Source organism: Pandoraea capi, assembly GCF_902459735.1.
In the GTDB taxonomy this organism is placed as follows: Bacteria; Pseudomonadota; Gammaproteobacteria; order Burkholderiales; family Burkholderiaceae; genus Pandoraea; species Pandoraea capi.
Map to the genome: position 1 here is coordinate 226,159 of NZ_CABPRV010000007.1, position 56,074 is coordinate 282,232.

At 63.6% G+C, this 56,074-nt stretch carries 58 protein-coding genes (2 of these 58 running past the window's edge); 32 read left to right on the plus strand and 26 right to left on the minus strand.

All coding sequences use genetic code 11. The features are described from left to right. The 4 genes from PCA20602_RS15965 to PCA20602_RS15980 form a co-directional block, all read right to left on the minus strand. A protein-coding gene (locus PCA20602_RS15965; RefSeq protein ID WP_150722063.1) for a 5'-methylthioadenosine/adenosylhomocysteine nucleosidase crosses the window boundary here: on the minus strand, positions 1-733 show its 5' portion. 29 nt of this gene lie to the left of the window's left edge; the window shows 733 of its 762 coding nt (coding positions 1-733); it begins with the start codon at positions 731-733; its stop codon lies off the left edge, out of view. Between the two features lie 174 nt (positions 734-907). Next, the gene (locus PCA20602_RS15970) at positions 908-2,350 is read right to left on the minus strand and encodes an NAD(P)(+) transhydrogenase (Re/Si-specific) subunit beta (RefSeq protein ID WP_150722064.1); all 1,443 of its coding nucleotides are present in this window, start codon (positions 2,348-2,350) and stop codon (positions 908-910) included. Beyond that, complete coding sequence (locus PCA20602_RS15975; RefSeq protein ID WP_150722065.1) at positions 2,347-2,670, minus strand: NAD(P) transhydrogenase subunit alpha part 2; 324 nt, start codon at positions 2,668-2,670, stop codon at positions 2,347-2,349. The genes PCA20602_RS15970 and PCA20602_RS15975 overlap by 4 nt, the downstream gene beginning before the upstream one ends. Positions 2,671-2,680: 10 nt before the next feature. Beyond that, positions 2,681-3,811 (minus strand): Re/Si-specific NAD(P)(+) transhydrogenase subunit alpha, encoded by a 1,131-nt coding sequence (locus PCA20602_RS15980; protein WP_150722066.1) that lies wholly within the window; start codon positions 3,809-3,811, stop codon positions 2,681-2,683. Positions 3,812-4,238: 427 nt separating this feature from the next. On the opposite strand from PCA20602_RS15980, the gene PCA20602_RS15985 reads away from it, so the two are divergent. The 11 genes from PCA20602_RS15985 to PCA20602_RS16035 all read left to right on the plus strand — a co-directional run bounded on the left by PCA20602_RS15985 (position 4,239) and on the right by PCA20602_RS16035 (position 13,305). Beyond that, a complete protein-coding gene (locus PCA20602_RS15985) occupies positions 4,239-4,715 on the plus strand; it encodes an NUDIX hydrolase (protein ID WP_069341441.1) in 477 nt (158 codons plus the stop codon). After that, the gene (mnmA, locus tag PCA20602_RS15990; protein ID WP_150722067.1) at positions 4,712-5,893 is read left to right on the plus strand and encodes a tRNA 2-thiouridine(34) synthase MnmA; all 1,182 of its coding nucleotides are present in this window, start codon (positions 4,712-4,714) and stop codon (positions 5,891-5,893) included. The genes PCA20602_RS15985 and mnmA overlap by 4 nt, the downstream gene beginning before the upstream one ends. A gap of 76 nt (positions 5,894-5,969) precedes the next feature. Further along, a complete protein-coding gene (locus PCA20602_RS15995; RefSeq protein ID WP_069341439.1) occupies positions 5,970-7,571 on the plus strand; it encodes an FMN-binding glutamate synthase family protein in 1,602 nt (533 codons plus the stop codon). A gap of 228 nt (positions 7,572-7,799) precedes the next feature. Continuing rightward, positions 7,800-8,600: a helix-turn-helix transcriptional regulator gene (locus PCA20602_RS16000; RefSeq protein WP_242558098.1), complete on the plus strand. Its 801-nt coding sequence runs from the start codon at positions 7,800-7,802 to the stop codon at positions 8,598-8,600. Then, positions 8,597-8,815, plus strand: a complete 219-nt coding sequence (sctF, locus tag PCA20602_RS16005) for a type III secretion system needle filament subunit SctF (RefSeq protein ID WP_069341437.1) — start codon at positions 8,597-8,599, stop codon at positions 8,813-8,815. Before PCA20602_RS16000 ends, sctF begins: the two co-directional genes overlap by 4 nt. A 5-nt stretch (positions 8,816-8,820) precedes the next feature. After that, positions 8,821-9,348 carry a DUF1039 domain-containing protein gene (locus tag PCA20602_RS26395; RefSeq protein ID WP_174981184.1) on the plus strand — a complete coding sequence of 176 codons (528 nt, stop codon included), beginning with the start codon at positions 8,821-8,823 and terminating at the stop codon, positions 9,346-9,348. Continuing rightward, positions 9,345-9,701: a type III secretion system inner rod subunit SctI gene (gene sctI, locus PCA20602_RS16015; protein WP_150722069.1), complete on the plus strand. Its 357-nt coding sequence runs from the start codon at positions 9,345-9,347 to the stop codon at positions 9,699-9,701. The genes PCA20602_RS26395 and sctI overlap by 4 nt, the downstream gene beginning before the upstream one ends. A gap of 29 nt (positions 9,702-9,730) precedes the next feature. Beyond that, positions 9,731-10,579, plus strand: a complete 849-nt coding sequence (gene sctJ, locus PCA20602_RS16020; protein WP_217432439.1) for a type III secretion system inner membrane ring lipoprotein SctJ — start codon at positions 9,731-9,733, stop codon at positions 10,577-10,579. Positions 10,580-10,602: 23 nt separating this feature from the next. Beyond that, complete coding sequence (locus tag PCA20602_RS16025) at positions 10,603-11,505, plus strand: type III secretion system domain-containing protein (RefSeq protein WP_174981187.1); 903 nt, start codon at positions 10,603-10,605, stop codon at positions 11,503-11,505. Next, positions 11,481-12,170: a hypothetical protein gene (locus PCA20602_RS16030; protein WP_150722071.1), complete on the plus strand. Its 690-nt coding sequence runs from the start codon at positions 11,481-11,483 to the stop codon at positions 12,168-12,170. Before PCA20602_RS16025 ends, PCA20602_RS16030 begins: the two co-directional genes overlap by 25 nt. Continuing rightward, complete coding sequence (locus PCA20602_RS16035) at positions 12,163-13,305, plus strand: TyeA family type III secretion system gatekeeper subunit (RefSeq protein WP_174981190.1); 1,143 nt, start codon at positions 12,163-12,165, stop codon at positions 13,303-13,305. Before PCA20602_RS16030 ends, PCA20602_RS16035 begins: the two co-directional genes overlap by 8 nt. Before the next feature lie 127 nt (positions 13,306-13,432). Here PCA20602_RS16035 and PCA20602_RS16040 read toward each other — a convergent pair whose 3' ends face one another. From PCA20602_RS16040 to PCA20602_RS16060, 5 genes are all read right to left on the minus strand, one after another. Continuing rightward, the gene (locus PCA20602_RS16040) at positions 13,433-13,846 is read right to left on the minus strand and encodes an InvB/SpaK family type III secretion system chaperone (RefSeq protein ID WP_150671033.1); all 414 of its coding nucleotides are present in this window, start codon (positions 13,844-13,846) and stop codon (positions 13,433-13,435) included. A 238-nt stretch (positions 13,847-14,084) separates the two neighbouring features. Beyond that, positions 14,085-14,324, minus strand: a complete 240-nt coding sequence (locus PCA20602_RS16045) for an EscE/YscE/SsaE family type III secretion system needle protein co-chaperone (RefSeq protein ID WP_174981193.1) — start codon at positions 14,322-14,324, stop codon at positions 14,085-14,087. Continuing rightward, entirely contained in the window at positions 14,299-15,684 is a 1,386-nt protein-coding gene (gene sctD / locus PCA20602_RS16050; RefSeq protein ID WP_150722074.1) for a type III secretion system inner membrane ring subunit SctD, read from the minus strand. The genes PCA20602_RS16045 and sctD overlap by 26 nt, the downstream gene beginning before the upstream one ends. A gap of 1 nt (position 15,685) precedes the next feature. Further along, a complete protein-coding gene (locus tag PCA20602_RS16055) occupies positions 15,686-17,308 on the minus strand; it encodes an EscC/YscC/HrcC family type III secretion system outer membrane ring protein (protein WP_174981197.1) in 1,623 nt (540 codons plus the stop codon). A 59-nt stretch (positions 17,309-17,367) separates the two neighbouring features. Beyond that, positions 17,368-17,892: a hypothetical protein gene (locus PCA20602_RS16060; protein ID WP_150722075.1), complete on the minus strand. Its 525-nt coding sequence runs from the start codon at positions 17,890-17,892 to the stop codon at positions 17,368-17,370. A 259-nt stretch (positions 17,893-18,151) separates the two neighbouring features. Between PCA20602_RS16060 and PCA20602_RS16065 the strand changes: the two genes are divergently transcribed. The 12 genes from PCA20602_RS16065 (at position 18,152) to PCA20602_RS16120 (ending at position 29,286) form a co-directional block, all read left to right on the plus strand. Beyond that, entirely contained in the window at positions 18,152-18,811 is a 660-nt protein-coding gene (locus tag PCA20602_RS16065; RefSeq protein ID WP_150722076.1) for a two component system response regulator, read from the plus strand. Positions 18,812-19,040: 229 nt separating this feature from the next. Then, positions 19,041-19,430: a hypothetical protein gene (locus tag PCA20602_RS16070; RefSeq protein ID WP_150722077.1), complete on the plus strand. Its 390-nt coding sequence runs from the start codon at positions 19,041-19,043 to the stop codon at positions 19,428-19,430. Continuing rightward, on the plus strand, positions 19,427-21,496 hold the full coding sequence (gene sctV / locus PCA20602_RS16075; RefSeq protein WP_150722078.1) for a type III secretion system export apparatus subunit SctV: 2,070 nt from the start codon (positions 19,427-19,429) through the stop codon (positions 21,494-21,496). Before PCA20602_RS16070 ends, sctV begins: the two co-directional genes overlap by 4 nt. Position 21,497: 1 nt before the next feature. Continuing rightward, on the plus strand, positions 21,498-22,889 hold the full coding sequence (locus tag PCA20602_RS16080; RefSeq protein WP_150722079.1) for a FliI/YscN family ATPase: 1,392 nt from the start codon (positions 21,498-21,500) through the stop codon (positions 22,887-22,889). Next, positions 22,865-23,275: a hypothetical protein gene (locus tag PCA20602_RS16085; protein WP_150722080.1), complete on the plus strand. Its 411-nt coding sequence runs from the start codon at positions 22,865-22,867 to the stop codon at positions 23,273-23,275. The genes PCA20602_RS16080 and PCA20602_RS16085 overlap by 25 nt, the downstream gene beginning before the upstream one ends. A gap of 51 nt (positions 23,276-23,326) precedes the next feature. Then, entirely contained in the window at positions 23,327-23,782 is a 456-nt protein-coding gene (locus tag PCA20602_RS16090) for a hypothetical protein (RefSeq protein ID WP_150722081.1), read from the plus strand. A 10-nt stretch (positions 23,783-23,792) separates the two neighbouring features. Continuing rightward, positions 23,793-24,932: a hypothetical protein gene (locus tag PCA20602_RS16095; protein WP_150722082.1), complete on the plus strand. Its 1,140-nt coding sequence runs from the start codon at positions 23,793-23,795 to the stop codon at positions 24,930-24,932. Positions 24,933-25,020: 88 nt separating this feature from the next. Beyond that, on the plus strand, positions 25,021-25,671 hold the full coding sequence (gene sctR / locus PCA20602_RS16100; RefSeq protein WP_150722083.1) for a type III secretion system export apparatus subunit SctR: 651 nt from the start codon (positions 25,021-25,023) through the stop codon (positions 25,669-25,671). Between the two features lie 19 nt (positions 25,672-25,690). Continuing rightward, positions 25,691-25,957, plus strand: a complete 267-nt coding sequence (gene sctS / locus PCA20602_RS16105; protein WP_069341429.1) for a type III secretion system export apparatus subunit SctS — start codon at positions 25,691-25,693, stop codon at positions 25,955-25,957. Positions 25,958-25,962: 5 nt separating this feature from the next. Then, positions 25,963-26,781 (plus strand): type III secretion system export apparatus subunit SctT, encoded by an 819-nt coding sequence (gene sctT / locus PCA20602_RS16110; protein ID WP_150722084.1) that lies wholly within the window; start codon positions 25,963-25,965, stop codon positions 26,779-26,781. 7 nt (positions 26,782-26,788) lie between these two features. Further along, complete coding sequence (locus PCA20602_RS16115; protein ID WP_150722085.1) at positions 26,789-27,889, plus strand: EscU/YscU/HrcU family type III secretion system export apparatus switch protein; 1,101 nt, start codon at positions 26,789-26,791, stop codon at positions 27,887-27,889. Next, entirely contained in the window at positions 27,886-29,286 is a 1,401-nt protein-coding gene (locus tag PCA20602_RS16120; RefSeq protein ID WP_246182183.1) for a transglycosylase SLT domain-containing protein, read from the plus strand. Before PCA20602_RS16115 ends, PCA20602_RS16120 begins: the two co-directional genes overlap by 4 nt. On the opposite strand, the gene PCA20602_RS16125 is transcribed toward PCA20602_RS16120, so the two are convergent. After that, positions 29,287-29,931: a glutathione S-transferase family protein gene (locus PCA20602_RS16125; protein WP_069341426.1), complete on the minus strand. Its 645-nt coding sequence runs from the start codon at positions 29,929-29,931 to the stop codon at positions 29,287-29,289. Positions 29,932-30,071: 140 nt separating this feature from the next. On the opposite strand from PCA20602_RS16125, the gene purB reads away from it, so the two are divergent. Beyond that, positions 30,072-31,445, plus strand: a complete 1,374-nt coding sequence (gene purB, locus PCA20602_RS16130; RefSeq protein WP_150722086.1) for an adenylosuccinate lyase — start codon at positions 30,072-30,074, stop codon at positions 31,443-31,445. Positions 31,446-31,719: 274 nt separating this feature from the next. After that, a complete protein-coding gene (locus PCA20602_RS16135) occupies positions 31,720-32,178 on the plus strand; it encodes a c-type cytochrome (RefSeq protein ID WP_150722087.1) in 459 nt (152 codons plus the stop codon). Between the two features lie 84 nt (positions 32,179-32,262). Here PCA20602_RS16135 and PCA20602_RS16140 read toward each other — a convergent pair whose 3' ends face one another. Next, a complete protein-coding gene (locus PCA20602_RS16140; RefSeq protein ID WP_150722088.1) occupies positions 32,263-32,958 on the minus strand; it encodes a cytochrome b/b6 domain-containing protein in 696 nt (231 codons plus the stop codon). 184 nt (positions 32,959-33,142) lie between these two features. Here PCA20602_RS16140 and PCA20602_RS16145 point away from each other — a divergent pair, with 184 nt between their 5' ends. Continuing rightward, complete coding sequence (locus PCA20602_RS16145) at positions 33,143-35,332, plus strand: LTA synthase family protein (protein WP_150722089.1); 2,190 nt, start codon at positions 33,143-33,145, stop codon at positions 35,330-35,332. Positions 35,333-35,490: 158 nt separating this feature from the next. On the opposite strand, the gene secF is transcribed toward PCA20602_RS16145, so the two are convergent. From secF to queA, 5 genes are all read right to left on the minus strand, one after another. Beyond that, positions 35,491-36,468 (minus strand): protein translocase subunit SecF, encoded by a 978-nt coding sequence (gene secF / locus PCA20602_RS16150; RefSeq protein ID WP_150722090.1) that lies wholly within the window; start codon positions 36,466-36,468, stop codon positions 35,491-35,493. A gap of 24 nt (positions 36,469-36,492) precedes the next feature. Further along, positions 36,493-38,385, minus strand: coding sequence for a protein translocase subunit SecD (gene secD / locus PCA20602_RS16155; RefSeq protein WP_150722091.1), 1,893 nt, complete (start codon positions 38,383-38,385; stop codon positions 36,493-36,495). Positions 38,386-38,519: 134 nt separating this feature from the next. Next, positions 38,520-38,786, minus strand: coding sequence for a preprotein translocase subunit YajC (gene yajC / locus PCA20602_RS16160; RefSeq protein WP_240493473.1), 267 nt, complete (start codon positions 38,784-38,786; stop codon positions 38,520-38,522). 232 nt (positions 38,787-39,018) lie between these two features. Further along, positions 39,019-40,149: a tRNA guanosine(34) transglycosylase Tgt gene (gene tgt / locus PCA20602_RS16165; protein WP_069341418.1), complete on the minus strand. Its 1,131-nt coding sequence runs from the start codon at positions 40,147-40,149 to the stop codon at positions 39,019-39,021. A gap of 136 nt (positions 40,150-40,285) precedes the next feature. Next, positions 40,286-41,368: a tRNA preQ1(34) S-adenosylmethionine ribosyltransferase-isomerase QueA gene (gene queA, locus PCA20602_RS16170; RefSeq protein ID WP_150722092.1), complete on the minus strand. Its 1,083-nt coding sequence runs from the start codon at positions 41,366-41,368 to the stop codon at positions 40,286-40,288. Positions 41,369-41,461: 93 nt separating this feature from the next. Between queA and recG the strand changes: the two genes are divergently transcribed. From recG to PCA20602_RS16190, 3 genes are all read left to right on the plus strand, one after another. Further along, positions 41,462-43,810, plus strand: a complete 2,349-nt coding sequence (gene recG, locus PCA20602_RS16175; protein ID WP_425495674.1) for an ATP-dependent DNA helicase RecG — start codon at positions 41,462-41,464, stop codon at positions 43,808-43,810. Between the two features lie 233 nt (positions 43,811-44,043). Next, positions 44,044-44,988, plus strand: a complete 945-nt coding sequence (locus PCA20602_RS16185; protein ID WP_150722095.1) for a LysR substrate-binding domain-containing protein — start codon at positions 44,044-44,046, stop codon at positions 44,986-44,988. 408 nt (positions 44,989-45,396) lie between these two features. Then, on the plus strand, positions 45,397-46,845 hold the full coding sequence (locus PCA20602_RS16190) for a catalase (RefSeq protein WP_150722096.1): 1,449 nt from the start codon (positions 45,397-45,399) through the stop codon (positions 46,843-46,845). Between the two features lie 151 nt (positions 46,846-46,996). Here the strand turns inward: PCA20602_RS16190 and PCA20602_RS16195 are convergent, their stop codons facing one another. Next, the gene (locus PCA20602_RS16195; protein ID WP_246182192.1) at positions 46,997-47,602 is read right to left on the minus strand and encodes a thiamine phosphate synthase; all 606 of its coding nucleotides are present in this window, start codon (positions 47,600-47,602) and stop codon (positions 46,997-46,999) included. Between the two features lie 449 nt (positions 47,603-48,051). Between PCA20602_RS16195 and PCA20602_RS16200 the strand changes: the two genes are divergently transcribed. The 3 genes from PCA20602_RS16200 (at position 48,052) to PCA20602_RS16210 (ending at position 50,079) form a co-directional block, all read left to right on the plus strand. After that, a complete protein-coding gene (locus PCA20602_RS16200; RefSeq protein ID WP_069341413.1) occupies positions 48,052-48,549 on the plus strand; it encodes a Dps family protein in 498 nt (165 codons plus the stop codon). Between the two features lie 191 nt (positions 48,550-48,740). Further along, on the plus strand, positions 48,741-49,529 hold the full coding sequence (locus PCA20602_RS16205; RefSeq protein ID WP_150722098.1) for a YdcF family protein: 789 nt from the start codon (positions 48,741-48,743) through the stop codon (positions 49,527-49,529). Positions 49,530-49,671: 142 nt separating this feature from the next. Beyond that, a complete protein-coding gene (locus tag PCA20602_RS16210; protein WP_150722099.1) occupies positions 49,672-50,079 on the plus strand; it encodes a GlcG/HbpS family heme-binding protein in 408 nt (135 codons plus the stop codon). A gap of 328 nt (positions 50,080-50,407) precedes the next feature. Here the strand turns inward: PCA20602_RS16210 and hemP are convergent, their stop codons facing one another. From hemP to murI, 9 genes are all read right to left on the minus strand, one after another. Then, on the minus strand, positions 50,408-50,650 hold the full coding sequence (hemP, locus tag PCA20602_RS16215) for a hemin uptake protein HemP (protein WP_425495675.1): 243 nt from the start codon (positions 50,648-50,650) through the stop codon (positions 50,408-50,410). Positions 50,651-50,814: 164 nt separating this feature from the next. Then, positions 50,815-51,285 carry an SRPBCC family protein gene (locus PCA20602_RS16220; protein WP_069341409.1) on the minus strand — a complete coding sequence of 157 codons (471 nt, stop codon included), beginning with the start codon at positions 51,283-51,285 and terminating at the stop codon, positions 50,815-50,817. 140 nt (positions 51,286-51,425) lie between these two features. Further along, the gene (locus PCA20602_RS16225; protein ID WP_150722101.1) at positions 51,426-51,836 is read right to left on the minus strand and encodes an OsmC family protein; all 411 of its coding nucleotides are present in this window, start codon (positions 51,834-51,836) and stop codon (positions 51,426-51,428) included. A 184-nt stretch (positions 51,837-52,020) separates the two neighbouring features. Further along, on the minus strand, positions 52,021-52,917 hold the full coding sequence (locus tag PCA20602_RS16230; RefSeq protein ID WP_150722102.1) for a pirin family protein: 897 nt from the start codon (positions 52,915-52,917) through the stop codon (positions 52,021-52,023). A gap of 303 nt (positions 52,918-53,220) precedes the next feature. Beyond that, on the minus strand, positions 53,221-53,643 hold the full coding sequence (locus PCA20602_RS16235) for an ExbD/TolR family protein (RefSeq protein WP_069341406.1): 423 nt from the start codon (positions 53,641-53,643) through the stop codon (positions 53,221-53,223). Positions 53,644-53,670: 27 nt separating this feature from the next. Further along, positions 53,671-54,411: a MotA/TolQ/ExbB proton channel family protein gene (locus tag PCA20602_RS16240; protein ID WP_150722103.1), complete on the minus strand. Its 741-nt coding sequence runs from the start codon at positions 54,409-54,411 to the stop codon at positions 53,671-53,673. Between the two features lie 39 nt (positions 54,412-54,450). Then, positions 54,451-55,170 (minus strand): energy transducer TonB, encoded by a 720-nt coding sequence (locus PCA20602_RS16245; RefSeq protein ID WP_150722104.1) that lies wholly within the window; start codon positions 55,168-55,170, stop codon positions 54,451-54,453. A gap of 418 nt (positions 55,171-55,588) precedes the next feature. Then, on the minus strand, positions 55,589-55,849 hold the full coding sequence (locus tag PCA20602_RS16250) for a (2Fe-2S)-binding protein (protein ID WP_069341404.1): 261 nt from the start codon (positions 55,847-55,849) through the stop codon (positions 55,589-55,591). A 199-nt stretch (positions 55,850-56,048) separates the two neighbouring features. Then, positions 56,049-56,074: the 3' portion of a glutamate racemase gene (gene murI, locus PCA20602_RS16255; protein ID WP_150722105.1), read on the minus strand. Its footprint extends 859 nt past the window's final position; only the last 26 of its 885 coding nucleotides appear in the window; its start codon lies off the right edge, out of view; its stop codon occupies positions 56,049-56,051.

The following is a 56,074-nucleotide window of genomic DNA, read 5'->3' on the forward strand; positions in this document are numbered from 1 at the left end:
GCAGGATGCCGTGCGAATAATGACTGGCGACGTCGCGAAGAAAGCGCGGGAAGTCGACGTGTGCCGTGTCGTCGGCGGCATCCGAGAGTGTGCGCATTACGGCAAACGGAATGCCGTACTCGTGACACACCTGCGCAACGGCAGCCCCTTCCATCTCGACGGCGAGCGCCTGCGGCAGGTGGCTGCGCAGCAGCGTGACTTCGCCGGCGCTGGAGACGAACCGGTCGCCGCTGGCGATCTGTCCGACGTGCACGCGCGGCGCGGTCATCCGAAGTTCCTCGCGCAGCACAGCGCTCACCTGGCCGGTCATCTCCCCGGCGAGCCAGTCGCGCGCGGCCTGGGCGAGAGCGTCACGCAGGGCCGATTCGGCGGAGAACGAGGCGCGTCCGAGCAGCGGGATCTCGAAGCGCGGGAAGAGGGGGCTGGCATCCATGTCGTGCTGCGTGAGCGTGTCGGCAATGACCACGTCGCCGACCGACAGTCCGTGCGCGAGACCGCCCGCAACGCCGGTGAAGACGATCTCCTTCACGTCGAAGCGATGAATCAGCGCAGCCGTGGTGGCGGCGGCCGCCACTTTGCCGATGCGGGCGAGCACGATGACGCAGTCGTGCCCGTGCAGCTTGCCCACGTGATAGTCGCGCATGCCGATGTGCTCGACGTGCGCGCCGGGGGCCATCTCCGCGAGCAGGTCGGCGATTTCTTCGTGGAGGGCGGCAACGATGCCTAACGTCATGATGCGTGACTCGATAGCGATGATGAGCGCGCATTGTAGCGCGGGGCTGCACCCTGTGATGGCGTGCAGCCCCGCGCTGGCGTTGACGATAATTCGTCGAATTCGTCGCCTTGATGATGCATTGTCGGCGGCGTCCGCGCGCCGTGTTTCGACGCCACGGACGTCAGCCTCGCATCACTCGACTGCCTTGACCATTTCTTCGACGACCTTCTTCGCGTCGCCGAACACCATCATGGTCTTGTCGAGGTAGAACAGCTCGTTGTCGAGACCGGCGTAACCGGCGGCCATCGAGCGCTTGTTGACGATGATCGTCTTGGCCTTGTACGCCTCGAGAATCGGCATGCCCGCGATCGGCGATTGCGGATCGTTCTTCGCCGCCGGATTCACCACGTCGTTCGCGCCGAGCACCAGCACCACGTCGGTCTGGCCGAATTCGCCGTTGATCTCGTCCATTTCCAGCACTTGATCGTAGGGGACTTCGGCTTCGGCGAGCAGCACGTTCATGTGACCCGGCATGCGACCCGCCACCGGGTGAATTGCGTAGCGCACGTTCACCCCCTTCTCGGAGAGCTTGTCGGTCAGTTCCTTGAGCGCGTGCTGCGCACGGGCCACGGCCAGACCGTAACCCGGCACGATCACCAGCGATTCGGCGTTGCTCATGAGGAATGCAGCGTCGTCGGGCGAGCCCGACTTGACCGGACGTTGCTGCTGTTCGCCACCCGCGGCCGCAGCCCCCGGCGTGGCGCCGAAGCCGCCGAGAATCACGTTGAAGAACGAGCGGTTCATCGCCTTGCACATGATGTAAGACAGAATCGCGCCCGACGAGCCGACCAGCGAGCCGGCAATGATCAGCATCGGGTTGTTCAGCGAGAAGCCGATACCGGCGGCGGCCCAGCCCGAGTACGAGTTCAGCATCGAGACCACGACCGGCATGTCGGCGCCGCCAATCGGAATGATGATGAGCACGCCGAGCACGAACGCGATGGCCGTCATCAGGATGAACGGCAGCCAGCTTTGCGACAGGAAGAAGATGACGCCGAAGCCGAGCATCGCGATGGCGAGCAGCAGATTGATCGTATGCTGGCCCGTGAACTGGACCGGCGCGCCCTGGAACAGGCGGAACTTGTACTTGCCCGAGAGCTTGCCGAAGGCGATGACCGAACCCGAGAAAGTGATCGCGCCGACGAACGTGCCGATGAACAGTTCGATACGGTTGCCCGGCGGCAGGAACGTTTCTCCGGCCGGGACGATGCCGAATGCCGCCGGTTCCGCCACAGCGGCCACGGCGATACAGACAGCCGCCAGACCGATCAGCGAGTGCATCGCGGCGACGAGTTCCGGCATCTTCGTCATCTCGACCTTGCGGGCGACGAAGGCACCGATACCGCCGCCGACCACAAGACCCGCGAGGATCAGCGCGAGACCCGAGTAGTTGCCACCCATCAGACGACGCAACTCGTAGATCAGCGCAATCGTCGTGACGGCGGCAATCGCCATACCGATCATGCCGAACGCGTTGCCGCGTCGCGCCATCTTCGGATTCGACAGGCCTTTGAGTGCCTGAATGAAACAGATCGACGCGACCAGATACAGCAGCGTGACGAGATTCATGCTCATTGCGTGTCCCCCTCGATCGCCTTAGCCGGCTTATCTTTCTTCTTGAACATCTCCAGCATGCGCTGCGTGACGAGGAAGCCCCCGAACACGTTCACCGCCGCCAGCGCCACGGCCACGACACCCATCGTCTTGCCGAGGTTGCCTTCGGTGAGGCCGGCGGCGAGCATTGCGCCCACGATCACGATGGCCGAGATCGCGTTGGTCACCGCCATGAGCGGCGTGTGCAGTGCCGGTGTGACGTTCCACACCACGTGATAGCCGACGTACACCGCCAGCACGAAGATGATCAGGTTGATCACCGTGTGATTGATCATTTCCATGACTTCCCCCTTATGCGGCGCGCAGCACTTGTCCGTCGCGGCACATCAGACATGCGGCGACGATGTCGTCGTTGGTATCGATGACGAGCTTGCCTTCCTTGTCGATCACCAGCTTGAGGAAGTCGAGCACGTTACGAGCGTAGAGCGCGGAGGCATCGGCGGCGACCATGCCCGCGAGGTTGGTGTAACCTGCGATGGTCACGCCGTGGACCTTGACCACTTCGTCAGCGACTGACAGCGGGCAGTTGCCGCCGCCGTTGGCGCCGCGTCCGGCCGCAAGGTCGATGATCACCGAGCCCGGCTTCATCGCCTTGACGGTGTCTTCGGCGATCAGCGTCGGCGCAGCACGCCCCGGGATCAGCGCGGTGGAAATGACGATGTCAGCTTGCGTAAGACGCGTGTGAACGAGTTGCGCCTGACGCGCAAGCCACGCTGCGGGCATCGGACGCGCATAGCCACCCACGCCCTTGGCGATCTCACGTTCCTCGTCGGTCTCGAACGGCACATCGATGAACTTCGCGCCGAGCGATTCGATCTGCTCGCGCACGGCCGGACGCACGTCCGAGGCTTCAATGACCGCCCCCAGACGCTTGGCCGTCGCGATGGCTTGCAAGCCCGCAACGCCAGCGCCCAGCACAACGAGACGCGCCGCCTTCACGGTACCGGCAGCCGTCATGAGCATCGGCATGAAGCGCTGATAAAGGTTCGCAGCGAGCATCACGGCCTTGTAACCGGCAATGTTGGCCTGCGAGGAGAGCACGTCCATGCTCTGCGCACGCGTGGTGCGCGGCGCGGCTTCGAGCGCGAAGGCGGTCACGCCGGCGGCGGCCATGCGTGCGTTGTTCTCGGCATCGAACGGATTGAGCATGCCTACGATGACACTGCCGCGCGGAATCTGGGCGAGTTCTTCGGGGGAAGGGGCGCGAACCTTGAGGACGAGTTCTGCGCCCAGCGCGTCGGCAGCGCTGCCGAGCGTGGCGCCGGCGGCTTCGAAGGCGGCGTCGGGCACGCTGGCGGCGTCTCCGGCGCCACGGCCGATCACGATCTGGTGTCCTGACGCGACCAGCTTCTTCACCGTCTCGGGCGTGGCCGCGACACGGGATTCGCCGGCGAGCGTTTCGGCGGGGATGCCGATTTTCATTGCGTATCTCCTTGGGTTTGTGAACTGATCTCATCAGAGGCCAAACCCATGCGCCCAAAACCGTGGGCCAAGGAGCCGCAGCGTCTGCGCTGCCGGGGCAGACGCACTACCTGTTTCGCCGCTGATGACATTAGTCCTGCACAAACCACTGCATTCGAACTACTGCGCAAACCGGTGATGCGGTACTGCAACTGCACATTGCACTTTGCTGGTGCTGGAAGCTTACCCGAAGATTACAAACGCGCCTATTGCACGAAATGACATATGAATATGAACAATCGGTCATGAATGGGCCCCGATCGTCGGTCATCGAAGCCGACCGACCGGTCGGTCGTGAAAGTTGTCCGTCTTCAGCGCCAAACCCCGTCAGACGGTAAAATGTCGCTTTTATCGGGGTCACCTCCCCCGCGTCCCGCAAGGATGAGCCATGAATGCGCGCTGGAAGCCCAACGTGACGGTTGCTGCGGTCGTCGAACGTGACGGCCGTTTTCTGTTTGTCGAAGAGCAAAAGCGCGCAGGTCTGCTGATCAACCAACCGGCCGGTCATCTGGAGCCGGGCGAGTCGATCGTCGACGCCGTACGCCGCGAAGTGCTTGAAGAGACGGCACACACGTTCGAGCCGCAGCATCTGCTTGGCATCTACCTCGCCCCGGGACCGGAAGACATCGTTTATCTGCGTTTCACCTTCACCGGTGCGCTGGGCGAGTTCGACGCTTCGCGCACGCTCGACGAGGGCATCGTCGGCACCCTCTGGCTCACGCCGGATGAGGTCCGTGCACAGCGAACGCGGCACCGCTCGCCCATTCTCGAGCGCTGCATGGACGATTACCTGCGAGGGGTGCGGTACGACCTCGACATTCTTCAGACCCATCCGGCGCTGACCGGCGGGCAAGGCAACACATGAGTCAAAAACGCGTAGTGGTGGGCATGTCGGGCGGCGTGGATTCGTCGGTCACGGCATGGCTGCTCAAACAACAAGGCTACGACGTCGTCGGTCTGTTCATGAAGAACTGGGAAGACGATGACGACAGCGAATACTGTTCGACCCGGCAGGACTGGATCGACGTGGTGTCGGTCGCCGATCTGATCGGCATCGACGTCGAAGCGGTGAACTTCGCCGCCGAGTACAAGGACCGTGTCTTTGCAGAGTTCCTGCGCGAATACTCGGCCGGACGCACGCCGAACCCGGACGTGCTCTGCAACGCCGAGATCAAGTTCAAGGCGTTCCTCGATCACGCGGTGGCGCTCGGCGGCGAGACCATCGCTACCGGTCACTACGCCCGCGTGCGTGAGCGCGACGGGCGCTTCGAGTTGCTCAAGGCGTTCGATCACACGAAGGATCAGAGCTACTTCCTGCATCGTCTGAATCAGCAGCAGCTCTCGCGCACGATGTTCCCGCTCGGCGAAATGCCGAAGACGAAGGTCCGTGAAATTGCGGCGCAAATCGGTCTGCCCAACGCGAAGAAGAAGGATTCGACCGGGATCTGCTTCATCGGCGAACGCCCGTTCCGTGACTTCCTCAACCGCTATCTGCCGACCAAACCGGGCCCCATGAAGACGCCGGACGGCGCGATCGTGGGCGAGCACGTCGGACTGGCTTTCTACACGCTGGGTCAGCGCAAGGGTATCGGTCTGGGGGGCAGTCGCGACGGCTCCGGCGAGCCGTGGTTCGTCGCCCGCAAGGACATGGCCAGCAACACGCTCTACGTTGTTCAAGGACACGACCACCCGTGGCTGCTCTCGGGCACGCTCGACGCCGAAGACCTTTCGTGGGTCGCGGGCACGCCGCCGGCCGAGGGAACGCGTTGCGGCGCGAAGACCCGTTACCGTCAGGCCGACGCCGCCTGCGAAGTCGTGCATGCGAATGCCGATGGCCTCACGCTGTCGTTCTCGGACGCCCAGTGGGCCGTCACGCCAGGCCAGTCAGCCGTGCTGTACGACGGTGAGGTCTGTCTGGGCGGCGGCATCATCGCGTCCACGACACCCGCCGTCGCGGGGACGAGCGGTGCCGCTGGCGCGTCCGACACGCAAGCCGCTGCCAAGGCGGCTGCCTCGAAACACATCATCCTCAATACGCATTGAAGCCGCCGGCGCTCGCCGGGGGGACACCCGGCAGCGTGCCGGCGTGTGTCCCCCCGCAAAAAGCCTAGGAGGTTTCATGTTTTCGCGCCGATTTCTGGCTCTCTGGATCGCCGTGGCGTTGCTCGTCGCAACGCTTGTGCTGGTACTGGTCGACGGATGGAATCCGCTTTGGCCGATACCGTTCGCTGCGTTGGTCGTCCTCGGGGTCTGGGACGTCGTACAGCAGCGGCACGCCGTGCTGCGCAACTACCCGCTGTGGGGGCACTTCCGCTTCCTGTTCGAGTTCATCCGCCCGGAAATCCGCCAGTATTTCGTCGAGGACGATACCTCCGAGACACCGTTCTCCCGCGCGCAGCGCAGCATCGTCTATCAGCGCGCCAAGGGTGACGTGGACAGCCGTCCGTTCGGCACCGAGCTGGACGTCAAGGCCACTGGCTACGAATGGATCGCCCATTCGCTCGCGCCCACCGTGCTGAAGGACCACGACTTCCGGATCACCATCGGACCGGATCGTGCGCAGCCGTATTCGGCATCGATCTTCAACATCTCTGCCATGAGCTTCGGCGCGTTGTCGGCCAACGCGATTCGCTCGCTCAATCGCGGGGCCAAACTCGGCAACTTCATCCACGACACCGGCGAAGGCTCGATCTCGCCGCATCACCGCGAACAGGGCGGGGATCTGATCTGGGAGGTGGCGTCGGGTTACTTCGGCTGTCGCAACGACGACGGTACGTTCAATGCGGAGAAGTTCGCCGCACAGGCCACCACGCCGCAAGTGAAGATGATCGAGGTGAAGCTCTCGCAGGGGGCGAAGCCGGGGCACGGCGGCGTGCTGCCCGCGGCGAAGATCACGCCGGAAATCTCCGCGACACGCGGGGTGCCGATGGGGCAGGACTGCATTTCGCCCTCCCGTCACAGCGAGTTCTCGACGCCGTTGGGACTGCTGCAATTCGTCGACAGACTGCGTACGCTCTCCGGTGGCAAGCCGACCGGCTTCAAGCTGTGCATCGGGCATCCGTGGGAATTCTTCGGCATCGTGAAGGCAATGCTCGATAGCGGCATCCTGCCCGACTTCATCGTGGTGGACGGCTCGGAAGGCGGCACCGGCGCCGCGCCGCTGGAGTTCACCGATCACGTGGGGGCGCCGCTGCAGGAAGGACTGCTGCTGGTACACAACACGCTCGTGGGGGCGGGGTTGCGCGACAAGATCCGCATCGGGGCGTCCGGCAAGATCGTCACGGCATTCGATATCGCGCGCACGCTCGCCATTGGCGCAGACTGGTGCAATTCGGCGCGCGGCTTCATGTTCGCGATCGGGTGCATTCAGTCGCAGAAGTGCCACACGGATCGTTGCCCGACCGGGGTAGCAACGCAAGACACGTTGCGTCAGCGCGCACTGGTCGTGCCGGACAAGGCGCAGCGCGTGCATCAGTTCCACTCCCATACGTTGCACGCGTTGCAAGAGCTGATTCAGGCGGCGGGGTTGTCGCATCCGTCGGATCTGCGGGCGCATCACATCGTCAAGCGGGTGTCTTCCAACGAGATTCGCCTCATGTCCGAATCGCTCAAGTACCTTGAGCCGGGCGATCTGCTGCGCGGACAGTTCCGTTACCAGTTGTACGAGAAGTACTGGCCGATGGCGCGCGCCGACAGTTTCTCTCCGGCTGCCGTCGCCTGATCGGAAGACGGTTTCACGACCGGGCTTCCGTCTGAATGCAAAACCCGACGCGATGTGGCGTCGGTTTTTTTTATATTTCTCGATAGTTTTCTTCCCAAATACCAAAAGTGCGGGCCGTGGCGACTCACATTAAGGTCTCCACCGGATGATGCTCGCGCGCGTACTCGCCTATCGTGTGGCCTTCGACTTTGTCATCCCGCCGACGGATTGTCGTCAGAGGAGGAGCCTATGAGTACGGTGCGATTTCTGATCAGCCGCCACGACGTCAAACTCAGTGTGAACGGTCTAGTGCATACGTTGCCTGCGGGCAGCATGACCGCGACCAGTTCTGACGCGACGATGGACGCCCCAGGGCCCGTGGTGTCTCACGATTTTCATGCCTGCGATTTGCAGGCGCTGTATCCGGACGTCGTCGATCTGCTCGATCGTCGTCCGCTGGGTGTCTTCCACCGTCAGGCGGCCCGTACGCTGGTTCTCGAACCCACGATGGTGGATGTGGCCATGACATTGCAGAACGTCGATCGCATGGCGATGCTGCGTTTCTTCTACGTCTACTGCCTGTGTCGCGACCAGCGCTACTTCTCGGCGATGTTGCGCCAGACGATTGCGGGCAGTCATTCGCTGTTCGATTTCGTCGAGGCGAATTTTCACCGGCCGTGGCCCGTCGGGCGGCTGGCCGAAGAGTTCGGCATGCCGCTGCGCAAGTTTCGCTATCTCTTTCAGCAGACGTACGGCATGCCCGCCAAGCAGTGGCTGCTGGAGCGGCGGTTGCGGTTGGCGCGTGACTTGCTGCTGTCCACCCGTCACAAGGTGCTGGACATCGCGCTCGAATGTGGCTTTACCAATCACGCTCACTTCACCGACACGTTTCGCAAGCGCTTCGATTGCGCACCGACGGAGATTCGTCTGGGCACGCCGCCGCAGCGTGGCGGGCGACGCGTTGCGATGCCGCGTGCGGATGCCTACGCCGCCATGCGCGCCGATCTCGTGGCCGGGCATGGCGCGATCACCGACGCGGGGGTGGTATGAACGTCGAGGAGATTCATCGCAGCATGGGCGAGGGCGTGCGCCGCATGTCGGACGAAGCGACGCAGGCCGTGCGCACGAAGAAGACGAACGATGCCAGGGACATGCTCGACGTGCAGTTCAAGTTGCAGCAGTTCTCGACGGCCATCGGTTTGCACAGCGCCACCATCAAGCTCATCAAGGATACGGTGATGGGCATCATCGCCAAGATCGCGTGATGGCCATGTCCTCGACGCCGTCGAATCCAGCCGTTTCGTCGACCGCCAGCCGGCCGGAAGCGCCCCCGACGCCGTGGCTCGTCAACGCGGTTCGCCAGCAAATCGTGGAACTGGCGCTTGCGGGGGCGCAGCACGGTATGGAAGCGGAAGCGAGAGCGATTCTCGCCGCACTTCCGTCACTGGTGCCGCAGGACGACGCGCGTCAGTGTCTTCACGCAGCGCTTCTCATTGCACTTGGCGACACGGTGGCGGCGCGGTCGTGTCTTCAGGATCTCGTCGCACGTGGGCAGGCTGACGTTCCGACGGCCAATGTGCTGCGCCAGTGGCTTGACGCGACCGACGCGGGGCGGTCGCCGCGTCACGTGGTGGCATCTGCTGCGTCGCCCGTGTCGCCCGCCCCGTGGAACCCATCGCACCCTTCGAACGTGTCAGTCCCGGCGCTCCCGTCGCCTTCATCGGACCTATCGTCCGTATCACCCGCACCGCCCGCATCGTCTTCCTCTTCACCGTCCTCCCTCATTCCTTCGTCATGACGACTCCGCTCATTTCATCGACAGTCACGCACGCCGTGGCTGCGGCCCTCCCGTCCAAGATTCCGGCGCCTGTATGGAGTGCGAATGGCGCGGATGCCGCTCGCTTCGAGCAGGCATTGGCGAGTGCGCCATCGCTGCCCGAACATCACTTGGTCAGCGCTGCAAGCAAGCTGGCGGGCAATACCGAGCATCTCGTGCAACGGGTCGCGCTGGATGAGCGGACGCTCGACGATCCCACGCACATGGTTGCCGCCCAGCGCGAAATTACCGAGCGAGTGCTGGCCCTTGAGTTTGTCGCCAAGACGGCCGGTGCCGTGACACAAGGGGTGAACAAGCTGGTCCATATGCAATGACGCGCCGGGGCCGTATTGGAAATTGCATCGTGAACTGCCTTCGGGGACGCACGCGTGCCCGGGGCTGGCTCGTCTGCGTATTCCTGCTCGCACTCACGGGATGCAAGGTCGAATTGCATCGCGCCTTAAGCGAGACCGAAGCGAATCAGATGCTTGCGCTGCTGCTGGTCTCGGGGCTTCAGGCGGACAAGCGTGCCGACACCGCTGGCATCACCGTTCGCATCGAGCGGGGCGATTTCGTCCGTGGCGTGGAGGTGCTTCGTCAGCATGGACTGCCGCGTCAGACGCGTGCGTCGGTCGAAGACGTCTTCCCGCCGGGGCAACTCGTTAGTTCGCCCGTACAGGAACAGGCGAAACTCATCTTCCTCAAGGAGCAGCGGCTCGAACGCATGCTGGCGGCGCTGGATGGTGTGATGGTCGCGGAGGTGTCGATTGCGCAGGTGCCCACGGACTCTGCTGGCCGCGCGACATTGCCTCCCGGAGTCGCTGTCTTCGTCAAATACAGTCCCGAAATCAATATGTCGCAGCGCATGACAGACATACGTAGCCTGGTGCACGACAGTGTGCCGGGCGTGTCACCCGAACGCATCAGCATCGTGTTGCAGCCTGCCGATTACCGGCTGCCGCGTGCGGCCATCGAAGCGGTCGACAGGGAATCGACGGATGGCGCGACCGTGGGCGTGATCACGAAAGCCAGGACGGGAGCCGGAACGGAAGCGATTCCGCAGGCAACGAATGCCCGGCGGTGGTATCCGGTCGCGGCATGGGCGGTGTTGGCCGTGGCCGTGGTTGCGCTCGGTACGGCTGCGGTGGTGGGCTGGCGCCGTCGGGAGGTCTGGGTGAGCTACCTTCGGCGACGCAGCGTGAGGGCATCGTGACCGGGGGCGCACTACGCGCACTCATGGCGCGACTGGTCTGGCAGCCCGGCGCGCAGATGGACGACGGGTGGTGGGATGTGCTGGGACTCTCGTCGTGGAAAGTGCTTTATCGGCGCTATCCCGCTTGTCGACGGCAGGTCGACCGCCTCATCGTTGCGCGGCGCGGGTGGCCTGTGGCCCATCACGCGGTGCGCTGTGTGTCCCCGGAAGGCGATGCCACAAATGCCATGCTGCCCATCTTGCGCCTCGTGCCGAACCTGCGTCGTGTCGCACTCGCCTATGGGTTGCGTCGGCTAGGGTGTCCGGACTATTTGCTGCTGGGCACCTATCGCCGTGCGTTGTCGCCCTGGCTCGACGCATGGCAATGCGATCGCCTGTTGTTGATGCGACGCGACTGGCCGTCGAGTCCCGAGTTTTCACCTGAGACGATTGCCACGGCAGCACTGGCTGTCACCGGTGCTTGTCTCGATGCCGTGTCCATCGTCACGATGTCGTCCGGCGATGAGGCGTTCACGGAGCAAGTGACGCATGCTGCATACCCGACACAGACGGCGGAAGCACCGCGGGCGGCATCAATGATGCTGGCAGCGGGGGCGGCGCAGACGACACAAGCGACACAAGCGACACAAGCGACACAAGCGACGCAGCCGACACAGCCGACACAGCCGACACAGCCGACACAGCCGACACAAGCGGCGCAGACCACGTGGGTGACATGCCCGGTGCGCAAGACATCAGCGGTGCCAGCAGCATCAGCGGCATCAGCGGCATCAACCGCATCTGCGGCACACATGGCTGCCCGAATTTTGTTACCACCGCCGGGCGTCGTATCGGCGTCGACGTCCGAAGCAGTTGCGGTAGACGACATCTGGCCGCGTCTTGCGGCGCTGGAGAGGATGCTATGTATGTCATCGACTACGCATTGACCCCCATCGAAACCATTGACGGTCCCGCGCCTGCGGGACTTGTGGTTTCCGGCGAGACACTGACGCAACTGCGCGAGCAGGCGAGTCAACGTGTTCGCTGGATGGAGGAGGCGCGCGCGGAGCGTGATGCCGCGCGGGCATCGCTGGATCAGGCACGGCGCGACATTGATGAGCAACGCCTTGCGTGGCAGGAAGCGGCAAAGGCGCAGGCGCAAGCTCAGGCGGACACCCTGGCCGAAGCGGCGCGGCAAGCGGCCGTGGCACAGGCGGTGGAGTGGCTCGTGGATGAGGCAACGATGGAGCGCGAGATCGTGCGTTCGCTGGAGCGTCGCGTTGCGGACGCGGTGACCGTCGCAGTGTCGAACTTTGTCGATAAGCTCGATGCCGGGGAACGCTTCGCGCACCGCGTTGGCCAGATGTTACCCGGGCTGGTGCGCGAAGGGGCATTGGTCATGCGTGTGCCTCCGGCGCATCACAGCGCCATCGCCAATGCACTGCGAGACGCCGATATCGTGCTGCCTTGCTCCCCGGATGCGACATTGACCGGCCATCAGGCGCGTATCGAGAGCGAGTGGGTCACCGTCTGTCTCGATCTTGATGCGGATCTCGAAGCGGTCATCGACCGTTTGCGTGTCGGCCCGAGTCTGGAGGTGGCATATGGTTGAGCGGCTGACGCCGTCCATCGATTCGCGCGCGACGACACCTCGGGAGAATCCGGCGCTCGAACGTATTCTGGCCGACGAGTGGCAAGCGCTCGAAGCCGACGGTCAGTCGTCGAGAGCGGCATTCACCGATGTGCCCGGCCATGTCGCCCTGATCGAAGCCACCATCGCACAGAACGAGGAAGCGGCATTCGCGGAGTCGCAGGAGAACCTTAGCTTTGCGCTGGGCGTGCGCTTTCGCAGGACCGGCGAGCGCGACGTGCGCGATGACAGGCAGCGTGCGCGGGCGCTGTTCGAGCAACAGATGCACCGGTTCGCGCGCGTGAACGGTGCGCAGTTCGAGCGGCTGCGCAGCCAACTGCGAGACTTGCCGTTCGTTCCCGATCCTCAGCAACTCATTCGACTGGCGCAGATGTCTGCCGGCCATGCCGCGCTGATCGTCGCCGCTTGGCTGGCCGACGGCGGACTGGACGCAGGAACGCGGGCGCGGTTACGGCGAACGCTCGACGAACTGACGACGTCGGAAACGTGGGGTATCGAGGCGTTTGCGGCGCTTGAATGTGGCGATGGGAACGCACCGTCAATGGTGCTGATGCAGCAACTCAAGTCGCTCTTTCGTCAGTCACAGGGGGCGCAGAAAACGCTCACACAATGGTTCGACGCGTGTCGGCGTCTGCCGCAACGTCATGCCAGATTGCGCGCGTTAATGCAGGCGCTTGGGTTGGAGTTGGGCGCGCAACCGATGGAGGGTGGCGTCGACACGCAACGTTTGTCCGCAGTCGTCGACGATTTGCGCCGGGTGGTGTTGTTTCTCACGCTGGAGTCTATCTGCGAGCAATCGGCCCATGCGGTACGCAACGCCGGAGTTCGTGCGTTCGAGACGGACACCATGATTTCGGAAACGTTGATGCTGCTGGATCAGCCGTGGGTCGGCGCCGATTGGCTGGCGCAACGTGCGGCGTATCTCGGGATCGTGACGGTTGACGCGCGGTACGCACTTGCACACGCCCTCACGCAACTGATCAAGTCCGCGCATGAGGGGTGTTTTCGCGATGAGACGCAACGAGAAACGCTGGACGAGGCGCTCGACGCCTGGCGCACCGGCATCGCGCAGGAAGGTGATGCAATGGACGATTGAGCGGGCGTGCTTAGCCGCATCGGGGCGGAATGCATTGGCGCATGAGGCATGCACCTTGCGATGAACTGTCGACGGGGCGACAACTGACGACTGTCGTCACCGCTATCCCATCGACCTGCTATCCCGTTCAGGCGCGCAAGTGCTCCCGACAGAGCTTGATACGGTCGTAGAAGTCGGTGAGCGCCTGTGCAAAAGGTTCGGCCTCGGCGGCGGCATCTTCCTTGACTTGTGCGTGAAGGATCAAGCGATTATCGCGTTCACGCAATTGGACATGTCCGGTGACCGCCCACTCTGCGGGCTCGATCAAAAACTGAAGCAACCGTTCGCTGTTGGCTCTGTGGAGTCGTGCAGCTTCGTCGGTCGCCACTACCGCGTGAATGCTGCACACCTGATTGTCCAGCGTCTCCACGATGATGCTCGGTGAGGCGTTGAATGTCAGTTCGATGGGCGAGTGATTGTCGACGGCGTCGATCTTGCTGGGGTCGCAGCCGATCAGTTTCAGGGCTTCGACGAGGGTTTGCGCTAGATCGTAACTGGGCATGATGAGCGTGGAGAGTGGAAGAAGTCGATGACGCGCCCCAGGCAGGCGTCAAAGGGCAAGGCAGAATGCGAGCCACGCGAGCGGGGGACGATGAAGGAGGGTCCCACGATCAGTCGGCCGGGACTTTGGTGGTGCGTACCGCGTTGTCGCTTCCGGGCACCTGCGCACCACGATGTCGGCTGCGTTCGGCGTGGTGGCATGCATCGCGCTTTTGACGCGATTTCAAATCGGCGATTTCTTACGGCGCTTTTCCATACGATGTGCTGTAGCGGCGCGCGATGCTTTCAAGAATCGCCCCTGCTGCAATGACGGCTTGTTTCAATGCGTCGGCCTGCGCATGTTGCGCAGGGGGAAGCGGTGCGCCAAGCACGATTTCCAGCGCCTTGATGGCCGCGTCGAGTTGTGCGCCGACGTCGCGCGATACGGTGCTGGGTGAGGCGGCAAGGGCGTCCTCAAGCCGGGTCAGATGCATCGTCATGTTGGGTCTCCGGTGTGAGTGGCAGGTAGAAGAGACGGTCGCGCGCACCGATCGACACACCATCCGGATGGATCGCGATGACACGAGTGCCGCCCGGCAACCGGACGCCTTGCGCGAGCCGAGTTCCGTCTTCGAGGGTGATCTGCGGTGCGCCGGGCGAGCCGCCGATGCTGACCAGCGGGGCGGAAAAGCCGGTCTCGCCCAATGTCGGGATGGAAGGCGGCAGCGGTTCGATGCGTAAAGGCATCGTGTTTCCCGCCAGATTCCATGCGTCGGCAATGCCCTTCAGCGCAGCCTGACGTCCAGCAGACAGCGCACCGGTGATCCGCCATCCGTTGCGGTCGCGCGAGATATCGATGCCACGTAACTGCCCGGCGTCTCGCAGCGTTTTCACCAGCCGCTCGAAACTACCGGCCGTCCCGTCAGCCACTCGCCAGCCGTGGGGCAAGGCGAGCGCATCCAGGGCATCGGAGGCCGCTCGCCATCGTGCGTCGGCGACGAGCGGGCCTCCCACGAGCAGTGCGCCGTCGGGGGCCACGTTCACCTGCGTCTGATTGAAACCGTGCAATCGCAACAGCGTCTCCACAGTCTGCACTGCGCTGGCGGGGCACCACGTCTCATCGCTCAGTGCTTTGCCTAGCCACCGTGCTTCGGCGCGTAACCGGGCACGCGTATTGTCGTCCAGGCATCCGCCCGACAGTCTCACCGCGTCTCCCGCCGTGTTCAGCACGACGCCGGGCGCAATGCGCGCGGCGAGTGTCCTGAGCCCATCCGGTCGCGGCGGTTGGGAAATGACGTTGGCTGTGCCGGTTCGCCACATCGCAATACCGGTTCCGGCGATGAGTAGCGACAGCCCGGAGATGGCCAGCCATGCTGCAGGCGCACGGCGCCGGTGGCGTTCGCCGGATCGGCCTGTGGATGAATGACGCGCGGCGGCGTCCGCAACTGCTCCTTGCGTGGAATGTCTTGCCGGTCGCTTAGGTAGTGGCGCGGGCAGTTCGCGACTGCCGTCGCTCAACCAGATGCCGAGACCCGCCAGATCGATGACGCGATGCAGAGGAAGCTGGAGCGAGAGGGCGGGCAGGGGATGAGCTGCATTTTCCGTATCGACGGGTACGGCGTCGCCGGTGTCATCTGCGACGGTATCGGCATCGTCGGGCCAGAGCGGTAGCCCATCCGCCCAGACGGGCATTCGTGTGACCAGTCGAACGCGGGTGTCGTCCACACTCAGTGTGACCTGCCCGTCGTGGTCGAGCGTCATCGCGATGTCGGCATCGTCGCTGCCGAGCGTGAGTGCGCCCGCGGGAAGCGGCATGGGACGCCCGGCGAGCGGGCCATCGAGGAGCGTCAGGGTCAGCATTTCAGGCGCTCGGCAATGCGGCCGCTGGCTCGGCCTTGATCAGAAACAGACGCATGACGCTATCGTTACGATTGCTGGTGGAACTGAATAAGCGCCCGATGAGCGGCAGATCGCCGAGCAACGGAATCTTGCGCTCGTGCTCGTGTTGCGCGTCCTGCACGAAGCCGCCGAGCAGCAGCGATTGCCCGGCCTGCAATGTGGCGTGCGTCGAGATCGAAGAATTGCGGATCGTTGGGACTTCGTTACGGACATTGCGGTCGCTGCGGACCTCGCCGCCGTCCTCGATGTTCAGCGTAAGCATCACTTGCTCGTGGCTGTCGTCCCGGCCCTCGTCGTTCTCGTTCGGCACGAGCCGTGGCGTGACCCGCAGCAAAGAGCCCGACGTCACACTTTCGAGCTTCGCGACTTTTTCGCCCGAGACTTTCGTATAGAACGTCACACTGCGATCAAGCACAGCCTGCATATTGTCGAGCGTGACGATGGACGGCCGCGATAGCACGCGCGCTTTCGAGTTGCGTTCGAGTGCGCTCAGATTGAGCATGAATTTGTTGGTGTCACCCACTAGCGTTGTGAAGGTGCCGGAGTCGCCGTCGCCCGACTGGCTCGCCTGCCCGTTTAACGAGACCGCACCGAAGCCGCCGAGCCGCGCGCTCCCCGACATGTCAATGCCCAGTTCCGCGACATCGCTGGCGTTCACATCAATGATTGCCACCGAGATATCGACCAGACGGGGACGCACGTCGAGTTGGGCGATGAGATCGCCATAGATCGGCAGATTGCGACGTCGCTCGCGCACGATGACGGCGTTGCGGCGAGGATCAGCAGAAAAACGGGGCGTGCCGTTTTGCGGAACGTTGGCGACGGCGATTTCGGCGGTGGTACCGCCGAGCGAACCCTGAGCGCTTACGTTCGACGAGGTGGCAACGAGCGGTCCCGCGCCAAGAATCAGATCTTTAAGTACGCTGACTACGCCCGGAACGACGACTTCCTGACCGCGATAAAAGTACCTCGTGTCGTCTGCTGTGGCGAATTTCAGGGGAAATATCTTGATGGTCTCTTCGCTCTCCTGGCGATCGCGCGCGTCGCGCTCGACGTATTCGGCCAGCATCGAGACGGTTTCGATGCAGGCGGGAACGCCAGCGATCTCGAGTGCGTGTGTCGCCGGAATCGCCCGCGCCACGCAGTGTCTCGGGTGAAGCACCCCGGCGTCGCGCAAATGCCCGAGCAGGTCGCCGGGGGAGGCATAACGCAGGGGCATCACTCGGCGCGTCGCCTCGCTTGCCTTATAGATGTTTAACGTCTGCCCGTTGAAGTACCACGAAAGCCGATAACGTTCTGAAAGTGCGTCCAGCGTGGCTTGCGCCGCACCGGCGGGCAGCGTACCGATGAATCGGTCGTTTACATGTGCGCTGACGACCGTCGGAATGCCGTGATGGGCACCGAAGTCGCGCAAGAGCTCCGCAAGCGGCGTGCCCGCACTCTGGAACACGAACGGACCGCCACGCCAGACCGGCGTGGTGTGTGAATCGAGCCCGATTGCCGGGGCGGGTAACGCGGCAACCGCCTTCGTCGACACCCACGCGATCGCTATCAAGACAATGAGGGCGAAAGTCATCGTCGCCATGACGTTGCCCTTCATGCGTAATGGGCAACGAATGAGGTCGTTATGCGAATGACCCATGATCAACCGCGTCGCAATGCGTGAAGGCGCCGGGCGGAGCCCGCTGCGCCGCTGGCGATGCCGATACCGTTCGAGGCGGGCGTTGCGGGCGCGTCGCTCGACCTGCCTCGCGCTTGCACGTCCTGTGACGACAGCATCTCGCAGGCGAGCAGTTGACGACGAAGCTGCGCTTCCACCTGCGCGGCCGGGATGTCGGTGTCGAATCGATGAATCCACCAGACGGTCTCGTTCGCGATGCACAAGCTGTCATCGCGCAACTCAACCTGTCCGGCAATCACGAGCGAGATGCGTGTGAGCCACCGCAAGCGCGACGCCTCTTGTGGGGCATCGGTTGCTGTGGCCGCGAGCAGCGGTTGCGATGACGACGAATACCGGCTGGAAAGACTCACCGCAGTTGCCACGCAGTAGCCACCTGCGGCCGGGCATGTCCAGCCAGGGCTGCCGTCGAGGTCGAGCAGGGTGCGCGCACCTTGTACGTCGCATGGGGCAATCCAGTCGAGAGCGGCAAGCGCAAATGGCAAACGCATAGGTATCTGTCGGAGGTGGCGCACGAGGTCGCGGACCGTCTGGCAGCGCGAACAGGGACCGTCATTATCAAGCGCTGTGTCGTGGACACCATCCGGCGCAGACCTGAAGTCGCTGCCGAATCTTCAGAATTGCGGTGTTTTCCTATGGTGCGTATCAGGCGAAGGCACAAGATTCGCCCCGGCTTGCCCAAAGTCGAAAGAGAGTGAACAAAAATCCGCATGAATGCTAACGATTAACTGAACTATCGAGGAGCTGCGAATGACGGGGTGTACGGGTGTCATCGTTGTCGAGGACCACGAATTACTGGCCGACGGACTTTGCCGTTTGATTGAAGACGACCTTGGGTGGAGTGTGCTGGCGAGGATCGCCAACGGGCTTGACGTTTATCGGGCCTGTGTCATGCACAGACCCACACTGATCGTGCTGGATCTGGGCCTGCCGGGCATGGACGGCATCGACGTGATCCGTCAGTGCCTTCAACGTTGGCCGGCATTGCGTATCGTCGTGCATTCCGCCAGCGACGACGGTGAGCGGGCACGGCAGTCGCTTGAGGCGGGTGCAGGCGCGTTCGTACTCAAAAGCAGTTCGCGCGACACGTTAATCAACGCGGTGAGCGTGGTTATGCGAGGCGAACGCTTCGTCGATCCGGCAGTGTTCGGCATCGTGCACGACCCGACGGGTACGCCGCCGACACTGGACCCCGGCGCGGTCGAAGTGCCGGAAAAATTGCTGACATTGCGTGAGCGTCAGGTGCTGAAGCTCGTCGCGGAAGGGCAACGCAATCGTGACATCGCGCAACTGTTGTCGATCAGCGTGAAGACCGTCGAGACGCATCGTCTGAACATGATGCGAAAGCTCGACGCGCACAACGTCGCGGATATCGTGAAGTGGGCGCATCGGTTGCGAATGATGATCTGATTCGCGTAGGCCGAGCGAAAGGCGGAGGTCGGGCGGAGGTCGAACATGCCTTCACCGTGGGCATCGGGCGAATTTCAGGTCTGCGCCGGATGGCGGACGCCGAGGCGAATGGGAGACCATCATCGCTTCTGTTTTCCAAGGACTCGTCGCACTTCGCGTATCGCAGAGGGGCATGTCTTGTGATGCGCTTCTGTCGCGCTTGCGACGAGTTCCCGACGCCTGACCAACGATGGATACCCAAACCCAGCGCAAGCTCGAACATCTCTTCGAACTGCTGGCGTTACCGCCGCAGCGCGTGACGCCGCGCATGCGTGTGTCACTCGCACCTTGCGTGCTGATGACCGAAGCGGATGCGCGTGGTGTGACGCTTGCGGTGGCGCTGATACGGCGTGTAGCCCGGGCGCATCGCTGGTTGCCTCTGTTGCTGCATACCTGCGCACCCGAGTGGAGTCTGGGCATTCCGGTGCGCGCCTGCGTGGCGCAAGGGCGTCCGATGTTGATCGCCACACCGCCGATGAGCGCCAATTCGCAGGCCGTCGAGTGGGTCTCATGCCTCACACGCATGCGCCGTCTGCTTGAACGTATTGATGCACAGGCGCAACGGGAGACACGTTCGTGAGGTACTTGCTGACATGGCTGCGTGCTGCGGCCGGGCGTCAGGACATTGTCCTTGCCGCGCTGCTGCTGGTGACGGTACTGATGATCATCATCCCGATGCCGCCATCGGTGATGGATCTGCTCATCGCTCTCAATCTCGGCGTATCGCTGCTGCTCCTGATGGTGGCGCTGTACATCAACGAGCCGCTCGATTTCTCAGCTTTTCCTTCCGTTCTGCTGATGACCACGCTGTTCCGGCTCGGGCTCACGATCAGCACGAGCCGGTTGATTCTGCTCCATGCCGACGCGGGCGACATCGTCTACACCTTCGGCGATTTCGCGGCGGGCGGGAACATCGTTGTCGGCATGATCGTGTTTCTGATCATCACCATCGTCAATTTCATCGTCATTACGAAGGGCTCGGAACGCGTAGCCGAAGTGGGAGCGCGCTTCTCGCTCGACGGCATGCCGGGCAAGCAGATGAGCATCGACGGCGACCTGCGCGCGGGCACCATCGACGCTGCCGAGGCCAAACGCTTGCGCCGCATCGTGCAGAAAGAGAGTCAGTTCTACGGCGCGATGGATGGTGCGATGAAATTCGTGAAAGGGGATGCCATTGCAGGTCTGGTCATCATCGTGGTGAACCTGCTCGGCGGGATCGGAGTCGGCGTGTTCATGCGCGGGATGAGTGCAGGTGACGCTGCGGCGATCTACGCCATTCTGTCCATCGGCGACGGACTGGTGTCGCAGATCCCCGCGCTGCTGATCTCCGTGACGGCGGGGATCATCGTCACCCGTGTGCCGGGCGAACAGCGTCGGAATCTCGCACGCGAACTCACCGACCAACTGGCGGCCCAGCCGCGCTCGCTCACGCTGGCGGCGGTCGTGCTCGTGCTGTTCGGTCTGATTCCCGGTTTCCCTATGCACTACTTCTTCTTGTTAGGGATGCTGGCAGGTGGCGCGGCGTGGTGGGTCAAGCGGATCTCGGGAGAGGGCGAAGGCACGAAAAATGCCGGTGAATCCGGGGCGGGGCACGCAAAAGCCGGACGTCCGGGGGCGCAGCCCTTACTGGTGAGCGTCGGCGCGGGGTTGGCGGAAGCGAGCGGCGGCATCTCGATAGTGAAGGAGCGGATCGACGCGTTACGGAATCAGAAATTCGAGCAGTTCGGTGTGCCCATGCCGGAGGTGCAGGTCGTCATCGACGCTACGTTGCCGGCAGCCACCCTGGACGTTCAGTTGTATCACGAGAGTGTATTGACGATCGACGTCGCGCCGGATGCTGCATTGGCACATCACGACGCGACGCATCCGGTGCCGACGCTGCGAGGGCTTGCGGCCGGCTCACCTCGCGAGACACCGTTGACGTTTGGCGGGCATCCGCTGTTCTGGCTCGACGATGTGCAGCGTTCCGAGTGGTCGGCTCTCGGTGGCAAGGTGCTGGACGGCGCGGATCGGATCGCGCATTGCGTATCGCTCGTCATCGATGCTCACGCGGCGGATTTTCTCGGTGTTCAGGAAGCGCGATTCCTCATGGATGCGATGGAGGATCGCTACGGGGAACTCGTCAAGGAGTTGCAGCGGCAGTTGCCTATCAGTCGCACTGCGGAAGTCCTGCAGCGTCTGGTTGCCGAGGGGGTATCCATCCGTGACTTGCGCCGCGTGTTCGAAGCGCTGATCGAGTGGGCGCCGCGTGAGCGCGATCAGATCATGTTGACGGAGTATGTCCGGTTAAGTTTGCGTCGCCACATCACGCGGCGCTTTCGTCGAGGTACCGAGCACATTACCGGATGGAACGTCGGGCGGGGTATCGAGGACGTCGTGCGTGCGGCCGTGCGTCAGACGGCGTCCGGGTCGTATGCGGACCTGAATCCGGCGCAAACGGATGCGATTCTGAATGCCATTGATGGCGCCGTCGATGCGCACGACGGTACGCCCGCCGTGCTGTTTACCGCGATGGACGTGCGGCGGTTCGTCCGGAAATTGATCGAGCGAGAACGCGCCGAACTGGCAGTCCTGTCGTTCCAGGAGGTGGCTGACGAACCGCATGTGCGTGTGCTCGGCACCATCGATGTACAGGGAGCGTTCTGACATGCGCCGCCCTGATGCCCAGCGTATTGCCAATGGCCTGCGCCGTACGCTCGATGCCCAACGGAAATCATGTGACGAGATGCATCAAGGCGGGCGGCGCGAAGTGCGTTATGGCCGGATCGACAAGATCACCCCGAATGCCATGCGTGCGCGATTGCCCGGGGCAGCGCTTGGCGAGCAATGCCGGGTGATATCGCCGGCGCTGGATGCCGAGGTGATTGCGGTGGAGGGGCGGCACGTCTGGCTCGCTCCCTATGCCGAGCCGAATGGCGTGGCCAACGGTGCGCTGGTGCAAGCGCTGGGGACTGCGTCACGTGTTGCGGTCGGGGAGCATCTGATTGGCGCGGTCCTGGACGGTTTGGGTCGTCCCTTCAGTGCGGACGCTGCTTCGGGCGACGCCGAAGCATCGGCCGAGAGCGCAGCCGCGGCGCCGTTCGACGTCGAATGGCGTGCGCTGGACGCGGATCCGCCATCGGCGATGCGCCGCGCAATAGTGTCTGCGTGTCTGCCCATCGGCATTCGCGCCATCGACGGCATGCTGACCTGCGGACGCGGGCAGCGTCTCGGGATTTTCGCCGCAGCGGGCGGGGGGAAGAGCACGTTGCTCGCGATGATGTGTCAGGGGGCGGCGGCGGATGTGATCGTGCTGGCGCTGATCGGAGAGCGTGGCCGCGAGGTGAGGGAGTTCATCGAGCAGGCGCTCACGCCGCAAGCTCGGGCGCGGACGGTGTGCGTCGTGGCGACGTCGGATCGTCCTGCGCTGGAGCGAATGAAGGCGGCCTACACTGCGACGGCGATTGCCGAAGCGTTTCGTGACGAAGGCAAGAACGTGCTGCTGCTCATGGACTCGCTGACGCGCTTCGGCCGTGCCGTGCGAGACATTGGTATGGCAGCCGGCGAGCCGCTCGGCGCAACGAGTGGGCTGCCGCCAAGCTTTTACGCGCGTCTGCCGCGTTTGCTTGAGCGGGCGGGCACGGGCGAGCAGGGCAGCATCACGGCGTTCTACACGGTGCTCGTGGAGGGCGATAACCTCGACGAGCCGCTGGCCGACGAGGTGCGGTCGATTGTCGATGGCCATATCGTGCTGTCGCGGCGTCTCGCGCAGGAGAACCACTATCCCGCTATCGATGTGTCGAGAAGCCTCTCGCGGGTCATGTCACAGGTGACCCACGCGCAACACGTGGCATGCGCCGCGCGTGTGAGACGTGCGATGGCGCTGGCGGCCGACGTCGAACTGCTGGTACGCGTCGGCGAGTATCAGGCGGGGCATGATCCCGATACCGACGAAGCGCTCGCGCGGGCCCCCGATATCCGCGCCTTCCTGTGTCAAGAGCAACACGACGTGGCGCCTTTCGACGACACCCTCTCATGGCTCGAACATCTCGCGAGTTGAAGGACCGGGATGGCATTGCCGCGTTGGCGATGCTCGCGCGCCGTCGCGAAGGCGCACTGCGTGCGGCGTTGGCCCGGCTGACGGCCGCGATGCACGACGCCGAAGCCGAACTCGCTGCTTGCGAGCAGGCGTGTGAGACGCGACGTCAGTCGTGGCTGAACGCGTTGTCGCAAGGCGGCGTCTATGACCCACGGGAGGCCGGGGGGGCGTCGCGCGTGGTGGAGGCGCAGCGGCTGTCGCTGACCGACGCCAAGGCCAGTCATCGCCGCGCGCAGGAACGGGCTGGGCAGGCGCGAGAGCGGGTGCGAGAGCAGCAGGAGCGCCTGCAGGATAACGCACGAAAACAAGAGAAGTTGCGCGAGCTGCTAACGCTTTACCACTGTTGAATTGGCGACACGAGACGTTTCCCCAACCATTGCCGTCAGGAGGAATACACGATGAACACCATCCGCCGTAGTGGCCTTTCGCTCGATGCTTTCGTCAGTCAGGCCGACAGGTCGGCTTCAGGCCTGCCGCGCCGCAGAGACACGACGACTGGCCGTTTCGGGCAGTGCGAGGCGCGCGACGAGCGCGCCTTCACGCTGACGGGCGAACTGGCAGCACACGTGACCGGACCGGCCGACGTGCTTCGGTGGCTACGGGTATGGCATGCGAGACAGGATGCCTGTTGGGATGGCGCGAGTGTCCTGCGAGTCATCGTGCACGGCGGTGCGCTCAATGCGTTGGTCGTCGAAGCACGGCGAGGAAGGCAGGGCATCACCGTGAGCCTGCTGTGTATTGAGCTTGCGATGTACCGCCGTTTGCTGGCGCATCGGGGGGCATTGTCCAGAACGTTGACATCCCGTCTCGCGTTGCCGGTCACGATCGAAGTCGAGGCTCGCTATGTGCCCTGAGAGCGATGTTTTGCCGCAAATGGATGGTGGATCGGCAGGCGTTGCTCTATCGCTCGACGATGTACTGGTGGGCCAGGGTTGTCTGACGTTTGCCGAAGGTGATATGGACGTGTGCGTCGGCTGGTTGCGTGGGGGGGGCGAAGGACTGGTGGTAACGGCGCATGTTGACGAAGGCGTCGTCGGGCAGGTGCGCTTCTGGTGCGATGCGCAGCAGTGGGCGGACTGGATCGCGGCCAGTCTGCCGATGCCGTCATGGGAGGCGTTACCGCACGAGTGGCGTGCTAGCGCGGCGTCGCTCACGCTGGCAACGGAGAGTACCGGCGACGTGCCGTCGGATTCTCTGCCGTCGTCCACTCCGCTCGACGCGTCATCGCCTGGGGATGAGCCTGAGTTGCATTGCACATCGCAGTCCGCTTCATCTTCTGTCTCATGCGCCATTTCGTGGCCCGATGCGGTGGCGATCGCACCTGAACGCGTCGAGACCCTCTGGCGCATGGGCATGGTGCTTGGACGTAACGGGCGGCAGTTGGCACTGCACTATCTCGACGGGGCCACGGCATGGTTGCTAACGCGCTGTGAGCGCGCCACGCCAGCGCACCGGCCGCTCGACCCGTGCGGCTTTCCCGAACGGCATTGCGTGATGGCAGCAGGGTGGGCAGCGTTGCCCGCATCGTTGTGCGATGGACTGCTTGACGGCGGGGCGGTGTTGCTCGACGTTGCCGCCGACGTGACTGCCGGCGAGTATTGGCTGATCGACGGCGACGACGCCATCGCCATGCGTGACGGACAACCTGCCGGGCGGCATGTCGTTTCCCTTGATCGGGCGACCGACGGGGTTCGCGACGGGGGCGCGCTGGAATGCCCTCGACTCCTTGCGGTCATCGCGCAAAGGCAGATTCCCGTCCCGTGGCTGACGGCATGGCGATGCGGATATGAAACGGCACCACCGCCCACGACGCCGAGGGCGCTGACGCTCAACGGTATTGCCCTCTGGCGCGATGGCGCCCCCTGGAAAAGTGGTCGTCTGCTGCGTTTCGGAGACGGGCGCCTCGCCGTGCAGATCGAACCCGCGAATTTGGTGACGACGCCCAGCGCGCCCGACGCCATTTCGGGTCGTGACCCGATGGGCGTGGATTGCGCGACGTCCTAACATTTCCCGAGACATTCTGCGTGTCGTCGCGCGCTATCACACGTTATCCCACGTCATCGCACGTTACCGGGCGTCCATTGGAGTTTGTATGTCCCTGCTCGACCACCCGGTCCAGCTCATCGTATTGCTCACGCTGCTCTCGATCATGCCGTTGCTGGTGGTCCTGGGGACTGCGTTTCTGAAGCTGGCCGTCGTGTTCGCGCTGCTGCGCAATGCGTTGGGCACTCAGCAGATTCCACCCAATATCGCAATCTACGGCCTGTCCCTCGTGCTCACCTGTTTCATCATGGCGCCGGTCGCGTTCGATATCGAGGAGAACCTCGGCGCGCGTCCGGTGTCGCTATCTTCCAGAAGTTTCGTGGCCGACGTCGACGCCAGCGTACTCAGTCCGTACCGCAAGTTTCTTACCCGTCACACCGATCCCCGGCAACGCGACTTCTTCACGGGCCTCGGCAGCGAGACATGGCCCGAGGCGCATCGTGACCGGCTTGGCGCAGACTCCCTCCTCGTGCTGATGCCGGCGTTCGCGCTGAGTCAACTCGCCGAAGCCTTCAAGATCGGTCTTCTGCTGTACTTGCCGTTCGTCGTGATCGATCTCGTCATTTCAAACATCCTGCTGGCGATGGGGATGATGATGGTCTCGCCCATGACCATCGCCTTGCCGTTCAAGCTGCTCATTTTCGTGATGATGAACGGCTGGGAGCAACTCGTGCGGCAGTTGATGCTGTCGTACGCATGACGGCGCGCAGGGCTGGCCGATGAGTGAAGCCATCGTCGTCAATCTCACGAGCGAAATGCTCTGGCTCACGCTGCTGATGTCGCTGCCAACCGTCGTCGTCGCCTCGGCCGTGGGGGTGCTTGTCTCACTCGTGCAGGCGCTCACGCAGGTGCAGGATCAGACCGTGCAGTTCCTCATCAAGCTGATCGCCGTGTCGGTCACGCTGGCCGCGACCTACGCATGGATGGGGCACGTTCTGCTTAACTACGCTGGCAATGCGTTCGCGCAGATCAGCCGGATGGGGTGAAGGCCATGCTGACGACCTCCGGTACTTTGCTCGCTCCGCTGTGGACCGATCTGTTCGGCTGGCTGCTGGCGTGGGGCGTGGCGATGCTGCGTCCACTCGGCATTGCGATGCTGCTGCCGGTGCTCTCCGTCGGCATGCTCGGCGCGGGTCTGTTGCGTAACGCACTCGTGCTGGCGCTGGCACTGCCTGTCGTCTCACTTGTGCACGCCACGTCGGAAATGCCGACGCAGTGGGGGGCGTGGGCATCGCTCATCTTGCGCGAGCTTTGCATCGGCGGGCTGCTCGGGTTCGTCGCGACGCTACCGTTCTGGGCCGTCGACATGACAGGGTACGTGATCGATACGATGCGTGGCGCCTCGATGGCCAGCGTGCTGAACCCGCTCATGGGCGCGCAATCGTCGATCTTCGGTATCGCCCTCACCCAGATGCTCTGTGTGCTGTTCTTCGTGACGCCGGCGGCACACGCGGTACTCACGGCGCTCTACGACTCTTACATTGTCCTGCCGGTCGGCAGTGGGTGGCGTTGGGAGGCGGCGTCGCAGGCGTGGTTGCTGTCGCTGTGGCAGGCGATGCAGGTCATGTGCGTCGCTGTCGCGTTGCCTGCGATGGTCGTGATGGTGCTCGTCGACATGTCGATGGGCTTCGTGAATCGCGCCGCGCAGCAACTCAACGTGTTCTTCCTCGCCATGCCGGTCAAGAGCGCCATGGCGTTGCTCGTGACGGTGGCGAGTCTGCCGTTTGCCATCGCCGTGCCGCTTGCGCACTGGTATCGCCTGCCCGAAGTGTTTCGGGCGTGGTCTGCGATGGTGCTACCAGCGTCGTGAGGCACGCATGAGCGAAAAGAACCTGCCCCCGACGCCCAAGAAGATCGACGACGCGCGCAAGAAGGGACGCGTTGCCAAGAGCGCCGATCTTGCCGTCTGCATGCAACTCGGCGCGGTGCTCGCCTGGCTGATGTTCGAGGGACCGGCGCTTCACGATGCGCTGCAAGCGCTTGTCTCGCGCATGCTGCTTGTACTGCGTGACCCCGTCGACGAAGCCGTGCAGGGCATGCTCGGCCCGTCGTTATTGATTTTCGTCCGCTTCACCGGTGGTCTCGCGATTCTGCTGATCGTGACCACATGGCTGGCGATGGTGCTGCAAGTCGGCGCGCTGGTCGCGCCCGAAGCGATCCGTCCCAAGTACGAGCGCATTGATCCCGTGGCCAAGGCGAAGCAGTTGTTTTCGATGCAGTCGCTTTTCGAATTCGGCAAGTCGTTGATCAAGGTCGCCGTGCTGGGCGTGGTGTTTTTCTATCTGATTCGGCATTACACGCCATCGCTCGCCGTGCTGCCGCAATGTGGCCCGGCATGCGGGCTGGCACTCACGGTCAGGCTGTTGTTCTGGTTGATGGCGGTGCTGGTGGTGGCGTACGTGGTGTTCGGCGGGCTCGACTTTGCGTATCAGAAGTATCAGCTCCGCAAGCAGCTCATGATGTCTCACGATGAAATCAAGCGGGAGTCGAAGGAAGTCGAGGGCAATCGCGAGATCAAGAACAAGCGGCGCGATATCCACAGGGAGACGATCGAGAGCGGCAGTCTGTCGAGCAACGTCAAACGATCGACGGCGGTGGTGCGCAATCCGACCCGGCTTGCGATCTGCCTGCGCTATGTTCCCGGGGAGACGGCGGTGCCGCTGGTCATCGAGAAGGGGCGCAGCGAACGCGCTCGCACGATTGTGCGTATCGCCGAGCGTGAAGGGGTGCCGGTGGTCGAGCATGTGCCGGTGGCGCGTCGATTGATGGAAGACGTCGAGATTGATGCCCCGATTCCCCCCGACCTGTTCGATGCCGTCGCCGCGATATTGCGTCTGGCGCTCGATCTTCCTTACGAGGTGCAGGCAACGTCAGAGACGGACGCCCCTCGGCATCCTGCGCCGGGAGACGTGGCATGAGCGCCCCGTCGATGCTGTCGTTGCACCGCGTGTGGCGGATCGTCGTCCTCGTCTCGGCAGCGCTGATGTTGAGCGGACTCCCGACGAGAGCCGCGGATCTTGGGCTGTTGCCCCATCATCCCCGTCTGGCTGACGCGCAGATCGCTGTGCCGGTCGTCAGCGCTTTGGCGCGTGGGGCGAGCGTGGAACTTCGCGCTACCCAGGGGGGCGAGGCCACCCTCAGTGAGGCGGCCGGCGATTCATCACGTGACGGCAAACGCGCGTTGCCCGATGATCCGCGCGAGGCGGCCAGGCGTCTGGTGTCATCGTTTCGCGAGCCGGACGTGGAGACGCCGGTGGCTATCGCGTCCCCAAGGTCGTTGCCTGACGGCGAGGTGAATTCGAGGGGGCGTGGTGCCTCGGATGGGGCTACGGGCGGTCTGATAGACGCACCGGGGAACGTATCCATATCGACGTCGGTCGCCGCGCAGTCCACAACCTTGACGTCCGCCGAAAGTCAGCCCTCCGCAACGCTCCCCTTCGACACCCTCGTGCGACGCGCTGCGTATGCCAGCTCGGTCGACGCGGCGTTACTGCACGCGATTATCGACACTGAGTCGGGATACGACCCGCAGGCGGTGTCCGAGCGCGGCGCCATCGGGCTGATGCAGGTCCTGCCCCGCACCGGCCAGCGCTTCGGGGTGCGGCGTCTTGAGGATCCTGCCGAGAATGTGAGGGCGGGGGCGTCGTACGTGCGCTGGTTACTCTCGCGATTCGACGGCGACGTTAGCCTCGCGCTTGCGGCCTACAACGCGGGAGAGGGGGCCGTACTGCGCTATGGGCGTCAGGTGCCGCCGTATCCGGAGACGCAGAAGTATGTCCGCAAGGTCATGGCGGGCTATTCGCGGCTACGTGAGGCGGGCGTGGCAGAGGGCGCTGTCGTGGCTGGCGTGGCAGGTACGCCGCATGCGCACGGTATGCCCGGTGCCGCCGGAGGGCCTGCCAACACGGCGCGGGCGTATGCACCTGCCTCAACGTCGTCCCGATCGCCCCTTGCTACGGCGGTACGTGGTGACGGGGTCGCAGGCATGGCGTCGGCGAAGGACGGGGATGGTATCCGCGGCACGGCTAACGGCGCCGTCACCAGCGCTGGCAAAAAGGCGGACAACCGCACGGAAAGCGTCAAAACCCCCAGCGCCGCCGACCAGAAGGCCGACCGCGCGTGGCGTTTGCTACGGGGTTTGGGGGCGTTGATTACACGCAGCCCTTCCGCAGACGCCGCGAGGCCCGCCGGGCATGCCGCCCGGGACCGCGATCAGCCGGCGGTCGTCATGCCGTCGCGCGTGCGCGAGCGAGTCACCGGCGCCGCGCTGGGGCCCGCCGGGCGGGACGCCCGAGCGTCCGCGCTTCCGGGGTAATCAGAGGGCCGGGGCGGTGACTGGTGCAGGCGCTGCGTTGGTCGGAACGGTATCCGCGACCGAAGGGCGGGCGGACATGCGCTCGAAATGGCGGGCGAGGTTGGGGTGCGTGTCGCGCCAGTCGATCTCCGGATAGCGGAAATCGAGGTAACCCAGCGAGCAGACCACGGCCACGTCGGCCAGCGTGAGGCGGTTGCCCGCGCACCACTGACGTTCATCGAGCCCGCGTGCCATGGCGCGCAGGCTTTCCCGGATCTTGCCCAACTGACGGTCGATGAACTTCTGGGAGCGCGATGCCTCGTCGTGGTACATGCATTCGACGCGAATCTGCACGGCGGCGTCCGTCACGCCGTCGGCCAGGGCCTCCCAGCAGCGCACTTCGGCGCGTTCGCGGCCAGACGGGGGGATGAGCTTGCCGACCGGGGACAGCGTGTCGAGATACTCGCAGATCACCCGGGAGTCGAACACGGCTTCGCCGTCTTCCATCACCAGACACGGCACTTTGCCGATCGGGTTCGACTCCTGAATGCGGGTGTCGTCCGCCCAGACGTTCTCGAGCTCGAGCTTGTAATCGAGCTTTTTCTCCGCCAGCACGATGCGGACTTTACGAACGTAGGGACTGGCGAGGGCACCGATCAACTTCATGTGAATCCTTGATAAATCGCTGTAGCGCGGGGGAGAGTATAACGTGCGGGATGGCCGGGGCCGGGGAATGGTAAAATACTGGCCTTTCCGAGTTGGCACATCGCCGGCTCCCCCGGTTTTCTTTTTCGGTGCCCAGTGCCATGTCCGACGAATTCTCCCCATTGACCGCGCTCTCCCCGCTCGACGGCCGTTACGCCAGCAAGACCGACGCCCTGCGTCCGTGGCTGTCCGAGGCGGCATTCATGCGCAACCGCGTGAAAGTCGAAATCCACTGGCTGATCGCCCTGTCCAAAGCCGGTTTCGCCGAGATCGCCCCGTTCTCGGGCGCGGCGGAGACGTTCCTGCTGAATCTGGCCGCCAACTTCTCGAACGCGGATGCCCAGCGCATCAAGGACATCGAGAAGGTCACGAACCACGACGTGAAGGCTGTCGAGTACTGGCTCAAGGAGAAGGTGCAGGGCCAGGCCGAGCTGGAGACGGCCAGCGAGTTCATTCACTTCGCCTGCACGTCGGAAGACATCAACAACACGTCGCACGGCATGATGCTCAAGGGCGCGCGCGACGAAGTGATCGTGCCGGCGCTCGAATCGCTCGTCACCAAGCTCAGCGAACTGGCGCGGGAACACGCCGCCCAGCCGATGCTCTCGCGCACGCACGGTCAACCGGCCTCGCCGACCACGCTCGGTAAGGAAATCGCCAACGTGGCGGTGCGTCTGGCACGTGCGCTCGAGCGCATTCGTCGCGTCGAGTTGCTCGCCAAGATGAACGGCGCAGTCGGTAACTACAACGCTCACCTGTCGGCGTACCCGGAATACGACTGGGAAAACTTCTCGAAGACGGTCATCGAGCAGCGCCTGGGCCTGACGTTCAATCCGTACACCATCCAGATCGAGCCGCACGACTACATGGCCGAACTGTTCGATGCCGTGGCCCGCGCCAACACGATCCTGCTGGATCTGAACCGCGACGTCTGGGGTTACATCTCGGTCGGCTACTTCAAGCAGAAGACGAAGGCCGGCGAAATCGGTTCGTCGACCATGCCGCACAAGGTCAACCCGATCGACTTCGAAAATTCGGAAGGCAACCTCGGTCTGGCTAACGCCGTGCTGCGTCATCTGGCCGACAAGCTGCCGGTCTCGCGCTGGCAGCGTGACCTGACGGATTCGACCGTGCTGCGCAACATCGGCGTGGCGTTCGGCTACAGCCTGCTCGCGTACGACTCGTGCCTGCGCGGTCTGGGCAAGCTCGAAGTGAACCCGCAGCGTCTGGACGAAGACCTCGACAATACGTGGGAAGTGCTGGCCGAGCCGGTGCAGACCGTGATGCGTCGCTTCGGTGTGCCGAATCCGTACGAGCAGCTCAAGGAGCTCACGCGCGGTAAGGGCATCACCCGTGAAGCGCTGCAAGCCTTCATCAAGCAACTGGCCATTCCCGAAGACGCCAAGGCGCGCCTGCTGGAAATGACGCCGGCCAATTACGTGGGTATCGCCGAGTCGCTGGCCAAGCGCGTGTAAGTCGCACCACAGCCGCGCCACGCGCTTTTTTATCCGTCGTATCGAAACGGGCCGCTTCTGCGGCCCGTTTTGCATGGTTCGTCCCCTTGCGCTTCGGTACGTCCCCGCCCCCTCGATTTCCCCCGCATTTCTCCCGTTACGTCTCCGTACGTGGTGCCTATGGACGGCTTCTGTCCCGCTTCTGTCCGGCTTCTGTCCTTATGACAACGGTGTCATACGAGTACGCAAGTTGGTGTGTATCATAGCCCCACAAACCATAAGGAGAACCCCACAAATGAAGTTCACTCTCGCAGTTGCAGCGCTTGCTGCTACCGCAGCTATCGTCGTGCCGGCTGTCGCGCAAGCGCAGTTCGCCAAAGCCGACGACGCCGTGGAGTATCGTCAGTCGGCCCTTTTCCTGCTGGGTAACCACTTCGGCCGTATCGGCGCTGTCGTGAAGGGCGATGCGCCGTTCAACAAGGACGACGTCGCGAAGAACGCCGAGCTTGTCGCCACGCTCTCGAAGCTGCCGTGGCCGGCTTTCGAAGGCGGTCAGACGAACGGCAAGAGCAAAGCCAAGCCGGAAGTCTTCTCCGACAAGGCGAAGTTCAGGGACGCGGCCAACAAGATGGAGACGGCCGTCGCGCAGCTCAACACCGTGGCCAAGGGCGGCGACCTCGCGTCGATCAAGACCGCATTCGGCGAAGCTGCGCAAACCTGCAAGAGCTGCCACGACAACTTCCGCGCGAAGTAAGCCGTCTGGCCGTTCCTATGGAAAAGCCGGTCGTTTTCGAGCGAACGGCTTTTACTTTTGCCGCGACGATTTTGCCCCGCAGGGTCAGTAGGACGGCAATGCCGCGACGGCCGGGGCCAGATTCACGATCCGATACACCAGCGCCGAAGCCAGCACGATCAGCACCAGCGCGCCCACGCGTACGCGCCAGTCGTCGCGTGCGGGAAGCACCGGCCCGGTGAGTTTCTTGTCCCCGAGGATCATCGGCTTGATCAGGTCCTTCTTGCGGGCAACGCGGTAGTACACGATCGCCAGCACATGCAGCGCCACGAGCGCGATCAGCACCCATTGATTGCGCAGATGCCAGCCGGTGAGCATATCGCTGGTGTCCTTGTCGATGAACTTGACGAGGGGGCCGTCGTTGAAAATGTCGTCGTTCGAGAACAGACCCAGTCCGACCTGAATGCCGAAGAAGAGCAGCATGGCGACGACTGACAAGCCGCCGAGCGGCGTATGGCCCGCAAAACGCCCCTCGGTGCCCAAACCGTCGCGGCCATCGCGCAACGACCGGAAGAACGTACGCGGACCGGTGACGAACGCCGAGAAACGGGCATAACGCGGACCGGCCACACCCCACACGAGACGGAAGATCAGCAGCGCGAGCACCGCGTATCCGCACCAGAAGTGGTAGATCATCGCGTTGCCGCCGGTCTTGGCCGTCACGTAGGCTGCTACCGCCAGTACGACAAACGACCAGTGGAACAGACGAGTGGGCAAGTCCCAGATGCGGATCGGCTTCATTGGCGTGAAATTTCGTAAATAGCGAATTTCGCGAGACTACCGCAAGCCCGTGACGCCTGCACGTTCAGGCGGCAACGGGCCATGTTGGGGGATTTCCCGCGCCGCGTGACGGGCGTTCGCTGTCAGGCTGACGGACATTCTCCATGCATGTCCCGCCTGCGCCTGCGCACGTGGCCGCCCGCTCATGAATTCGCTTCCTGCCGACAGCCCGGTCACGGCCTCCGCTTCCCAAGCCCTCCCCCGCTTGCCTTGTCTGGTGCGCTTGAGCGCAACCGTCATGTCGATGACGTGTGCGGGCAACCTGCTGATTCGCCTGTTCGGTGTGGCGACGCTCGCCCCCGGTGTCGGCTCGCAGACCAACGCTCACGAGTGGATGACTTGGTTTTGGTACGGCTTTCGCTACGACCTGTTGCTCGTGAGCTGGGGGATGGCGGTGTGGCTGCTGCCGCTGGCGATCCTGCGCGTGAAGTATGCGTCGACGCCGCTGGCCCGTACCGCTTTCATGGCAGGCGTCATTGCGTGGTTCGTGATCCCGAATGCGTTAGCGCTGGCGGAGCACGACTACCTGCGCCACTTCGGTGAACCGTTCGGCGCGAACTTTTTCAGTGTGCTCGATGGTGATACCTCCGCGACGATGAACGCCACAACGCACCTCCTGCCCATCGCCATGGCGTTGACGAGTGCTGCGTGTCTTGGCGCGACGCAAGCGTGGTGTACGTTCAGGTGTGCGTTGGTCCCCGAGCGCGAAGCGACGTGGCGTGATGCCATCGCGCAAGTGCTCGTCGTCTCGACAGTGCTGATCGTGGGATGGGGACGACCGTCGGCGCGTCTCGTGGATCCGGCAGGGATCAGCGTGGCACGGGATCCGGTGCTGGACGACCTGCTCGTCAACACGCCCGTGCGTCTGATCCTCGTACTCAGGCAGGTGTGGGAGCTGTCGCGGGAAGACCTGTCACCGGAGCCAGCGGGGCAGGCGGCGCAGCGGGCATTGCGCGCGCATGGATTCGCCGATGCCGCTGCGCTCGTCAAGGCATTGCGGGGCGATGAGAGTGGCAAGCACGATAAACCCGATGGGCACGATGATTCGGTAGATGACCCGGATGCCACCCGCCCAGCCGATGCCGAACCGACCCATGCGCCTGACGAAGACCCGACGGCGGTGCTGCTGCGCGCGCCGTGGCATCGTACCCCGCCCAGCGAGAGGCTCGCTGCCCATCCCCCGCACGTGGTGTTCGGTCTCATGGCCGGGTGGGGTGGCTATGGGCTTTCGCTCGATGCTGACGGTTTTCCGATCGCCGGCGCGATGCGCAGACATCTGGATGCCGGATGGTGGTTCCGGCACGCCGTGGCGGCCCGCGCCGACACGTTTTCCACGATCGAGCACTTGCTCGTCAACAGTGGCAGCGCGTCGTCGCTGCTGGCCGGCGTGAACCGGCCGGTCGCGTTCGAATCGGCGGCGGTACGACCGTTCCAGCAGCACGGCTATCGAACCGTGTTCGTCTATGGCGGCGCTCGCACGTGGCACAACATCGAGCGGGTCATGCGCAGGCAGGGATTCGACGACGTCGTCACACAGGCTGACATCGTCGCCCGATATCCGCGGGCCGACACGGGAAATGATGGGGTGTACGACGGCTATCTCTGGCGCTACGTTCACGACATGCTGGAGGAGGCGGACGCCAAGGGACAACCGCTCTTCGTTTTCGCGCTGACGACCAGCAATCGCCAGCCCTTCAACGTGCCTGATGATGCCGCCACCGGCCCCTTCGATCTGACGAAGGGATGGCGGGAGTCACCTGCCGACGCCGCCGAGCGTGAGGCGCGTCAGCGCGGTGTGCGTGCCTATCGGTATGCGATGGACGCGCTGGGCGATTTCATCGACCGACTCAAGTACTCGCCGATGAGCTCACACACGATTCTGGCGGCGACCGGCGATCATCGCGCGCCGCAATGGCACGATCAGGACAACGCGTTCCTGTCGCCCTTCGAGCAGTACCACGTCCCGATCTATCTGCGCGTGCCACCGGCCTATGCGCCGAGCGGGCGCTTGCGGCTCGACGACTTCGTCGGTCACCGCGATATCTTTCCGACGCTGTACCGGCTGGCACTTTCGGACGCGGCCTACGTCGGATTCGGCGAACCGCTGTTCGGGGCGGTGCCGCAACCGCGTCGCTATGCCGTGGCGCAACAGCGCTATCTGTTTTCGACGGCGGGCGCGCGGGATCTGCGCAGCGGGGTGACCTACGCGCACGCCGAGGAGGGCGACCCGGCACTGCTTAGGCAGCAAGCGGTCGACGCGAACACGTCGCTGGCGTTGGCTGACTGGTATGGCCAGATGCAGCGGCGCGAGACATCGGTGGCTGGCGGGAAATAATGGCGCGTGATCCGAAGATGCATGACGTCGAAGCGCTTGTTCCTGGCGTCGCCGCCCACGCCTGAGCACGACCGCAAGACAAAAAAAACCGCCGGACATGCCGGCGGTTTTTCGGAAGACGCACTGAAATCGAGCGTCGCCCCGGTCAGACGAATACGTCAGACACGTGCACCGAAGTTGGGGTCGTTGCGATCGACACTTTCTTCCCCATCCTTGCCGTTGTGCTTGATGAGGTCTTCGCGCTTCACGCCGAACCACATCGCGAGCGCCGCAGCCACGAACACCGACGAGTAAATACCGAACAGAATACCCACGGTCAGTGCCAGTGCGAAGTAGTGCAGCGTCTGGCCGCCGAAGAAGAACATCGACAGCACCATCATTTCCGTACTGGCGTGGGTGATGATGGTCCGCGACATCGTCGTCGTAATCGCGTGATCGATGACTTCCTGCACCGTCGCCTTGCGCATCTTGCGGAAGGTCTCGCGAATCCGGTCGAAGATAACGACCGATTCGTTCACCGAGTAGCCCAGCACCGCGAGCACGCCCGCCAGCACCGCCAGCGAGAACTCCCACTGGAAGTAGGCGAAGAAGCCGAGAATGATCACCACGTCGTGCAAGTTGGCGATCACGCCGGCCACGGCGAACTTCCATTCGAAGCGGAACGACAGATAGATGATGATGCCCACGACCACGAAGGTCAGGGCCAGCAGACCGTCGGTGAAGAGTTCGTGCCCAATCTGCGGGCCGACGAATTCCACGCGACGCAGCGACACGTCGGGGGCGTCGGCCTTGAGCGCGGTCATCACGGCGTCGCTTTGCTGTGCGCTGGTGACCTGCTTGCCGTCCGAACCGTTCTGGATCGGCAGGCGGATCATGACGTCGCGCGAGGTGCCGAAGCTCTGCACCTGCACGTCGCGATACCCCAGCTTGCCGACTTCACCACGAATCTTCTCGAGATCGGCCGCCTGCGTGTAGGCCACTTCCATGACCGTGCCGCCGGTGAACTCGATCGACAGGTGCAGGCCCCGCGTGAGCAGGAAGAACACCGCCGCCACGAAGGTGAGCGCCGAGATCACGTTGAAGATCAGGGCGTGCCGCATGAACGGCACGTCTTTCTTGATGCGGAAAAATTCCATGACTGTTTCCTCTCGCGCCTGCGGTTATTGCTCGCCTGCGTCGGGTGCGTTCGTCGCACCGTCCGGGCGCCAGACCTGACCGATCGCCAGCGACTTGAGCTTGCGACGGCCGCCGTACCACAGGTTGACCAGACCGCGCGAGAAGAACACGGCGGAGAACATCGAGGTCAGGATACCCAGGCAGTGCACCACGGCAAACGCGCGCACCGGGCCCGAACCGAAGGCCAGCAGCGCCAGACCGGCGATGAGCGTGGTCACGTTCGAGTCCAGAATCGTCGCCCATGCATGTTCGAAGCCCAGCGAAATCGCCTTCTGGGCCGATGCGCCCGCCCGCAGTTCTTCGCGGATACGTTCGTTGATCAGCACGTTGGCGTCGATGGCCATACCGAGCGTGAGCGCGATAGCGGCGATACCCGGCAGCGTGAGCGTGGCCTGCATCACCGAGAGCGCAGCCACCAGCAGCAGCAGGTTGAACATCAATGCGATGACCGAGAACACGCCGAACAGCATGTAGTACACCATCATGAACACGGCGATGGCGAGGAAGCCATACATCACCGAGTCAACACCCTTATGGATGTTATCGGCACCGAGGCTCGGGCCGATCGTACGTTCTTCGATGATCTCCATCGGCGCGGCGAGCGAACCGGCGCGCAGCAGCAGCGCCAGATCGTTCGCGCCCTGTGCCGAGCCCATGCCGGTGATCTGGAAGCTCTGGCCCAGTTCGCTGCGGATGTTCGCCACCGTCAGCACTTCGCCCTTGCCCTTCTCGAACAGCACGATCGCCATCGGCTTGCCGATGTTGTCGCGCGAGACGTCGCGCAGCACGCGCCCGCCTGCGGCGTCGAGCTTGATGTTCACCGACGGTTGCTGGTGGTCGTCGAAACCTGCCGACGCGCTGGTGATGCGGTCGCCGCTGAAGATCACCTGACGCTTGAGCATGACCGGCGCACCGTTGCCATGCAGGAACAGTTCGTCCTGCGGCGGGACCGGCGTTTCCGCCGTGATCAGACGCGGGGCGTCCGGATCGGCCAGACGCGCTTCGAGCGTTGCCGTGCGGCCGATGATGTCCTTGGCCTTGGCGGTGTCCTGCACGCCGGGCAACTGCACCACGATGCGGTCCGGACCTTCCTGCTGAATCACCGGTTCGGCCACGCCGAGTTCGTTCACCCGGTTATGCAGCGTGACGATGTTCTGCTTGACGGCGTTGTCCTGCACCGCACGGCGTGCGGCTTCGGTGAACGCACCCACGACCTTGAACGTGCCGTTCGGGCCGGCTTGCGTCGTGTAGGCGAGGTCGGGCAGGCCGTCGCTCAGCGCGCCGCGTGCGCGCTCGGCGTCTGCCTGCGTGCTGAAGGCGGCTTCGATGCCGTTGTCCGTGCGCGTCAGGCCGTTGTGGCGGATGTTCTTGTCACGCAGCAGCGTGCGGGCATCGGCGGCTGCCGCGTCCAGACGCTTGGTGATCGCACCGGCCATGTCGACTTGCAGCAGGAAGTGCACACCGCCGCGCAGGTCGAGGCCGAGATACATCGGCAGCGCGTGGATCTTCGAGAGCCATTCCGGCGAAGCCGACAACAGGTTGAGCGCCACGACGAAGGTCGGGTCGGTCGCGTCGGTGTTCAGCGTCGACTGGAGCAGGTCTTTGGCGCGCAGCTGCGTGTCGGTGTCCGCGAAGCGAATCCGCACGCTCGGGTTGTTGCCCGTGCTGTCGAACACCGCGCCGTTGTAGGCGATGTTCTGTGCCTTGAGCGCGTCTTCTGCGCGCGAAAGCGTCGAGGGATCGACCTTGACGGTCGCCTTGACGCTGGAAATCTGTACCGCCGGCGTTTCACCGAACAGGTTCGGCAGCGTGTAGAGCACCCCGATGGCAAGAGCCACCAGAATGACGATGTATTTCCAGAGAGGATAGCGATTCATAGCAGCGGGCTAGGGTGATGCCTCATGGCAAACCGTGCTTCAGACCGTCTCGCACGGCGACACCGACGTGTGGACCGGTGTCGCCATGCACTGCGGCCGCCGGTAAGGGCGGCCGCAAGCGGTTGTGCGAAGGATCAGAGCGCCTTGATGGTGCCCTTCGGCAGCAACGTGGTGATTGCGCCCTTCTGCACATTGATCTCGACGTTGTCGGCGATTTCAACGGTCACGAAGGTCTCACCGACCTTCGAGATACGACCGGCCAGACCGCCCGAGGTCACGACTTCGTCGCCCTTGGTCAGTGCGGCCAGCATGTTGCGGGTCTCTTTCTGACGCTTCATCTGCGGACGGATCATGATGAAGTACAGCACCACGAACATCAGCACGAGCGGCAGGAAGCTCATCAGGCTGCTGGTCGGGCTGGCGGCGCCAGCCGTCTGAGCGTACGCTTCGGAAATCAGCACGTTCGGTTCTCCTTATGTAAGACGTGTAGAAGCCGCGTGTGCCGGTCTTCCGGACACGCGCGGCGTGTGTTTCGGTGCGAGGATGCAGGATCCAAGCCCGGCATTTTACCACTGCCCGACCCCGTTCCCGGGGGATTCGGTGCCCGAGTCGATTGTCCTCGGACCCCGGCCGTCACTGCACGCCACGCGAGCGATCGGCCTTGAACCTGGCGACGAACGCGTCGAACTGGTGCGCTTCGATGGCATCCCGGATTTCCTGCATCAGCGTGAGATAGTAATGCAGGTTATGGATGGTGTTGAGCCGCGCGCCCAGAATCTCCCCGGCTCGCTGCAAGTGGTGCAGATAGGCGCGCGAGAAGTTTCGACAGGTGTAACAGCCGCAAGTTTCGTCCAGCGGGCGCGTATCGCTCTTGTGCGATGCGTTGCGGATCTTCAGATCGCCGAAGCGCGTGAACAGCCAGCCGTTGCGGGCGTTGCGCGTGGGCATCACGCAGTCGAACATGTCGACGCCAGCGGCCACACCGGCCACGAGATCCTCCGGCGTGCCCACGCCCATCAGGTAATGCGGTTTGTTTGCGGGCAGACGCGGCGCCACGTGCTCCAGCACGCGCATCATGTCTTCCTTCGGCTCGCCGACCGACAGCCCGCCGATGGCGTAACCGTGGAAGTCCAGCTCCGAGAGTCCGGCGAGCGATTCGTCGCGCAAATGTTCGTACATGCCGCCTTGAACGATGCCGAACAGCGCGTTCGGGTTCTCGAGGCGGTTGAATTCGTCGATGGAGCGCTTGGCCCAGCGCAGCGACATGCGCATCGACTGACCTGCTTCCGATTCCGTGGCCGGACGGCCGTCGATCTCGTAAGGCGTGCATTCGTCGAACTGCATGACGATGTCCGAGTTGAGCACGCGCTGGATCTGCATCGAGATTTCCGGCGAGAGGAACAGGCGGTCGCCGTTCACCGGCGACGCGAACTTCACGCCTTCTTCGCTGATCTTGCGCAGATCGCCGAGACTGAACACCTGAAAACCACCCGAATCCGTGAGAATGGGCCGATCCCAGCCCATGAAGCGGTGCAGGCCGCCATGTGCGGCAATCGTCTCCAGACCCGGGCGCAGCCAAAGGTGGAAGGTATTGCCGAGGATGATCTGGGCGTTGTTCTCGACCAGTTCGACCGGCGACATCGCCTTGACCGAGCCGTAGGTGCCCACGGGCATGAAGATGGGCGTCTCGACCACGCCGTGGTTGAGCGTGACGCGCCCCCGGCGGGCTTGCCCGTCGGTGGTGATGAGTTCGAACTTGAGCATGTGTCGTGCGCCCCGGCACCACCGGCAAAACAAGCCGGCGCCCGCTCGGGACGTAAAAAGGTGGCCCGCGCCCCATGCGCGGCCAAGGCGGTATTGTACTTGGTCACACGGCCGTGGATCCCACGGCCGTACGGATTCAGGCAGCGGCCTTCGGGGCGTCCTGAATTTCGACGCGCGACAGGATCATTGCGTCGCCGTAGCTGAAGAAGCGGTAGCGCTGTTCGATGGCGTGACGATACGCCGCGCGGATCGTCTCCATGCCCGAAAACGCGGAGACGAGCATGAGCAGCGTGGACTTCGGCAGGTGGAAGTTGGTGATCAGACGATCGACGAGCTGGAAGCGATAGCCCGGGGTGATGAAGATGTCCGTCTCGGCACTGCCGGGGCGTAGCGTGCCCGGCTCGCCCCCTGCGGCACGCGTGGCCTGTGCGCCGGACTCCAGGGCGCGCATCGACGTCGTGCCCACGGCGATCACCCGTCCGCCGCGCGCGCGCGTGGCGGCGATGGCGTCGACCAGTGACGGCGTGATTTCGTACCACTCCGAGTGCATCTTGTGCTCGCCGATGTTGTCCACGCGCACCGGCTGGAACGTGCCTGCGCCGACGTGCAGCGTGAGCGTGGCACGTTGTACGCCGAGCGCGTCGAGCCGGGCGAAGAGGCCGTCGTCGAAGTGCAGTCCGGCCGTCGGGGCCGCCACGGCGCCCGGGTTACGGGCGTAGACGGTCTGGTAGCGGTTCTCGTCGGCGGCGTCGGCATCGTGTTCGATGTACGGCGGCAGCGGCAGACGCCCGTAGGTCTCGAGCAGCGTGTAGCAGTCGTCCGGGAAATGCAACGTGTAGAACTGATCGACGCGCTCGCCGACGGTCACGTCGAAGGCATCTGCCAGACGCAGCGCGGTGCCGGGCGGCGGGCTCTTGCTGGCGCGGATCTGGGCGAGCGCGGTGCGTGCGTCGATCACGCGCTCGACGAGCACCTCGATCTTGCCGCCGCTCGCCTTGTGGCCGAACAGGCGTGCCTTGATGACGCGGGTGTCGTTGAATACGAGCAGATCGCCGGGGGCGAGCATCGCGGGCAGATCGGCGAAGCGACGATCGTACAGATGGGGCGGCGTGACGCTGCCGTCGACCTCCAGCAGGCGGCTGGCGGTGCGCTCGGTGAGCGCGGTCTGCGCGATCAGTTCGGGCGGCAGGTCGAAATCGAAATCGGAAAGGGTATACATCAGCGTTTACAATGCTAAGGTCTGTCCAGACCCTGAAACCGACATTTTACTTGGTTCGCCCGATAGCCCGCCGGATCGCGATGTGATCCCTCGATGGCCAGACCGGCAAACCAGGCATCAACGCCCCCGACGCCCCCGACTCGCGACTGCATGACCGAACGCAGAATGCCCGCCACCGCGCCTGACGACGCCTCCGCCGACCTCGTGGATCTTGCCGACGCTGCAAGTCCGCCGGCGGACGCCGCTTCGCGTCCCGCAGACAAAAGCGCGAAGCGCGGCACTAAACCGTCGGGCACGAAGGCTGAGAATGTCGATAAGGCTGAAAAATCCGAAAAGCCGGGCAAGCCCGCCAAGAAAGAGAAGGACGCCAAGCCCGCCGCGAAGAAAGCCGCCGGCAGTGCCGACAAGCTCGCCAAGCTCGGCCTCAAGCGCGACATCGATCTGATCCTGCATCTGCCGATGCGCTACGAGGATGAGACCACGCTACGCAAGATCGGCGAAGTGCTGCCGAGCGAACTCGCGCAGGTCGAAGGGGTGGTGACGTCGAGCGACGTGGCCTACCGTCCACGCCGCCAGTGGGTCGTGCGTATCGCCGACGAAGGCCACGAACTGGTCCTGCGGTTTCTGAATTTTTATGGCAGTCAGCAAAAGCAGCTTGCCATCGGCACCCGTGTGCGCGTGCGTGGCGAAGTCCGCGGCGGCTTCTTCGGGCTGGAGATGGTGCACCCCGCCTATCGGGTCGTGCAGGACGCTGCCGCACCGCTGCCCGAATCCCTGACGCCGGTGTATCCGAGTGCGGCCGGTCTGTCGCAGGCCTATCTGCGAAAGGCGATTCACAACGCGATGGATCGCACGCCGCTGCCCGAGCTTCTGCCGCCGGGGTTACTGCAAGACGCCATCGGTCCGGATCATCCGCTCCCCGCCCTTGCCGACGCGGTCCGCCTGCTGCATGCGCCGCCGCCCAACGTCTCGGAGACGGCGCTCATGGAGCGCTCGCATCCCGCGTGGCTGCGTATCAAGTGCGAAGAATTGCTCGCCCAGCAGTTGTCGCTCAAACGGGCGCAGGCGGCGCGTCGTCGCCTGTCCGCCCCGGCCCTTGGCAAGCATGTGCCGGGAGGCTTGCTCGAACGCTTCGAAGCCGCGCTGCCTTTCCGGCTGACGGGGGCGCAGCAGCGTGTCTGGGCCGAGATTCGCGCCGATCTGACCGAGGCGCATCCGATGCAGCGTCTGCTGCAAGGGGACGTTGGCAGCGGCAAGACGATCATCGCGGCGCTCGCCGCCGCGCAAGCCATCGACGCGGGGTTTCAGGCCGCCATCATGGCGCCTACGGAAATCCTCGCGGAGCAGCATCTGCGCAAACTCTCGGCGTGGCTCACACCGCTGGGCGTGGAGGTCGCGTGGCTCGCCGGCAGCATGAAGGCAAAGGAAAAGCGCGAAGCGCTGGCCCGCGTGGCCAGCGGCGAAGCGCAGCTCGTGATCGGCACGCACGCCATCATTCAGGACACGGTGACGTTCGCGCGTCTGGGCATGGCCGTCGTCGACGAACAGCATCGCTTCGGCGTGGCGCAACGTCTCGCGCTGCGCAGCAAGATGCAGACGGCGGGCATGGGACCGAACGCCATGCCGCATCAGTTGATGATGAGCGCGACGCCGATTCCGCGCACGCTCGCCATGACGTACTACGCCGATCTCGACGTCTCCGTCATCGACGAATTGCCGCCGGGCCGCAGCCCTGTCGTGACGAAGCTGATCAGTGACACGCGGCGTCCGGAGGTGATCGACCGTGTGCGCGCGGCGGCGCTTGCCGGACGGCAGGTGTACTGGGTGTGCCCGCTGATCGAGGAGAGCGAGGCGCTGCAATTGCAGACCGCCGTCGACACGCACGCGCAACTGGTGGCGGCGCTGCCGGAGTTACGCGTCGGCCTCGTGCATGGACGTCTCTCGCCCGCCGAGAAGGCCGCCGTGATGGAAGACTTCACGCGCGGCGACACGCACTTGCTGGTGGCCACGACCGTCATCGAAGTCGGTGTGGATGTGCCTAACGCGTCGCTGATGGTGATCGAGCACGCCGAACGCTTCGGCCTCGCGCAGTTGCACCAGTTGCGCGGGCGCGTCGGTCGCGGCTCGGCGGAATCGGTCTGTTTGCTGATGTACGCGTCGCCGTTGTCGATGGGCGCGAAGGCGCGCTTGCAGACCATGCGCGAGACGACCGACGGTTTCGTCATCGCCCGGCGCGATCTGGAAATTCGTGGCCCCGGGGAGTTCCTCGGGGCGCGTCAGTCGGGGGCGGCCATGCTGCGCTTCGTCGATCTGAATGAAGACGCGTGGCTGATTCCGGGCGCGCAGGAGGCGGCGGAGGTGCTGCTCAAATCGCATCCCGGCGCTGTGGCCGCACATCTGGAGCGCTGGCTCGGGGCGCGTGAAGACTATCTGAAGGCTTGATGATGGTTTGAAGCACGCATGATCCTCGCGGCGTCGGCGTCGGCGTCGGCATCGGCGTCGGCATCGGCGTCGGCGTCGACGGCAGCGGCGGGGCGGGAGGGTGACGGCAGGCGTGTGACGCGATGGGCGTCGCCCGAAATCGGTGAAAACGGGCATTTGCCGTCCGATTGTGCTATAAAAAACAAAATCTATCGATTGCGGTAATTCGATTAATTTACACAGGTTAGGACGACATGACCCTCACGGAACTCAAGTACATCGTGGCGGTGGCGCGTGAACGCCATTTCGGTCGCGCGGCGGAAGCCTGTTTCGTCAGCCAGCCGACGCTCTCGGTGGCCATCAAGAAGCTCGAAGACGAGCTGAACGTACAGATTTTCGAGCGTGGCGCCGCCGAAGTGAGCGTGACGCCGCTCGGCGAGCAGATCGTGGCCCAGGCGCAGCGCGTGCTCGAACAGACCATCGCCATCAAGGAAATCGCCAAGCAGGGACGTGACCCGCTCGCCGGGCCCCTGCGTCTGGGCGTGATCTACACCATCGGGCCGTACCTGCTGCCGGCGCTCGTCAAGCAGATGATCGAGACCACGCCCCAGATGCCGCTGATGCTGCAAGAGAACTACACGCTCAAGCTCATCGAATTGCTCAAGCAGGGCGAGATCGACGCGGCCATCATGGCGTTGCCGTTCCCCGAGAGCGGGCTGATGGTGCGTCCGCTCTACGACGAGCCGTTCGTCGTGGCGTTGCCGCGCTCGCACCCCTGGGCCGGCCGTCCGCAAATCGACGCGGGCGATCTCAAGCAGGAGACGATGCTGCTGCTCGGCAGCGGGCATTGCTTCCGTGACCACGTGCTCGGAGTGTGTCCCGAACTGATGCGTTTCTCGCAGAACGCCGACGGCATTCAGAAGACGTTCGAAGGTTCCTCGCTGGAGACGATTCGCCACATGGTCGCGAGCGGCGTGGGTATTACCGTGTTGCCGAAGACGTCGGTGCCCGAAACGCAGTCGCCAGACAGTCTGCTGAGCTACGTGCCGTTCTCGGCGCCGGTTCCCGACCGTCGGGTCGTGCTGGCGTGGCGCAAGAGCTTCACGCGTCTGCCGGCTATCGAGGCGGTGGCGCAGGCCATTGCCCGATGTGATCTGCCGGGCGTGATTCCGCTCGATCTGCCGGCGACGTCCAACTGATGGATCACTGACCGACGGGTGGGGGACCGGATCGTCCCGCCCCACACCCCTCACCACATCGCCGAAGTCTCCCGTTTCAGCCATACGCCGCTGCCTTATGCCGCGGCGTATTGTTTTTACCTATGACATATATAAAAACGATTAATTCGACCGTTTTAATATAAATAATTAATCTAGCAACATGCGCTCGGCACCCGACCCATCAAGGGGCACAAGCCGCCGACCGCCGAGCAGTCCCTCAACAAAAGACGCATTCAAAGGTGCCCGCAATGACCCAACTCAAGGCCTATTTGCACGCCATCGAAACCACGCTGGAACAAGTACTTGCCGAGTTCGCCCTGATGGGCGCCTGACTCGCAAGTCGCAAGAGATCGCCCGATCAGGAACCAGGAAACAGGAGAGCGTCACATGTCCGATACGAAGAAACTTACGACTGCCGCCGGTGCGCCGGTCACCGATAACCAGAACACCTTGACGGCCGGCCCGCGTGGCCCGGCGTTGCTGCAAGACATGTGGCTGATTGAAAAGCTTGCCCACTTCGACCGGGAAGTGATTCCGGAGCGTCGCGTGCACGCGAAGGGCTCGGGCGCCTTCGGCAAGCTGACCATCACGCACGACATTACGAAATACTCCCGCGCCCGCGTGTTCGAGGCCGTTGGTAAGGAAACGCCGGTGTTCCTGCGCTTCTCGACGGTGGCCGGTGAGCGCGGTGCAGCCGATGCCGAGCGCGATGTGCGTGGCTTCGCCCTGAAGTTCTACACCGATGAAGGCAACTGGGATCTCGTGGGTAATAACACGCCGGTGTTCTTCATCCGAGATCCGCTGAAGTTCCCGGACTTTATCCATACGCAAAAGCGTGATCCGAAGACCAACATGCGCAGCCCGACGGCTGCGTGGGATTTCTGGTCGCGTTCGCCGGAATCGCTGCATCAGGTCACCATCCTCATGAGCGATCGCGGCTTGCCGAAGAACTATCGCCAGCAGCACGGTTTCGGCTCGCATACGTTCAGCTTCATCAACGCGGCGAACGAACGCTTCTGGGTGAAGTTCCACTTCAAGTCGTTGCAGGGTGTGGAGAACGTGACGAACGCCGAGGCGGCAGAGATCGTCGCCAATGATCGCGAAAGCCATCAGCGCGATCTGTTCGAATCGATCGAAGCCGGCAACTTCCCGCGCTGGCGCATGCAGGTGCAGGTCATGCCGGAGGCGGATGCCGCGAGCTATCGCTTCAATCCGTTCGACATCACGAAGGTGTGGCCGCATGCGGACTACCCGCTGATCGACGTGGGCGTGCTGGAGTTGAACCGTAACCCGGAGAACTACTTCGCGGATGTCGAGCAGGCCGCGTTCAATCCGGGCAACGTCGTGCCGGGTATCGGCTTCTCGCCGGATCGTCTGTTGCAAGGGCGTCTGTTCTCGTACGGCGATACGCAGCGTTATCGCCTTGGCGTGAATCACAGCGCCATTCCGGTCAACGCACCGAAGTGCCCGTTCCACAACAGCTTCCATCGCGACGGTGCGATGCGCGTGGACGGCAATCTCGGCGGCACGCCGAACTACGAGCCGAATCGCTACGGTGCATTCGCTGAGCAACCGGAGTATCGCGACCCGCAGCAAGCCGTGGGTGCGGTGGCTGATCGCTTCGACCACCGTGAAGACGAGGACTACTACTCGCAGCCGCGTGCGCTCTTCCGGTTGTTCGACGATGCGCAAAAGGCGCGTTTGTTCGGCAACATCGCAGCGTCGATGAACGGCGTGCCCGATGACGTTGCCGAGCGTCAGATCGGTCACTTCGCGAAGATCGATCCGGCGTATGCGCAAGGCGTGATCGCCGCACGCAAGGCGCTGGCGAAGTAAGGCCTCGCAGATGCAGGCGCTGACGGCATGACTGCCGGGCTGACGGCGGAACGTGCTGAAAGGCGCAAGAAAGGCAGTTCAGCGGGGGGGGGGCGAATGCCGTCCCCGCGCGGGTGCTTGTGTCGCGGAGAGCGGCGAGATTTAGGTACGCTCAGCCCGCCGGCCAGAAAGCGCGGATCGCGGCGATGCCGTAGGCCCCGGCATTGCGTGCGCTGTTCAGTGTCTCGGCACGCATGCCGCCGAGCGCAAACACCGGCAGCGAGGTTTGCGCGGCGAGCCTGGTGAATGCCGGCCAGCCGAGCGGCGTGGCATCGGGGTGCGTGGCGGTAGCGAGTACCGGCGAGAGCGTGACGAAGTCGAGTCCGAGGCGCGTCGCATGCGCGAGTTGCGCGGCGTCGTGACAGGCGGCGCTGACGATTTTCCAGCCATCAGGGCGCGCTTCGCAGGCCATCAGACGTTCACTGGTCAGATGCCAGCCGTCCGCTTTCGGCACCGTATCGGCGATGGAGCTGCTGGTCGGTGCGAGCCACCGGTCGGCGACGTCGTGAGGCGGATTCAGGATGAGCTGCGCCCCTGCGGCGTGTGTCAGGGCCAATGCGCTTTCGGCCAGCGCGCGATAGCCGTCCGCATCGAGCGAGCGATTACGCAACTGAACGAGGCGGGTGCCCCGCGCGAGTGCCTGAGCGAGTTGCGAGGCGAACGCAGCGATCTGGGCGCGTGAAGCGACATCGGGCGTTACCAGAAGCTGGCGGGGCAGCGCGGGCGAACGGGCGTGGCCGTCGTGCGCGTCGGTGTCGTGGGATTTCTCGCTCGCACGCGATGTTCCGGCGCGACCTGGGGGAATCGAAGGCAAGGAAGGCATCGAGGGCAAGGAACGCATCGAAGGGCGGTAAGCGCAAACCTGGCGCGAATCATGTGACGGCGCACACGCGCTGGCAGCGCGGATCCGGTGTGAGCGGCATGGGCGAAGTGTAACCGGAATGCGTCGACGAACGTCTTGAGGAAAGTACGGAGATCGGCCGCGCGGAACATTGCGGCGTCCACACTCTCCCACCCCATGTGCGTGCGACGTTGTTCTGTGTCACACGCAGCCCATATGGCGCCGATAGACTCGCGCGGTGCTCGCCGGGCATCGGTCAATCGGCAATTTTATTTCAGCGCGTCTTCGGATTTTTTGACAGACGGCACAGCAAACGGAGTCGGATCATGGCAAAGAAAAACCAGGCAGCCAACGTGGCAAGCGTGAACATCGGCATCAGCGACAAGGATCGCAAGCGTATCGTCGAAGGATTGAGCCATCTGCTGGCTGACACTTACACGCTGTACCTGAAGACGCACAACTTCCACTGGAACGTGACCGGTCCGATGTTCAACACGTTGCATCTGATGTTCGAAGGCCAGTACAACGAACTTGCGCTGGCCGTGGATCAGATCGCTGAGCGGATTCGCGCGCTGGGCTATCCGGCGCCGGGCACCTACAAGGAGTTCGCGAAGCTATCGTCGATTCCCGAAGCCGAGGGCGTGCCTGCGGCCGAAGAGATGATTCGTCAACTGGTCGAAGGGCAGGAGGCCGTGACGCGTACCGCGCGCGGTATCTTCCCGATCGTCGACGCCGCCTCGGACGAGCCGACTGCCGACCTGCTCACGCAACGCATGCAACTGCACGAAAAGAACGCGTGGATGCTGCGCAGCCTGTTGGCCTGAGCCCCGCAGGCCGACGCTCGTCGGCCGCCATCGACGCCCGTGCCTGTGCACGGGCGTTTTGCATTGGCATTCGCCTGTCAAAACGTGCCAGCGCCTCCGAATTCTCACAACGCATGCCGTGAGTGCTATCACACGGGAGCGGTCTATAGAGAAAGGATGCACTCCTCGACCCAGTCCAGTACACTGGCCGGATGCCTTTCGACTGGCTCGCCCGCAATCTCCTCGTCAGCGTGTTTCTGCCACCGGCCAACGTGCTGGTGCTCGCGGGGCTTGCGTTCGTGCTTTGGCGGCGCTTTCCGCGTAGCGCCAAGACCTTGGCCGTGATCGCCGTGCTGGCCTTGTGGGTACAGGCGATGCCGTGGGTGGCACAGAAACTTTCCCAGCCCCTCGAAGTCGGCACACCGGTCGACCCGAACACGCTCGACGCCGCACGTCAGGCGCCCGGCGCGGCGACGACGTTGCCGCAGGCGGTGGTGATCCTGGGCGGTGGCATGAGTGTCGGCGCATCGGAGTTCGGTCGCGAAAACGGGGCCGATCTCAGCGACGCCACGTTGGCCCGGGTGCGCTACGGGGCCTTCCTGGCGCGTCGGGCACGGTTGCCGATTCTTGTCTCTGGCGGCAGCCCGTCCGGTCGCGCAGCCGAGGGACCCGTCATGGCGCAGGTGATGTCGGACGAGTTCGGCTTACCGGTGCGCTGGGTCGAAGGACAATCATTGAACACGGCGCAAAACGCCATCTTCAGCGCGCGTATGTTGACGAACGTCGGCGTATCGCGCGTCTATCTGGTCACGAGCGCCTGGCATATGCGTCGGGCTCGCGACCAGTTCGAGCGAGCGGGGCTGACGGTGGTACCCGCACCGTGCTGCCGTGCGAATGTGCTCGAAGCGGACGCCGTGTCCGGCTGGTGGCCGACCATCGACGGCCTGCGCGTCACCCGTGCAGCGCTGCGTGAGTGGATGGCGCTGGGCGTAGGACATTGAGCGGATCGCGCCGCCGCCTGCAAAACGTCACGAATTCCCGGCATCGTAGGCGGCCTGCGGAAGAAAGTAGGAACGTTAGATTTTTTGGGGACGTACGTGATCGCACGCCCCCTGAGTTGCCAACCCTAATCGAGAGAGACGTATGAAGACGAAAGCTGTCCTGACCGTTGAAGACGTGCAGAAGATCAACGCGGCCGCCGTGGCGGAAGCCACCTCGAACGGCTGGAATGTGTGCATCACCATCGTCGACGACGGCGGTCATGCCCTGTCGCTGCATCGCATGGACGGCGCTGCCCCCAGCACGGCCATGATGTCGCTGGGCAAGGCGCAGACCTCTGCCGTCGCCCGTCGCGAGAGCGGTGCGTTCGAAGAGATGATCAACGGTGGTCGTTACGCGTTCCTGAGCGCACCGAACACCGCCATGCTCGAAGGCGGCGTGCCCATCGTCGTGGACGGCAATGTCATTGGCGCGGTGGGCGTGTCGGGCGTGAAGTCGGCGCAGGACGCGCAGATCGCACGTGCCGGTATCGCTGCCGTTACCGGCGCCTGATATCGCGTAAGCCGGCCCAAAAGAAAAACCCCGCTCTTTCGAGCGGGTTAAAGGCTTGTCAGGCCGGCTGGCACAACCCGAGGCTTGGCAGGTTGCGCCACGAGGAGAACATCAATGAAACCCGAGTGGACGGACAAAAAAAGTGGCTTGGCTGGCGCGCAACGCAGGTAGAGAGGGGCTTGCCGTAACTACATGGGATCGCGTTGCGTTCGCTGGCTACTGCCAAACACCTCTTAGGCGAGGTGGTCCCCACAAAACTCGGTGAAGGTGGCGGCAAGGTCGTGGTCTTGCCACCGCCAAAATCCTTTACTGCATCAAACTCGACAACTTACTTCGTCAGGATCAGCTTGCCGTAGCGCGTAGCGCGCAGTTGGTAGGTCTGTCCGTTGTGCAGGATGTTCACGCATTGCGTGCCCTGCAACAGGTGATCGCTCGTCAGCAGGCGACCGGTGGTTGGGCTGGCCGGCTTTTCTGCCGCCGGGCTGGCCACTTGCGAACGCGACACCGACAAGGTGCGGCGCGGTGCCGTGGCAGGCGTGGTCTGGCGGGCAGTGGTGTGGCTTGCGGTCATCTCGCTCATCCGTGTGGCTGACTGTGAGAAGAATCTTAAATGAGAATCATTCCCATTTATATTTGAATTTGACTATTGTTATTTTTTATTCGGTAGTTTCTATCTAAAACTACGTTGTCGGACGGGGGATGAGGCCGTCCGACAAATGACGCTCAAACGCTGGATCAGCCCAGCGCGCCTTGCTCGGCGAGTTCGCGAATACGGCGGACGGTGTCGATGTCCGCTTCGCGATAAGCCGATTTCACAAACTCGCTGTAGCGCGTGTCTGCGGTCGCGGCGTCTTCCGGCAACGTCGTACTGTACGTAAATCGTACGAAGTAATGCGTCGGATTGGGCTCTTCGATACGCATCGTAAGGGTGCCGCCTGCGTGGGCATCGGTCGCTGCCGTTTCGTAGCGCACCGCCTGCTGGGCGTCGAACACGACACGATCGAGCACGACGGTCTCACCGAAACGCAGTTCGCGGTTCAGGGTGTTCTCAGTGCGCTCGTGCATGACGCACTCGTCGAGCCCCAGCACGAAGGCCTCCGGCTGTTCGGCGCGCAGCACGAGGCCACGCCAAAGTTGATCGCGCGTAAGTGCGAGAGTCAGCGGGTTCAGGAGGTCGTTGACCTCGATCAGGTGTTCGTACTGCAAGACTATTTCCCCTTGATTCCTTGGATGACGCCGAGTCGCGCGACGGCGAGACTTCAACGCGTGAGCGCGATGATTCCCCCCGTGGCGCAATGCCGTGCCGGGGACTGCCGCATGCAATCCGTCAGCACGGCGTCGGGTGTCTATTCGACCAGCGAACTCTCGATGGCGACGGTGCCCGACAACACCTTGTGAATTGGGCACGCATTGGCGATTTCCAAGAGGCGCTGACGCTGTTCCTCCGACAAATCCCCGGCCAGTTCGATCTTGCGCGTGATTTGCGTCGTACCGGCAGGCGGTTTGCCGTCCGGGTTCATCGCGAGTGTCACTTTCACGTCCTTGAGCGGCCATTCCTTGCGACGCGCGTACATATGCAGCGTGATCGACGTACAGGCCCCAAGGCTGGACAGCAACATTGCCGACGGCGCCGGGCCGAGATCGCCGCCACCGAGTGACTCGGGTTCGTCGGCGATCCATTCGTGCTTGCCGTCCGACAGATGGGTGGTGTATCCGGCAGCGCCCAGGTGGGCGGTGACAATCGCTTCTGCGGCCATGGTGACTCCTGTAGGTCCTGACGGCGGCTTAATGGAGGCGGCCCGGTGAAACCGGGCCACAACGTACTCTGCGTGCTTTGAGTGTCATTGTGACCCAATTTCGCCGGGCCGGCGGGAATGGCGCGAGCCAGGCCATCGCCCGCTCGCGTGTCCCCGAAGACGTTACCTGAACGGTGCCTGCGGATCAGGTCCGGGAGACGGAGGCCGGGATGTGTCCCATGCGTCCCGCCTGAAAGTCGAGGATCGCCTGACGAATCTCGCTCTCCGTGTTCATCACGAACGGGCCGTAGCGTGCCACCGGTTCGCCGATCGGCTTGCCGCCGATGAGCAGGAACGACAACGGCGTGTCGCCGTCGTTACGCACGGTGATGCCCTCGCCCTCGTTGCCGAACACGACCATCTGATGTGCCTTGGCGGCGGTAGCTTCGGCCCCGAAATGCCCTTCACCATCGACCACGTACGCGAACACGTTGAAGTCCGCAGGCACCGGGTGATCCAGCAACGCCTGCGGTTGCAGCGTGAAGTGCTGATACAGGATCGGCGTGTGCGTCTCGATGGCGGCCTGCTTGCCCAGCGCCTCACCGGCGATCACGCGAACGCAGACCTTGCCGTCGTCGCTGGTCGCCGTCGGAATTTCGGCGGCGGGCAGTTCCTGATAGCGCGGCGTCATCATCTTGTCCGCGCTCGGCAGATTCACCCACAACTGGAAGCCGTGCATTTCGCCACCGCGTTGCTGAAACGCCTGCGACGGCATTTCCGAGTGAATCACGCCGGCACCGGCTGTCATCCATTGCACGTCGCCCGGGGTGAGCTTGCCTGCGTGGCCCTGGGAGTCACGATGTTCCATTTCACCGGCGAGCAGATAGGTGACGGTCTCGAAGCCGCGGTGCGGATGGTCGGGGGCGCCCTTGGCGTCGCCGGGGGCCACTTGCATCGGACCCATCTCGTCGAGCAGCAGGAACGGATCGAAGTCCATCATCATGCGCGTCGGAAACGGGCGGTTGACGTAGAATCCGGCGCCTTCCTGCGTTTGCGCTGCCGTGAAGACACGGGCGACCGGACGGGCGTAGGTGGTGCTCATGGGGAAATCTCCTGTGAGGATGCGCGTCGCACAAGGACTTGCGGCGTGTCGGCATCCGTTGTCATGTCCCCACTATATCGGGGGGAATGGCACCGGGAGTAGCCCGCAACACTGGAAGGATTGTTACCGGAATGGAACAGTCGACGAGAAGTCGGGGGGATTGCGGAGGAAAAGCGAAAGGAGGCGCAGGAGTTGGACCAAAGCTGAACCAAAGCTGAACCAAAGCGATGAGAAACGCGGGACGAAAAAAAGCGCGGTGACCAGCACCGCGCCCGAGCTTCTGCGATTCGTGGATTTACCGGCTTACTTGGCCGGTTCGGTCACGAAGCCGAGTTTGGTGACACCTGCCGTCTGTGCCTCGGAAAGCACCTTGGCGACGCTCTCGTAACGCACGTTCTTGTCGGCGAACAGATGCAGTTCCGGTTGCGGCTGCGCGTCGGCGGCCTGTGCCAGACGCGCCTTGAGCGTGTCGTCGTCGATCTGCTGCTTGTCCCAGAAGACACTGCCGTCTGCCTGGATCGACAGATCGACCTTGGCAGGTTTGGTGTCTTCCGGCTGGCTGCTCGCCTGCGGCAGGTCGAGCTTGACCGCGTGATTGAGCACCGGCAGCGTCACGATGAAGATGATCAGCAGCACCAGCATGACGTCGACGAGCGGCGTCATGTTGATTTCGCTCATCATTGCGTCATCGGCGCCGTCGTCGCTGCTGTATGAACCCATAGCCATAGCGAACTCCTTCTCTTGCGCGGCGGCTTAGCTGGCGCTGGCCGACGTGGACTTGTTGCGCACCGGCGTGACGTTGTTGGCGAACTGCGTCGAGTGCACGCTGGCGCCCGTCAGGAAGTAACCGTGCAGGCTGTGTGCGAAGCGGTTGAGCTTCGAGACGATGCCCTTGTTGGCGCGCGTCAGGGCGTTGAAGCCGAGCACGGCCGGAATGGCGACGAACAGACCGAAGGCCGTCATGATCAGGGCTTCACCCACGGGGCCAGCCACCTTGTCGATGGTCGTCTGACCCGAGGCGCCGATGGCGAGCAGGGCGTGATAAATGCCCCACACCGTACCGAACAGACCGACGAACGGCGAGGTCGAACCGATCGAGGCGAGCATCGCGAGACCGCTTTGCAGACGCGAGACCGTATCGTCCACCGAGTTCTTCAGCGCGCGCGTGATCCAGTCGCTCACGTCCATCTTGTCGTGCAGATGCGGCTGGCTCTGACGGTGATGTTCGGCGGCGTCCTGACCGGCGAGTGCCAGTGCGAGGAACGGATTGTTCTGACCCGATTCGCCGAGCTTTTGCAGACCGGCAGAGAAATTCTCCGAGTGCCAGAAGTCCGGCTCGGCCGTGCGCGTGAGGCGGGAGAGGCGGAAGACTTGCGTGCCCTTGATGATAATGACCGTCCAGGACAGCACCGACATCACCAGCAACACGATCGCGATGGCGCGGGTGACGAAATCGCCCTGCGACCAGACGTGGCTCAAACCATACTCTTGCATTTTTCGTTCCTCGGAAGATCCAGTTCGTAGATCGTTACGTTAATCGTTCAGATTGAAGTTAAACGGTTTGGTCGCGGCCGCTTCGACCGCGCGGCCATTCTGCATCGGGGGGGCACAGCGCATTGCCAGTGCGGCGGTGCGCGCTGCCTGATCGAGACGGGGGAAACCGCTCGACTTGACGACATTGGCGCTCGAGACCACCCCACGGGTGTCGATCACGAGGCGCAACGTGACGGCGCCTTCTTCGCCCACACGGCGCGACTGCGTCGGGTAGACCACACGCGGTTCGTCGCACTTCACGGCCAGCCCTTCGATCGGGCCGGACGGCGCGGGCGCCGGGGCCGGTGCGGGCGGCGCCGGCGGCGTGGGTGCCGCTTGCTGCACCGGTTCGGTCGTCGTTTGTTGCGGCGGCGCGACCGGTTCGGCCTTCTGCGTAATGGCGTTTTTCGGTTGCTCGCGCGGCTTGGGCGGCGGCGGCGCGACCTTCGGCTTGGGCGGTTCCGGCTGCGGTTTGGGCGGCGCGGGTTGCGGCGGCGTGGGGGCGGGCGTGAGCGGAATGATCGTCGCGGTGAAGGTCGTCGGCTCGATCGTTGCCTTTTCAGGCTCGTTGCGCAGGTGCGACAGACCGACCAGAGCGGCAATGTGAACGACAACGATCGCAGCGGCAATCGCGATGGCGCGCGGCGACGTCAGCGGATCGCGGAATTGCGAGAGCGCAAGGCCAGGTGAGGTCACGGCGGGAGACACGGCGGTCGACATGGTAACGGCTAGGGTACGCTAAATTGCGGCGGTGAACAGTGAGTGAAGCGCGGTGCGCAAAGCCTCTGGGTTCGGGACAGGCCGGACGTACGATCAAAGGAAAACCGCGCCATGGGGCGCGGTCGGCGAACGCAGTGAGTCAGAAACCGTACTCGAACTCACCTTCGAAACAGGAAAAACGACAAACATAACGTCGAAATAAAGCCAATCAGGAGTTCCATCTGACACCTCCAGGGTGACAACGTCGCTGGCTGGCGCATGGCGCCGCAATGTCGCGGAACGCCTGGCTGGCTCCATTACCCCGTGGCTATCCGGATGACTGCCACGCTGGTGAAATTCCAAATCGTTCAAAACCGGTCATGCAGGACGAGCAGGCGTCTCGTCGTCGAACTGCGAGCGCTGAAACTGATGAGGCGGATCAAGCCGCCAGCGCGAGTTCCTGACGCACCACCACGACTTCCGTCGTCGTCTCGACGCGCACGGACTGGCAGCAGCCACCGCACGAGCGGCCACAGCACGGCGTGGCACCGGTCACCATTTCCTGGACATACGGACCGCACTTGCCGCAGCACAACGCAACGCCGAGGTCGATCTGAAGATCTTCCATCGAGGTGGCGCCGGCGTCGAGGCAAGCCTTGATCTGACGGTCGGAAACGGATTTACACACGCAGACGATCATGATGAAAACGTCAAAATGTAACAATAATGAGAATAATTATTATTTAAGTCGACGTCTTTTGCAAGCGGCATTGACCTATCCCATGGCACGCACAGGGATATACGGCAAGCGTATCAGGCGGAAATGATGGGAGGGTTTGAGGCGAATGCCAGGCGGGACGGGGCTTGCGGGGCCGGTTGGGGTGCGGCCCACGCAGGGCCTAGGGCGCGACTACCGGGGCCGACT

Bases quoted from the DNA above. Each gene is read 5' to 3' on its own strand.
- PCA20602_RS15985 (WP_069341441.1), top strand. From the start codon at position 4,239: ATGAATGCGCGCTGGAAGCCCAACGTGACGGTTGCTGCGGTCGTCGAA.
- PCA20602_RS16245 (WP_150722104.1), bottom strand. From the start codon at position 55,170: ATGTCGACCGCCGTGTCTCCCGCCGTGACCTCACCTGGCCTTGCGCTC.
- PCA20602_RS16070 (WP_150722077.1), top strand. From the start codon at position 19,041: ATGGATACCCAAACCCAGCGCAAGCTCGAACATCTCTTCGAACTGCTG.
- PCA20602_RS16000 (WP_242558098.1), top strand. From the start codon at position 7,800: ATGAGTACGGTGCGATTTCTGATCAGCCGCCACGACGTCAAACTCAGT.
- secF (WP_150722090.1), bottom strand. From the start codon at position 36,468: ATGGAATTTTTCCGCATCAAGAAAGACGTGCCGTTCATGCGGCACGCC.
- PCA20602_RS16225 (WP_150722101.1), bottom strand. From the start codon at position 51,836: ATGGCCGCAGAAGCGATTGTCACCGCCCACCTGGGCGCTGCCGGATAC.
- sctR (WP_150722083.1), top strand. From the start codon at position 25,021: ATGTCCCTGCTCGACCACCCGGTCCAGCTCATCGTATTGCTCACGCTG.
- PCA20602_RS16025 (WP_174981187.1), top strand. From the start codon at position 10,603: ATGGCGCGACTGGTCTGGCAGCCCGGCGCGCAGATGGACGACGGGTGG.
- PCA20602_RS16190 (WP_150722096.1), top strand. From the start codon at position 45,397: ATGTCCGATACGAAGAAACTTACGACTGCCGCCGGTGCGCCGGTCACC.
- PCA20602_RS16145 (WP_150722089.1), top strand. From the start codon at position 33,143: ATGAATTCGCTTCCTGCCGACAGCCCGGTCACGGCCTCCGCTTCCCAA.
- yajC (WP_240493473.1), bottom strand. From the start codon at position 38,786: ATGAGCTTCCTGCCGCTCGTGCTGATGTTCGTGGTGCTGTACTTCATC.
- secD (WP_150722091.1), bottom strand. From the start codon at position 38,385: ATGAATCGCTATCCTCTCTGGAAATACATCGTCATTCTGGTGGCTCTT.
- PCA20602_RS16250 (WP_069341404.1), bottom strand. From the start codon at position 55,849: ATGATCGTCTGCGTGTGTAAATCCGTTTCCGACCGTCAGATCAAGGCT.
- PCA20602_RS16045 (WP_174981193.1), bottom strand. From the start codon at position 14,324: ATGACGATGCATCTGACCCGGCTTGAGGACGCCCTTGCCGCCTCACCC.
- PCA20602_RS16205 (WP_150722098.1), top strand. From the start codon at position 48,741: ATGCCTTTCGACTGGCTCGCCCGCAATCTCCTCGTCAGCGTGTTTCTG.
- PCA20602_RS16080 (WP_150722079.1), top strand. From the start codon at position 21,498: ATGCGCCGCCCTGATGCCCAGCGTATTGCCAATGGCCTGCGCCGTACG.
- hemP (WP_425495675.1), bottom strand. From the start codon at position 50,650: ATGACCGCAAGCCACACCACTGCCCGCCAGACCACGCCTGCCACGGCA.
- PCA20602_RS16060 (WP_150722075.1), bottom strand. From the start codon at position 17,892: ATGCGTTTGCCATTTGCGCTTGCCGCTCTCGACTGGATTGCCCCATGC.
- PCA20602_RS16040 (WP_150671033.1), bottom strand. From the start codon at position 13,846: ATGCCCAGTTACGATCTAGCGCAAACCCTCGTCGAAGCCCTGAAACTG.
- PCA20602_RS16090 (WP_150722081.1), top strand. From the start codon at position 23,327: ATGAACACCATCCGCCGTAGTGGCCTTTCGCTCGATGCTTTCGTCAGT.
- PCA20602_RS16035 (WP_174981190.1), top strand. From the start codon at position 12,163: ATGGTTGAGCGGCTGACGCCGTCCATCGATTCGCGCGCGACGACACCT.
- sctS (WP_069341429.1), top strand. From the start codon at position 25,691: ATGAGTGAAGCCATCGTCGTCAATCTCACGAGCGAAATGCTCTGGCTC.
- purB (WP_150722086.1), top strand. From the start codon at position 30,072: ATGTCCGACGAATTCTCCCCATTGACCGCGCTCTCCCCGCTCGACGGC.
- PCA20602_RS16140 (WP_150722088.1), bottom strand. From the start codon at position 32,958: ATGAAGCCGATCCGCATCTGGGACTTGCCCACTCGTCTGTTCCACTGG.
- PCA20602_RS16115 (WP_150722085.1), top strand. From the start codon at position 26,789: ATGAGCGAAAAGAACCTGCCCCCGACGCCCAAGAAGATCGACGACGCG.
- sctI (WP_150722069.1), top strand. From the start codon at position 9,345: ATGACGACTCCGCTCATTTCATCGACAGTCACGCACGCCGTGGCTGCG.
- PCA20602_RS16200 (WP_069341413.1), top strand. From the start codon at position 48,052: ATGGCAAAGAAAAACCAGGCAGCCAACGTGGCAAGCGTGAACATCGGC.
- PCA20602_RS16065 (WP_150722076.1), top strand. From the start codon at position 18,152: ATGACGGGGTGTACGGGTGTCATCGTTGTCGAGGACCACGAATTACTG.
- PCA20602_RS15980 (WP_150722066.1), bottom strand. From the start codon at position 3,811: ATGAAAATCGGCATCCCCGCCGAAACGCTCGCCGGCGAATCCCGTGTC.
- PCA20602_RS16055 (WP_174981197.1), bottom strand. From the start codon at position 17,308: ATGGCGACGATGACTTTCGCCCTCATTGTCTTGATAGCGATCGCGTGG.
- PCA20602_RS16235 (WP_069341406.1), bottom strand. From the start codon at position 53,643: ATGGCTATGGGTTCATACAGCAGCGACGACGGCGCCGATGACGCAATG.
- PCA20602_RS15970 (WP_150722064.1), bottom strand. From the start codon at position 2,350: ATGAGCATGAATCTCGTCACGCTGCTGTATCTGGTCGCGTCGATCTGT.
- PCA20602_RS16135 (WP_150722087.1), top strand. From the start codon at position 31,720: ATGAAGTTCACTCTCGCAGTTGCAGCGCTTGCTGCTACCGCAGCTATC.
- PCA20602_RS16230 (WP_150722102.1), bottom strand. From the start codon at position 52,917: ATGAGCACCACCTACGCCCGTCCGGTCGCCCGTGTCTTCACGGCAGCG.
- queA (WP_150722092.1), bottom strand. From the start codon at position 41,368: ATGTATACCCTTTCCGATTTCGATTTCGACCTGCCGCCCGAACTGATC.
- PCA20602_RS16085 (WP_150722080.1), top strand. From the start codon at position 22,865: ATGGCTCGAACATCTCGCGAGTTGAAGGACCGGGATGGCATTGCCGCG.
- PCA20602_RS16210 (WP_150722099.1), top strand. From the start codon at position 49,672: ATGAAGACGAAAGCTGTCCTGACCGTTGAAGACGTGCAGAAGATCAAC.
- PCA20602_RS15995 (WP_069341439.1), top strand. From the start codon at position 5,970: ATGTTTTCGCGCCGATTTCTGGCTCTCTGGATCGCCGTGGCGTTGCTC.
- PCA20602_RS26395 (WP_174981184.1), top strand. From the start codon at position 8,821: ATGTCCTCGACGCCGTCGAATCCAGCCGTTTCGTCGACCGCCAGCCGG.
- PCA20602_RS16185 (WP_150722095.1), top strand. From the start codon at position 44,044: ATGACCCTCACGGAACTCAAGTACATCGTGGCGGTGGCGCGTGAACGC.
- sctF (WP_069341437.1), top strand. From the start codon at position 8,597: ATGAACGTCGAGGAGATTCATCGCAGCATGGGCGAGGGCGTGCGCCGC.
- PCA20602_RS16120 (WP_246182183.1), top strand. From the start codon at position 27,886: ATGAGCGCCCCGTCGATGCTGTCGTTGCACCGCGTGTGGCGGATCGTC.
- tgt (WP_069341418.1), bottom strand. From the start codon at position 40,149: ATGCTCAAGTTCGAACTCATCACCACCGACGGGCAAGCCCGCCGGGGG.
- sctD (WP_150722074.1), bottom strand. From the start codon at position 15,684: ATGCTGACCCTGACGCTCCTCGATGGCCCGCTCGCCGGGCGTCCCATG.
- mnmA (WP_150722067.1), top strand. From the start codon at position 4,712: ATGAGTCAAAAACGCGTAGTGGTGGGCATGTCGGGCGGCGTGGATTCG.
- PCA20602_RS16030 (WP_150722071.1), top strand. From the start codon at position 11,481: ATGTATGTCATCGACTACGCATTGACCCCCATCGAAACCATTGACGGT.
- PCA20602_RS16125 (WP_069341426.1), bottom strand. From the start codon at position 29,931: ATGAAGTTGATCGGTGCCCTCGCCAGTCCCTACGTTCGTAAAGTCCGC.
- PCA20602_RS15975 (WP_150722065.1), bottom strand. From the start codon at position 2,670: ATGGAAATGATCAATCACACGGTGATCAACCTGATCATCTTCGTGCTG.
- PCA20602_RS16240 (WP_150722103.1), bottom strand. From the start codon at position 54,411: ATGCAAGAGTATGGTTTGAGCCACGTCTGGTCGCAGGGCGATTTCGTC.
- sctT (WP_150722084.1), top strand. From the start codon at position 25,963: ATGCTGACGACCTCCGGTACTTTGCTCGCTCCGCTGTGGACCGATCTG.
- recG (WP_425495674.1), top strand. From the start codon at position 41,462: ATGGCCAGACCGGCAAACCAGGCATCAACGCCCCCGACGCCCCCGACT.